This is a genomic window from Stenotrophomonas sp. 610A2 (genome assembly GCF_030549615.1).
In the GTDB taxonomy this organism is placed as follows: Bacteria; Pseudomonadota; Gammaproteobacteria; order Xanthomonadales; family Xanthomonadaceae; genus Stenotrophomonas; species Stenotrophomonas pigmentata.
Window position 1 is genome coordinate 2,383,691 of record NZ_CP130832.1, and the last position, 57,671, is coordinate 2,441,361.

Consider the following 57,671-nt stretch of genomic DNA (forward strand, 5'->3'; position numbering starts at 1 on the left):
CGTGCCATTCTCCGCTGTGCCGGAATCCGTCCGTCCTGGCTACTCGAAGTACAGCGCCACGGTGGGCGAGGCGGGAGCCAACAGCCAGTCAAAGCAGGGCTTCGCCGAGTTCACCTATCAGCGCGGGCTCAGCAATCGGCTGACGATCAACACGGGCGCACGAATTGCCGAGAACTACGTCGGCGTGTTGGCTGGTGGTGTCGTTGCGACGCCTTATGGCGCGTTCGGTGGAAACTCGGTGTTTTCCAGCCTGCACGAGAAGGGCGCGGGAACCAAAACCGGCTACCGACTTGAACTGAACTACAGCAAGACCTTCCAGGCCACCGATACCACGTTTACCTTGGCCGGCTACCGCTATTCGTCCAGCGGGTTCCGCGACCTCTCCGATGCGCTCGGGCAGCCGTGGCAGCAGGACGCATTCGAAGATGATGCGTGGCAGCCAGAGCGCCAGCGCAATCAACGCAACCAGTTCAGCGTGGTCATGAACCAGCGCCTCGGCAATTACGGCTCCTTGTACCTGACCGGTTCGGCAGCGGACTACTTCAATGACAGCCAGCGCGATGTGCAGTTCCAGTTCGGTTATTCCAACACCTGGCGCAGGCTGAGCTATAGCCTGTCGTTGTCCCAGCAGCGCAACTGCACGCTGGAACGATGGGACTTCCGCTCGACGCCGCAATGCCAGCTTGGTCGCTCGCTTGGCCTGACCGTCTCGATGCCACTAGGCAGGACCTCGTCCGCTCCGGTGCTCAGCGGCATGGCAACGAGGGACACGGGCGCGGGTGGTTCCAGCTACCAATCCGTGGTCAGCGGCAGCCTGGGCGAGCGCCGGACTACCAACTACGCGGTATCCGCGGGGCAGGGTGGAAGCGCCCGCAGTCCACAGTGGAGCGGCAACCTGCAGACCCAGACTGCCATGGGCAGTTTCAGCGCGGGTGTGTCGGGCGGCTCCGCCGGGCAGCAACTCACCGCCGGCATGCGCGGCGCTTTGGTGTTGCACGGCGAAGGCCTGACGTTCGGACCGTATCTGGGCGACAGCTTCGCCTTGGTGAAAGCAGAAGGTGCACAAGGCTCGCTTGTGCGCGGCGGGCAGGGTGCCCGCGTGAACCGCAATGGCTTCGCGCTGATGCCTTCGTTGTCGCCGTACCGCGTCAATCGCATCGGCCTGGATCCGCAGGACATGACGGCAGATGCGGAGCTGGTGGAGACCGAGCGCACCGTGGTGCCGTCGGCAGGCGCCGCATTGCATGTGGTGTTTGAAACCCTGACGGGCACGCCGCTGATCGTTCGCGCCCGCCGCGCTGATGGCAATGTGGTGCCGCTCGGCGCCAGCGTGGCCGATGAAATGGGCGCCACGATCGGCATGGTTGGCCAGGCAGGGCTGATCTATGCGCGGGCTGCCAAGCGCACCGGGCTGCTTTCCGTGCAGTGGTCGGAAACCGCCAATGGCAGCTGCTCGGTAGCCTATGATCTGGGTGCGCAAGCTCCCGGTTCCAACGCGGCTCCTGTCATCATCGAGGCCACCTGCCAGGGCATGTACAACTACCAAGTGGGCGCACAATGAGCACTTTCCTTCGTTGGCTGTCTCTGGTCTTACTGTTCGCTTCTCCGCTTGCATGGGCAACCTGCTACAAGGTGGAAAGCGTTGGCAATGCCACCACCACGATCCAGACCGCGATCCGGCCGGGGGAGGGCACTGCAGCCGTCTGGGGCGGTGCCTGTGACAGCTGCAATGGTTCGCTTGGCCTGCCCAGCGTGATCAATGTCAGTGATCCAGCATTCCAGCCCTATCCAACGCTGATCGCCAGCGCGGTGGCGCCGCTCACTTTGTACGGTTCCTCCGCCGGCTACGATCCAGAACGGGTGTTTTTCCGTTGCGCGCCGGGTGATGCGGTATACGAAATGTTTTCCACGAACGCCGATGACCTGTACAGCGGTTGGTACACCGGTGGCGATTCGTTGGGCAATTCGCTGGGCTTGCAGTCCGCATATCGGACCGCGTGGCGGAATGTGTTGCTTCGCCTGACCCATATGGAAACTGGACAGTACTTCACCGATGTCTGGGCGGAGCGCTTGCTGGAGGGACTGGATGTGGACTCACGCGGCTATCGCCTTGTGAAGGCAAAGAACCTCAGCGCAGTGCGTTCGGAGTTGTTCAGTGCGCCGTTGGAATCCACGTATTACTACGTTGTTTCGCCGTCGCAACGTTATCTCTACACCCAGCCGGCTGCCTATATCGCGATCAAGGGCCCGGGTCTGGCCTATCCGAATGTAGGCAAGACACACTATGGCAACCACTATGGCTGGCATTACAACTGGCCGGGTGCGATCGGGCTGCTGAACGGGGTGACGTTGAAGCGCTATCCCACCTGCGCGGTGCTGAACGTCACGCCACATGTTGTGTTCCCCCGGCTGTCGATCGCAGAGATCAATGAAGGCGTCAGTCACGAAGTTCCGTTCCAGGTGAGCTTCAAGTGCCAGACTGGTTTCACCAACAGCACGGCCAGCAATGGCACCGCCTTGGGCATCAAGGTGTCGTCCGGCGCCGCTGCTGCGGCTGCATCGCTCGGACTGGTGAATGCAAATGGCGGCATTTCCTATCTGGTATCGGACCGCTACAACGAGGCCGGCATGGCGAAGGGAGTGGGAATCCGCTTGCTGCGCGACGGCGTGGTGATGAACTTACTGCGGGACGAGAACTCCGCTGGCGGTGCGAATGCCCAGGCGCGCGGCTGGTACCCGGCCGTTGGTAGCGCTACGCAGTCCGGCGGTAGTGCAGGTGGTGTCACTCAATACAATGAGACTTTCACCGCCCGGATTGAAAAACTCTCCGAAGGCACCCGGCCGCAGGTAAGCGCCGGCCGTGTCGAAGCAACCGCGCAGATCATCATACGGGGCCAATAATGTCCCTCCAGCACCTGCTCACCACTGTTCTGTTGCTGGCCTGCGGGAACGCGATGGCAGGCGTCACGGCTGAGCGGACGCGGGTGATTTTTCCGCAAGGCCAGCGCGAGGTATCGCTGGTGCTCGCCAATCAGAACGATTACCCGGTAATGGTGCAGACCTGGGTAGACGATGGCGACCCCAACTCCGGGCCCGACGAGGCCGAGTCGCCCGTTATTCCGTTGCCCGCGATGTTCCAGCTCGCCGCCGGGCAGCGGCAGAGTCTGAGACTTCTCTATGTAGGCCCGTCGCCGGCTGTAGACCGGGAGTCGTTGTACTGGCTGAACCTTCTCGAGATTCCGCCGAACCGGATGGACGGCGAGGAACCGGATCCAACGCGCCTGACGGTGACGATGCGGACACAGATGAAGCTGATCTACCGGCCGGCAGCATTGAAAGCAGGGGCAGGGCAGGCCGCGGCAAAGCTCAGATTCCGGCTGGAGAACGGGCACCTGTTTGCGGCCAATACGACGCCTTACTACATAACCGTTTCAGGGATCATGCTCTGCGGTGGCCAGCCAGTTGCGGTGACCAACGAAGGCTTGCTGGCACCGCAATCGGACACGCGCATCGCAGATTCCGCACCTGCGTGCGTGCAGCAAGACCCGACGCTTCATTTCACCTGGATCGATGATGAGGGCAACAACCAGGCTGGCCGGGCAACGTTGTCAGCAAAGTGAGTGCCTGCGATTGCTTGTTGAATGCAGGCACGGTTTGCAAAAAGCGGATTGGACCGGGGATTGCAGCCAACGGCGTGGATAAAGGGCATACCCGCTTGTTTAAGTGACGCAACACTAAAATAAGTGGCAATCGGCAAGGCACGTCGTGGTCCGGCACGGCCAGTGCTTGAACAGCTACGCGCGCCCTGCAAGATCCAGCTGCATTGGCGCTGTGGCCGCCGCTCTGTGTTGCGGTAGCTGACGCAGAACGATTGCAGCCACCTGAGCCCAAACCATCCGGGTCCAGGCTTCGTTGACCAACAGGATCAAGCCAGGCTGATGAAGCCGACCAGATAGATGCCGGTACGAGAACGAGTCGTGAAGTCGATCTGCGGGACAGACTTAGGGGCAGCTGCACCGAAGCCGTCAGCCAAACGGCATAGCTCATAGATAGACAGCGCCAAGCCATTGAAGGGTTCTGAGCCAAACAAGCAAGACGAATCGCAGTTGAGACCTCAGCTGGAACTGGACAAATCTGAGAGCTGGGCTGGGGTTGAATGCTGCAGATCTCGCGGAAAGCCCACCACGACCATTCCGCGTTTTACATAATATACATTATGCGAAATAATGTAATTGCTTACGCTGCAGCACGGATCCGCTCGATCTGGTTCTGGATCACATCTCACCTACCATCCCGGCCTCCTGGACGCCGCACTCATCAATGCACTGCGCCCGCACTTGACGTGTACATTTGATGCACTAAAGCGTGTACACCGAACTTCCTACCGCACACAGGTGTGTGCATTTATGCGATTCCTGCAACTTTGGGTGTCCAGCAAACCGAAGCCCTTGCTCACCACCTCATCCTGTCTTGGCGCTATCCTGAGCCAGGCAGTTTGAAGAGGAGAAGCTCAATGCTTGGTTCTTTGGGGGTGCTTGCAATGGCGCTCGTCTTGGGCGCATTGGGCTGGTGGGTGGATCACACCAACCGAAAGTCGATGAAGTCGCATGACGATGAACAGGACAAGAAGCCCAAGTAGCGCCGACAGAATGTGTCGCCAGGGTCAGCCCTTCGGGATCTTTTTCTTTGATTTGGCTGACCTCTGCCTGCCTCTCGCGCGGAATGCCTCCTCGATCACCGTAGGAATCCTAGTTAGTTGTTCCTCCAAGACCTCGGATTTCGCGCGTTGCCTGTCTGCTTCTTTAGCTGCCGCGAGCACTGCATCCTGGGCAGCATTCAAAGATTTCCGAAGTGATTGTTCGGTTGCAGCGTGGAGCTTTTCCGCAGAAGCCAACTTGCTTTGTAGATCTTTGGCCTGCTGACGAGCCTGGTCGATCTCTCGTGCTGCACGATCTTCAACAGAACTGGCATGTTCCATCAGGCTCTCGCGCTCAGATCTGGCTAGCTCCTGCAGTTCCTGTGAACGGGCTTCCAGAGCCCGCCTCGTAGACTCCGCTTGTTCAAGGCGCTGATCCGTAGAAGCGTGTTGTCGCGCCGATTCTGTCAGCTGCGCCTGAAGCTGTTCCACAAATTGCCGCAACTCCGCCACCTGGGTCAGTGCCAGGCGTTCGGATTGGGCCGAGGCAGTTGTTTTGGCGTGGAGCTCGGAGGCCTCCTCGGCAAAGGTCTGCTGTTGCACTCGCAGCTCGTCATACTCGGCTGCAAGCGTCTGCCTAGCATCGGTGAGCTCCTCGAGAATCGACTCGCGTGCATGTTCTAGCGCCAGTGCCCACCACTGCCCCGCTAACTCGGCCAAGACCGCCGGCGCATCCTTCAAATCTGGACGCTTCGGCTGCAGCCGGAGGCTCAGATTTTTCCACCAAGTCTCCAGCCAGCGCGTGATCGTATTGGGTGATCCCGTGCCCAGGTGCGCGCGGATGCGTTCTACCGTCGGGCGTTCGCCATTGGCGACCAGTTCGTCGGCGGCGGTGTGAACATCGGATTCGGTGATGCCGCGGGCCATGAAGTCTCTCCTGTATGGGTGCCCTGCTCTGTTGATTCCATACTTCCGATAAGAGATAGTTATCGGAAATAGGTGCCTGTTATCGTACGATACATTACATAGTACATATGAAAACTAGACTATCGCCGATACTCGCTGAGCGGCCGCCCACATTGCAGCCCGAACAACTCGCCGCGCACGCCGCTGCGGCCGTACGGGAAATCTTTGCCGAGGCCACCTCCGTCAATACCACTCGCAGCTATGCGGCGGCGCTGCGCTACTGGGCGGCCTGGTTTCAGGGGCGTTACGGCCAGTCGATTGTGCTGCCGGTGCCGGCGGCCACGGTGGTTCAGTTCGTGGTCGATCACCTTGGGCGCAAATGCAAGGCCGGCCTGACCTGGGAGCTACCGACTGCACTGGATGTCCAACTGGTTGCCGCCGGACTTAAGCAAAAACCTGGCGCGTTCAAGCTCAGCACCGTTGTGCATCGGGTGGCCGTGCTGTCCGCTGCGCATCAGCTTAAGAAGTTCGACAATCCGTGCGAAACACCGGAAGTGCGCCAGCTGCTGGCCAAAGGCCGTCGTGCAGCACATAAACGCGGGGAGCGCCCGCGAAAGAAGACGGCCATCACCCGGACTGAATTGGAAGCGCTGGCGGCCACCTGCGACGACTCCCTGACGGGCTTGCGCGACCGCGCCCTGCTCTACTTTGCCTTCTCCAGCGGCGGCCGTCGGCGCAGCGAAGTCGCGGCCGCCGACATGGCCGATCTGCGACGCCTTGACGTCCGGACCTACATCTATCGGCTTGAGCACGGCAAAACCTTGCAGGACGGACCGAAAGCGACCTCCACGCCGGACAAGCCGATCCTGGGCGTAGCGGCCGATGCCCTCGCTGCCTGGCTGGACGCGGCTAGCCTGACCGAGGGGCCGATCTTCCGCCGCCTTTGGGGCACCACGATCGGCCTAGGCCTGTCGTCCAAGTCGGTGGCGGATATCGTGCAGAAGCGCGCCAAGCTCGCAGGCCTGGAAGGCGACTTTGGCGGACATAGCCTGCGCTCAGGGTTTGTGACCGAAGGGGCGCGCCGAGGGATCGCCCTGCCCGCCTTAATGGCGATGACCGACCATCGTTCCGTGGCCAGCGTGGTGGGGTACTTCCAGGCAGGAGGGGTCGCGGACAACCCCGCAGCGATGCTCGCGGGGGACTGAGATCTTTCGCCCCGCTTTGCCGGACAACTCCGGCAACACTCTGCCTTCGACCACAAGTAGCCCTCCAACGGCTCCTATGCAGTATTTCGCAACCCATATCGCCCGAAAGACGCCCGATCGGCCGGGGCTCACCTATAGCGACGGGCGCGCTTGGCCAGGCTGGAATGGAATTTTGGCTGACACAGCTAAACGTCTACGGTCCCACCAGCGGTGATGGAGCAAGAGGATGTGTTCGTTCTATTGCCGAGCGCAGCTGGACACATGTAGGGAACCTCTACTTTTTCGCAAACGGCACCCTGAATCCCCCTTCCCTACCCTCGATAGACATCCCTAGTCCCCTGCCCCGCTGAAGTCCGCTTCCGGCCAGAAGCCGACATCCACGCGGCACAATCGTATCCAACGCACACCTCAATCGCGTTGTTACTTCACCGCTGCACGCCACGCAGGCCACGCCTCGCCGATCACGGCCAGCGCGGATTTCAGGAACAGCAGCGCGATCACCGCGCCTGCTGCGATATCGGGCCAGCCGCTTCCGGTCAGCGCAACGCCACCGGCGGCCACCAGTACACCGATGTTGGCGGCGACATCATTGCGTGAACACTCGAAGGTGCTTTTCATGTTGATGATGAGCGCGCGGAACCGCCACAGCAGTGCCAGGCACACCAGATTGGCCACCAGCGCGATTGCTCCGAACCCCAGCATTAAGCCGCTGGAAGGTGGCACGCCGTGAACCAGTTTGCTGACCACCTCCACCACGATGAAGACAAAGAAGGCCAGGATCAGCAGCCCCTTGGCGAGGGCTGCACCAGCCTCCCAGCGCGCCCCCCGGTTCACTGCCCACAGGCTCAGGCCGTACACAATCGCGTCGCCCAGCATGTCCACTGCATCGGCCTGCAGGGCACTGGAGCGCGCCACGATGCCCGCGCCGAACTCGATGAAGAACATCGCCAGGTTGATAATGAGTACCGCCACCAGTACGCGCCGCTGCGCACTGTGAAGGGCCAGCGCTTCCAGTTCCTGGCGCTTGTGGCCGCAGCAGTGGTCCATGGATGTCTCCCGCCAGGCTCTGTGCCCGGGCTTGAAAAAGGGTGGGATAGTCGTTATCAACCCTGTAGCCCCTACAAGGTCAAGCCCATGCCCAGCCACCTCACCATCGGCCAGCTGGCTCGCCAAACCGGCACCAAGGCCGAAACCATCCGCTATTACGAGAAGATCGGGCTGCTGCAGCCGCCGCTACGCTCGGAAGGCAACTACCGCTACTACGGCGCGCAGGACCAGAGGCGCCTGTCGTTCGTGCGCCGCGCCCGCGAGCTTGGCTTCTCCATCGAACAGATCCGCGAGTTGATTGCCTTTGGTGAACAGCGGGAGCACGAGTGCAGTTCGGTGGACGATGTGGTGAAAGCGCACATCGCAGACATCACACGCCGGATCCAGGACCTGCAGGCGTTGCAGGGCGAGCTGGAGCGGATGATCGGCAATTGCCCGGGCGGCCGCGTGGCCGACTGCAGGGTGCTGGAAGCCCTTCAACCGCAGCCTGTCGCTTGACCTTGTAGCCGCATCAAGGTTTACAACGCCGGGCTACTTCGCCACCGCGCGGCCTTGCCGCCCTGACGACCCATGACCCTGCTGCCCCATCCGCTTGCCTTGGCGCTGAGCGCCACCCTGCTGTCCGCCGTTGCCCCGGCCAATGCACATGAACCGCCCGCCGCGCACGACGACCACCACAATGAGGCCGTGGAGCTGGATGCGGTGGTGGTGCAGTCAACCCGGTCAGGGCGCCGCGTTTCCGACGAACCGATCCGGGTAGACGTCGTATCGCAGGAAGAGATCGAAGAGAAGCTGCTGATGTCGCCGGGCAACGTCTCCATGCTTGTGGCCGAGACGGCGGGCGTGCGGGTGCAGAACACCTCGCCGGGCATGGGCGCATCCAACATCCGCATCCAGGGCCTGCGCGGCCGGTATACCCAGCTGCTGGCTGATGGCCTGCCGCTGTACGGCGGTCAGTCATCGTCCATCGGCCTGCTGCAGATTCCCCCGACCGACCTTGGCAGTGTCGAGATCATCAAGGGCAGCGCGTCGGCGTTGTACGGCCCGGCAGCGTTGGGCGGCGTGGTGAACCTGATATCGCGCCGGCCCAAAGAGACCGCCGAGGCCGAAATGCTGCTCAATGCCACAAGCCGCGGCGGCTAAGACGTGACCGGCTACGCAGCCGGGCCGCTTGCCGAGCACTGGGGCCTCTCGGTGGTGGGTGGCTACCATCGCCAGGATCGCCAGGACCTGGACGGCGACGGCTGGGCGGATATTCCCGGCTACGAGCGAGCCACGGTCCGGCCGCGGTTGTTCTGGGAATCGGAAAATGGCGCGCGCGCACTGCTGACAGCAGGCGCAATGCGCGAGAGCCGGCTGGGCGGAACACTGCCCGGTCAACGGGCACCCGACGGGCAGCCCTTCGCCCTCACGCAGCGCACGGAGCGCGTTGATGCCGGCGCGGTGGTGGATGTTCCGGTGCGCGAGAGCGACCGACTGCAGCTGCGCGCATCGGCCATGTCCACCGATCACGACCACGGGTATGGCCCTGAGCAGGACAACGACACCCATCAGACCGGCTTTGCGGAAGTCAGCTATGCGTCCGGAGTAGGCGCCACCAGCTGGCTGGCGGGCATTGCCGCACAGCAGGACCGGTTCCGTTCCGCCCGTTACCCGCAGTTTGATTACCGCTACACCGTGCCCGCCCTGTTCGTTCAGGCCGAGCAGGCGCTGCGCGATGACCTTACGCTTTCCGGCAGTGCGCGCTGGGATGACCACAGCGCCTATGGCGGGCATTTCAGCCCCCGCGTGTCGCTGTTGTTCCGCCCTGACGAGTGGACCCTGCGCGCGTCGATCGGCAGAGGCTTCTATGCGCCTACGCCCTTTGTCGAGCAGATCGAGGCTGCTGGCCTGTCACGCCTGGAGCCGCTCAGTCGCCTTCGCGCGGAAATCGCTACCACCGGATCCATCGATGCAGGTTATGTGCGTGGCCCTTGGGAACTGAACCTCAGCGTGTTCGCATCGGACATCGACCATGCGGTACGCCTAGTGGAATCTGCGAACGCCCCGGGTGAACGTGTGCAACTGGTCAATGTGGCGGGCGTCACCCGCACCCGTGGCAGTGAACTGCTGCTGCGCTATCGCTGGCAGGACATCACGGTGACCGGTAGTTATGTCTACACCGATACGCGCGAACCCGGTGAGGAAGGCGCCGGCCGCCGTCCGGTTTCACTCACGCCAAGGCATAGCGCAGGCCTGGTTGCCATGTGGGAGCAGCATGACCGTGGCCGTATCGGCCTTGAGGCCTACTACACCGGTATCCAGGCGCTGGATGACAATCCCTGGCGTCGACGCAGCCGACCGTATCTGGAAGTGGGTGCACTGGGAGAAATCGTGCTGGGCAGAGTCAGCCTGTTCCTCAACCTGGAAAACATCCTCAACGTCCGCCAGAGCGGCTACAACCCGATGCTGCGGCCTCGTCGCGCCGACGATGGCCAGTGGACCGTGGATGCATGGGCGCCGCTGGAGGGGTTTGTGGTGAATGGTGGTGTGAGGATGAAGTTCTAGGGTTGGGTTAAGGCGGGAGGCGATGTCTGCTTTCGGCCAGAAGCGGACGTTAAACGCCCTAGTTAATCCGCGCGGCAGTGGCACCGTCGGCTTGACTGAGCTGTTAGTTGACCGCCTCCGGACAGGCGGCCACTTGAAGCGGGCCAAATAAGTGACAGTACCGGCAAAGCCGCCGTACTGAGCGACGGAGGCTCTGTGGGCGACGGGACTGCTTAAATGAACTGAGCACCAAGGATGCCTGCTGAGGGAAGCGCCGCACACAGGAGGGCGACCCCGAGGCAACCGGAGCTACCTGTCGCAGGCACAGGAGGAGCTGTCTCTTTTCTCCAAACGAGTGCCTGACCGTACATAGGAAACAGAGCATTCTTTGGATATTTGATGGAAATAGGCCCTTGTATCTCCCATCCTGCTGCAAGGCGTTCATTAACCTCTTGCACTAAGGCATCTTTGCTGGGAGCGAGCTCAATCGCGTATTTGCTTACAGGCCGCTTGGCGGGAACCATGCTCAACCTGCGTCGGTTGTAATACCCCTTACTAGGGCTTGGCCGTACATAGGCAGTGCAGCGTTAGCTGGGTACTCGATGCTGAGTCCCCCTTGAGGCATCCAGCCGGCGTCAATCAAGCTGTTGACCTCACTCAGAAGCTTCTCCTTGCTTGGAGCGATGACGACTGTATAGGTGCTGCTGGCTTCAGTTTCCACGTGCTTCCTCCTTCTTGAGCGCTAACGAACGATAGATGTGATTAGCAGACGCCTGAACTAAGCCGCGCCGCGAAGCGACGTCAGCCCAAATGAATCGTCAACGCGCAACGAAAATCCCCAATATCGACCTGCCCAACATCGCCAAGAAGAACAGGCCACTTATAAAGCGAATGTTCCTTTGAAAGCAGGGAGTCGCATAGCCTGGTGCGGTCGACTTATTTATCGTTATGAATACAAATAGGAGATAGACGAAGAGAAGTCCACCAAGCAATTTTGCGCAAAGCCACAGTAGTTGTGTCAGCGCGAATGGTGAGGAGATCGAGTCGTGAGCAAAGACTGCGATAGCCAAAGCCGCGCCAATTGTTACGCCGACGTACGCAGCACCAATGCCGAGTGCTGCATTGGGGATGTAGACGCTAAGGAACCGGTCCACACCTCCTTGCGGGTCAAATGAAGAGCCTCTTATTGCAACCTTGGCAGACAGGTAAAGCAAGGAAACGCTGACGAAAAGTGCAAGAGTTCCTGGCGCTTGATTTTCGCCGATTAACCTCGAGGTGCTTTCAGTCCAAAGTCCATGGACCCCCAAACTCGCAAGAGAAAATCCAAGAACGAAGAATAGGACAAGCAATCCTGCAGCAACACGAAAGGATATGGGGTGATTAGCAAGATGATTCTTTATATTGGAAAGGCCCAAGGAATACCTCTTTGTGCAGGGAAAACACCTGAAGGATGGACCCGAGGATCCACTTATCGAACTGATCCACCAAATCGTCGACTGTCAACTTTATACCTCGACCTTAGGGCTACAGAGCCAAGCCAACAAGCCCGCATATGACCGGACCCCGCAGTAGGCTGGGCGGCCGCATCGGTGGCTGCTTTGAGTCGAATGCTGCCATGTCGAGCCCACGACTGTTATCGGCCAGAAGCGGACGTTTGGCTCTGGAACTGGGCCGACTGGTGAAGCGAGTTCGCCCTGAAGGGACTGTTTAGACTCTAGCTAGGACGCCGTTGTCCTCAACAAGCAGCGACCTCTCAGGCAGAGATGCTATTGCAGTCTTCATATGGCTACAGCAACCCCGAACGCTCGACATAGCCCTTCTGAGGCTTAATTCCTGAGCCAAGCCATCCTGCCAAGCGTCGTCGGCCTCAACGAACTGCTAGGTCGGCCTGTTTGAAAAAGCGAAATAACTTGGCATCGAGGGTTTAGTACGTGATTGAACTTCAAGAACGTCGATCTGGTAACCGCATTCGCTCATGGTTCCGATTGAAAGTTCAATGTAGCTATTAGGCCCCTGTCCAACAGGTTGAGGCCCGAACCCGTCCCATGTTCTATGAAGCGCACGAAGCTCATTCTCGATGCCGTAGTCTTCACCTGAAAGGTAGAAGGAGCAAAGTCGTGATATACCCTTCAAAATGAAATCTCGACCATACTTTTGCTTTACAGTATTGAAAAGATCAGAAATTAGCGGAATCGGTTCGCTAAGCTTTGCCTCGTACTGAATTTTCCGGAAGTTCGGGTTGGACGCTGTAATTTTGAGCTTCAGTCTAACGCCGTCATGTGTGGCGAATGTTCTCCAGAGATAGTCTTCGCGCTCAGGAGTGAGGTCAGATCCTGTGAATGATGCATAGTACGTGTTCGGCATCAGCAGGGTTTTGAATAAAGGAACCCCATTCTCTGTACTGTCCAAGTATCCGGACAGGCCATGAGTTTTACAAAACGTCTCGATCTCACCCTCTCCGCATCTTTTTTCAATATTCGTTAACCTAAAGGTTCCGGAGTTAAGTATCGCTTCTGCTGCTTGCAGAGAAGTGTAGTGGTACACCTCTTCGGATGAGATGCTCGGCCAGAGATAGTTGGTGATCGCCTCAGAGAGAGGCGCGTTCGGCTTGCAAAAATCGGACACGGTCTTGTCAGTGACTGTGATATCAGAAAGCGTGATGGTCTTATCAATCCCATGCCGCGAGAGAACAGCGTTGATATCATCAACAAGGTTGTTCAAAATTTTGATTTGTTCGACGGGGTTCACTCTAACTCCACGACGGCAAACTGCCGACTAGAGGGACCCTTGAGTCCCGTTGTACGACATAGCCACTAAGCACTGCATGGCTGGCTTTCCCTGCTACAGCGTGATCTTAGGGCCGCTGTATCAGACTAACAAGCCATCACCCAGAGATAGGACCGAACGCCCCGGAACCCATTCTGGCTCTAGCTGGATGTCCGCTTCGGGTCGATCACGCCCTGCGGCCACGAGCGGTCGGTTGAAACGGCCGTATATATCGGACTGAAGAGGCAACCGACAGAGCTACCGTGACCGAATAGAAATCTCAGGGGCATTGAAATCGAGACGTACAAGCGGCGCTGTTCCATACTTGGCGGCGAGGTGAAGAAGTACTGGGTCGCAGAAGGAGAAAAGCCGCATGAAATTCTGCTCCCTTCTTTCAACGCCAGCGTCAGGAATATAGGCCAGGCCGGCTTGTTCTTCACTGATCGGGTCCGTAACCGCAGGGCCAAATGGCAGGAGGAACTCGGACGCTTTGAGCTCATTATGGTGAGGTGAATAAGGATTGAGGCAAATTCTAAATTTCAAATCTCCGCCGTTCGCCTCAGAATAGCCAACGATTGCTGCATCGATCTCCTGCCTTCTATAGAAATCGCTATTCCTGTAAAAATAGCAGGCCTTGAGTTGAGACGGTTTTCCATATTCCATAACCATTGTTCTTCCGTACAGCGTATCGACAAGCTGCTCGCGTACGGCGCGAGCGTTGATACAGTTCATCAGGAAGAAAATAACATTGAAATCTGCTTCGAATTCTATAGCTGCCTTCAACTGCTTGGAGCCATTCCGAACGATGCCCGAGAGGGTCTCGTTTCGACCGAGTACGTGATCGGAAACATAGGCCTCACCAGAAGTCAAGACGTTCTCGCGCAGGATGGCCTGATCCGGATCGTCGACCTTAAGCTTGGCTTCCACCAAAGCGCTACTAGAACCATACCGCACGAAAAAATCCGGCATCTTCTTGCCACTCTCTGTAGCCTCTGGCAACTTTTCTACGATGAAACCTAGTTGCGTCAATGTTTGTTTGGCAATCTCATCAGAATTCAACACTTCTGCCTCGCTTCGTTATGATTATCGCCTTGCGCCGGACCAGCAGCAGTAAGGCTCGTCCTGTTCGGTGCCGCTCGCCAAGTTGATCATGATCAAAGAATATTTACTTGTACGGACAGCACCATGACTGCCTGCAGTGGCGACATCGCGCCAGCTACAGTAGAAAGAGTGATGAGTTCGCAGCGTCCACAACATGACTCTGAGGAAGCTGATTGCTTCGGTAAGAGTAAAGCGGTCCGGCGTCTCGCCTGTGAACTAGGCAAGCCAGCTATAGATGCGTGGACATTGGCAATCAGCATATAGGGCGGCAGGGCGCTGCGGTTGCCTTGAACCGACCTCTGCTTTCGGCCAGAAGCGGACCTTCACTTCCGCAATGTGGGGCCTCCAGACGCTTACGGTAAGCTTGCGTCAAAGATCAAGGAGGCGACATGCTGAAGAGCATAGAGAAGATCAAGGGGCTTGGCGTCTATCAAAGCTACAGCAAGCCTACAGGCACGCAAGACTTCGGGATCAAGAATCTCATCTATGGCTGGAACTACTCTGGGAAGACCACCCTCTCCCGCCTGTTCGCTCAGCTTGAGACCAAATCGGCCAATCCTGATTTGTCCGGCTGCGAATTCACACTTGGAACTGCCGATGATTCGATCACCGAGAAAAACTTCAGTCGGTGCAGTCTGTCGGTTCGGGTCTTCAATTCCGATTTCGTCCGCGCCAATCTGCACTTCGATGGCGGAAGCTTCAACCCCATCCTGCTGCTGGGCAAGGAATCCGAGGATGCGCAACGGAAAATCGATGAGCTTAGCAAACGGATCAAGCGCTCGGACGAGGTCCAACGCAAACTGGACGGCAAGTTCGAAGAACTGAAGACGCGGATCGCGCAGGCCAAGACCGACACTGCCAAGTTCATCCGCCAACACTTGAAGGTTGATCCCTATACGGCCGCACATCTCGGGCAGGATCTTGTCGCAGTCGGCGTTCTTGATTCCCAGCTCGTGCCGGAGAAGGAACTCGCTGATGCCATCGAAATCGCGCTGACGCCTGACTCCAAGAAGCCGAGCATGGTCGAGGAATTGAGCGCTGCTCCGTCGATCGAGAATCTCCACAAGGAGGCCGTCACGGTTCTGGCCGCAACGCCAAGCTTCTCCAACACTATCAAACACCTTGAGGAGAATCCTACCGTTGAACGCTGGGTCCAAGGCGGCTTGGCCCTGCACCCAGGCGCGGGAACGTGCGAGTTCTGCGGGAACGACTTGTCTCAGGATCGCCTCGAAGCCTTTCGCGCACACTTTTCGAAGGATCTGGCAGACCACAAGGAGCGGGTCGATGGTCTTCTTGTACGTGTGAAGGTGGCTGTTTTCCACCTGAGCTGGCCCAAGGCCGCCGAACTCAATGCTCAGTTTCGCGAAGCCTACACTGCCGCCATTGAAGCGCTGCCCGCAGCCATCGACGCATTCAACCAGGCTGTAAGGAAACTCACAGACGAAGTGCAACTCAAGGCTGACGACTCCCGCAAGGCCATGACGCCCTCGCCATTGGCTGCAGGCCTAGAAAAAGGGATCAGGGACGCGGTTGCAGCGGTCAACCTTGTCATCAAGCAGAACAACGATTTGGCCTCCAACTTCATTAAGGCAAGAGCCGATGCCTTGAGGAAGGCACGATACCACTACGTCCAGCAATTCGAGAACGACCAGGCGGCCACAGGCCTGGAGCAACAGAAGACGCGACTCGCCAGTCGGTCCGACCGTCTGAAGGCCTATGTCGCAAGGCTGCGGCCGGAGATCAGTGATCTTCAGGCTCAGATCAGTCAGGCACAACAAGGCAGGGAAAAGATTAACGAACGCTTGGCGTCCATGCTGGGGAGCGAGGCCGTCCAGATCCAGGTCGTAAAGGATGCGGCAGGCCAGGACCGCTTTCAACTGATCCGGAAGACGGGAGCCGTTGCCAAGAATTTGAGTGATGGCGAGCGCACGGCAGTTGCCTTCTCATACTTCCTGACAAAGCTCCAGGAGATCAAGCCAGCTGAATTCAAGGAGACCATCGTCTACATCGACGATCCCATCTCAAGTCTCGACGCCAATCACATCTTTCAGGTGACCGCTGCCATCCGAGCGCTGTTCTTCAAGCAGCATGACAAGAACGCGCCTTGGCAGACCACCTGCAAGCAACTGTTCATCTCCACGCATAACTTCGAATTCTTCAACCTGCTCAGAGAGATCAAGCCCGTGGCGAGCAACAAGGGAGCCCGGCTCTACCTGATCAGAAGGATCGCCGAGAAGTCCTCCACGCTGGAAGACATGCCGGCCTCGCTCGCACGCTATCAGTCTGAATATCATTTCCTGTTTGAGGTCATTCATCGCTTCCACAAGGCGCCTGACAAGACCGTCCACGAAGTGCTGATGCTGTTGCCGAACGCCATGAGGCGCTTCATCGAGCTCTATACGTACTCCAGGCTTCCTGGGCCGAAAGACTCGGAACAAGTCGACGAGCGAGCCGAAATTCTGTTCGGGGTCGAGCGTGCGAAGCGGATCCTCAAGATCTTCCATTACTTCAGTCACGGCAACACGCTGGACCGGCTCGCTGGAAACAACGAGCTGATCTTCGACCTCGAGCATGCGGTCAAGGACCTGATAGATGTCATCACCGAGACTGACAAACCCCATATGGACTCCCTGATCGCGGCCACTCAGGCTTGACGGCATGTACGACTTTCGCACTCTGTCGTCGATCGATTTCGAACTGCTCGTTCGTGACCTGCTGCAAGCGGAGTTGGGCATCACTATGGAGAGCTTTGGCCCCGGCAAGGATGGTGGAATCGACTTCCGCTTCGCCATGGCGGACCAGGATGTCGTAGTGCAGGCCAAGCATCATGCGGAGGGAGGGCCAAGAAGCCTTCTTCGGGCAGCGATGAAGGAGGACAGCAAAGTCCTGAAGCTGGCTCCGAACCGGTACATCCTAGTCACGTCCTTATCGCTTACCCCGGAACTGAAGCGCAAAATCATTCAAGCGATGCCGTCCACGCCGATCAGTGCCGGAGACGTCATAGGCCGCGAGGACCTAAACAACTTTCTGGGCCTCCATCCACACGTGCTGCGTCAGCATTTCAAGCTTTGGTTGACCAGCACGGAAGTCCTTGAGCGAATCTTGCACAGCGCGGTCTACAACCGGACCGATGCCGAGTTGGCCCGCATCAAGCAACTTGTTCCCAAGTTCGTGCATAACGCCAGTTTGGCCGAGGCGGAGACGATCCTGGAGGACCGCGGCGCGCTGATCATTGCGGGCGAGCCGGGTGTCGGAAAGACCACCCTTGGCCGAATGCTGCTTTGGCTCCACATGGAGCAGAACTGGAAGGTCTTTGTCGTGGATGACCTGCAGGAGGCAATGGCCGTCAGTACAGCCGGCGAGAAGCGACTCATCTTCCTCGACGATTTCCTGGGTCAGATCAGTCTGACCAACGAACTGTTGGGCAAGGTGGATCAGCGTCTGCCCGTTTTCCTGGATCGACTTCGAAACAACAAGGATCTTCGCTTCATCCTGACGACTAGGCTGTACCTGCTCAACCAGGCGCAGATCCAGTCGGACAAGCTCTCGTCGCCGCGAGTGGAGGCAAGCGAAATGATTCTGAACGTCGGGGTCTATACGCGGATCATCAAAGCCAAAGTTGTCTTCAACCACATTTACTTCTCAGATCTGGTCGATGAGGAAAAGGCCAAGCTCCTGGACGGCGACTTCTTCCTGAAGATGATCGACCACCGTAACTTCAACCCCCGCTTGATCGAGTTGCTGACTTCAGCAGACTACTATTCTGTAAGCGACGAATCCATCCAGGCCACTGTCCTTCGTGTTTTAGACAACCCTTCGGAGCTCTGGGAGCGGCCGTATCGCTCACACCTGAGCGCAGATGCAAGATGTCTGTTGTGGGCCACCTTCTTTACCGGCCCCTATGTAGGAATGGATCTCTGTTTGCAGCTGTTCAAACGAATCACCGCAAACGCAGGGCTCCAGATCGCTTCGTCGGAGGCAGTTTCGCGTTTCCGTACAGGGTTGAAGGAACTGAGCGGATCGTTTGTTACGGTCGGAGATCAAGAAATTTCCTTCGCAAATCCCGGCATTCGCGATTTCCTGAGCAGTGTCTTCATCGACGACCAGCTGCTTCCCGTTGTTGTGCGATCCGTTTCGACGATCTACGAGTTCAGAAGCACATGGAATTTTTTCAGGACAAACATTACGAAGTGTCGCGATCAATTCGGAGAACATGATCTATGGATAGCCGCCATGGACCGCATCCAAGGCGACAATAGAACAACCGCGATCGCCTCCCTGCGGCACATCCTTGAGATGCGCGAACACTTGCCGGGTCTTCATATCAAGGCTGTCCTTGACAGGGCAGTCAACGATTTGATCTCGCAGGGAATCGAGCCAGGAGATTTCTACGAGTGCCTGTTTTCCCTGTGGCAGTTGAAGCGGCTTCAGTTTCGGACGGATGACCTTCTAGTTCCGGCCTGCGAAGCCCTTACCACTGCAGCGGCAAAAATGCTCGAAAATGCAGGTGAGGACTTGGCAATCGACGACATCACAAGCATTGCTGGCGCACTTGAGCCACTGATGGAAAAAGGCTTGGTCCGCAGCGCAGCGAGCAACGCGCTGCGAGGGTTTATCTTTGGAATTGAGGGCAAGCTTTCCGACATCTCCTCCAGTCAAGAACTCGAAACGTTTCGCGAAGACCTTGTCTCCGCAGCAAAGACGTATGGCGTCCGTACTGACGCGGCATTGATGCAAGATATTCAAAGTCGCCGCGAGACTCTCGAAGAGCGGGAGGGCGAAGAAGACACCGATCCTTATCAGCAGGCAGAACCGCAGGCAGCGGCTGGCGAAATCTCGGACACCGAGATCAAGTCGATGTTCTCGCTTATGGCCACCGGACCGGTCAGTGAATAGCGGTGCATTTCGGACCGACCGTTAGTCGGCCCAAGTCCGAGCGAGTCAGTAACTGGTAGAGGGCCGAAAGCGTGAGCTCGGCCGGAGCAGCCGAACGACTGGAACCGCTGCGAAGCAGGCACACCATTGAATCTCTGAATTTCCGCTTTGGGTCGCGTAACGTCCTGCGGCCAAGAGCAGAGATGTTCCCGAATGATGGCAGCCTTCGAACTCAGGCTAGTCAACATCCCGTTTATACGAAAATCCGCTCACGCCTCCCTCCGCCAAACTGCCCCCGCCCACCACAAAGCTCAGTCTCACCTGGTGATTCACCCGTTCCGCAGACTGGCTTAGACCTCCGTGGATCGCCCAATGTCCGGCCGCAAACACCACTACCTGCCCCAACTCATCCAACGGCCGTTTGCCTACCGACAGCGGGGTAAGGAATTCTATGTCCACGCTCACCACCGGACCCGGGGGCGTTTCACGCCCAACACCAGCGGGCTGGGCAAGGAGCTGGACTTCTACGGCGGCCCGGAAGACACCAGCCTGGACGACGCCATCACCCATGGCGAAGACGCACTGGCCGAGACCGTGCAGGCCATCAATAGAGGGGATGTCGTTACCCCCATGGACGCCGCTACTCTCATCTCCGCCCTCGCCTTCCGTACCAAATCTATGCGGGAAGCCCTCGTAGAGATGTTCCCGTCGATCGTGGAAGGGCTGCGTACCACGCTCCTTGATCCACTGAGTGTGCGCCACGAGCTCATGGCCAGCCTTACTGATCCGAAGGAGCAGAAGCGCCTGATCAATGAACAGATCGAAGCGACGTTTGGCCAGCTTGCTCGGGAACAGCGAGCAAAGATTTACGGCATGATCCTGCCGCGATGGAGAACATATGTCACCGAACAGGAGGGAAAGCTCGTTGCTCAGGCATGGGGAATGGCATACGCAGTAATGTCCAGACTTCGCGATGAAGCCAGCACCGTTGCAAATGGCGCGTTTCTGAAGGCTCTAGCCAAGGATCCAGGGATGCCGACACGTGCCAGCCAACTGGCAAGCAAGCTAGAGTTCACCTGCCTCGTCGCGTCACCCGAAGAGTTTTTCATTCTCGGGGACTGCGGACCATTCGCAATATTCAGCGATGGGAAACCACGCCTCGTGACAACCTCACTCACAGATGGAGCCGAGATTGAGAAGGTGTTCCTTCCAGTATCCCCATTCCGCTGCATTGTGGGGTCGATACCCAATTCTTCACCTATCCCTAGCGTCGCGGACATCAACAAATTCAGCGCCTCATTGTCCTTGGAGTTCTTCGTCAGCGACCGCGACACCGATCAGGCTCTGGAGTCCCTTCGATCGTCCATCGGTTCATTGGTTCCCATTGATACCGAGAACGACATCATTCAGTCGATGAATCAGCACTTTAAGTAGCCCCCTTGCGCCCGGTCAATCCTTTGCAAGCCTGGTTCCGTCAGTGCTTGCACACGCACACTCGGCAACAATCGAACACTAGCCTGTCAAGGAAAAAAGAATGGCGAAGCGCAAGTTCGCAGCAGAAGGCTGCTTGAATCTCTATTCCAGCGAAGCCAATCCGCTATACCCGTCAGAGCTCTACTCAGTGGATCATCTCAGCGGGCTTCGGGATGCCCTGACTATGTGCAACCTATACATGATCACCACTCGTCGACGCATCTTTGTCGATCCCGATTCGCTGGCTGTGACGAATAAGACCATCGTCGGCCATCTTCTGGTGGTCGACGATGGAAAATGGAAACCGATACCATTTTGCTATTCGTTGGTTGAAGCACAACTGGACCATCTCGGCACACCCGTGCAGATCGAAACTAACGAGGCAGGAAGCTATGTTCACATACGAGGGACCCGGAACCCGATCACCATCCCAACATACGCCATCGTCGCCACGTCTGACTGCGAACTTGGGGCGCACTCGGACTTGGACGTCCTTTATGTAGGCCAAGGTATAGGTCGAACTCGCCAACGCCTGGCTGTTGATCGTCTAATGGCTCACGACACGTTCCAGCAGATCTTGGCCGATGCAGTTACCCATGCTCCCAGCCACGAAGTGATCATTCTGATGTTTCGCTTCGAGCACGCTCGGATCTTCGTGAGCTCGGGAGGAGATCTCACTCTGGATCCATCTGCGTCCGTAGAAGAGGAACGCCACCATTTTCGTGCCATGACCGACGGTACGCTCCTGCAAAAGATCGATCGGAAACAGCGGATCAGTCTTGCCGAAGCTGCACTCATCCAGCACTTTCAACCACGGTATAACAGAACGCTCAAGCACAGTAACTTCACCGCCAAGAAGCGACTCAAGCTATTGCAGATGCTCGATCGTCTCGACCTGACCGGCCTTGTAGTAGAAGTATGCACGGCAAATATCCGCTCACGCCTGCGCTCGGCCTCATGCTCTCCAGCTGGAGTCATGGAGGACATGCCAAATGAGTTAGATCTAACGAAGCTCGGTTCGGAGGCGAAGACTTGGCGCCATACGCACATCGCGAAGTTGCCCCTCACCAATGCGGACGAGAGAAATACGTTCCTTCACGGAACGCGTTGGCACTGACCGTCGCTCCTGAAAGCGAGGGGATTACCCGGCGCGATAGCGCCTTCGCGGATCGTTGCAGCCGTTCGCAGTGCTATCTCCAGCTCATGTGCAATCCTGGAGGCGATGACCGCTGACCGTGTCTTTCGATCGCTCTGGACGATGAACCAAGGACTCAAACCCACAGCCAAAGCGACAACGACTGCAACAGACGTCGCAATGGTCGCCCCAATGGCTGCAGTCTGTGGATTTATGATAGCTAGTATAGCTATTGCCAAGCAGAGGCCTACGGCAACACCGGCGACACCCGTACCTATGAGCACCGAACTGGACAGCCCCCTTACTCTTCTATCGCTTATCCCACTTAACCGTGCTCATGACCTGGGTACCCTGCAGCGGGTCTCGCGAGATGACTTCCCTCTTGCTCATTTACTAAAGCTCCCGCCGCGGCGCGACGCCTCCTGCAGACAATCATAGGGGATTAGCGTCCTGCTTCGCGGAACTTGGAACCCTATGCAGACCGCCCAGCGAGGATTCGCGCGCCTCGAAGCTCGCGCACTCGACGGAAACAGACAGCCTCAGGCGCAGCGCTAGTCCATAGAAAAGATCGAACCCGTAGGTGATCTTCAGCATCTGGCGAAGTTGTCAGGTGTCGGCCAGAAAGTACTGCAGCGTGGTCAGGCGTTGCTGGCCGTCGATGATTTTGAGGTATCCACGCCCCGCAGCCCCTCCCCTTCTTCATGTGGAAAGCGGTCATTCATGCTCCTATCCTTGAGTTACATTTCCTCTGCCCGGCTACCTTCGTCGATTGCGCTTAGGTCCTGGGCTGAACTTCGAGTCCAAGCCCTTCCGCTCGCCGGCCACATCCGGAAAGACCTCGACGATCTTATCTGTGGCTGCTTCTAGAACTCCAGCGCTGATCAGCATAGCAACGGCCAAATACTGGCGATCGGGATCGCATTCCAATCCCGTGCCTCGGCCGTTTGGCTCCATGCGCAGGAAGGATACGGGGTGGATGTGGGAATGCTGTGACCATAGGTCCCATAGAATGTCAAAGCCAGCCTTGTCCATTCCTACCAGTTCCACCAACTGGGCTCGGTCTAGGAACCATGCTTTCTTGCCGGCTAGGCATTGAGCCTGTACAGGAGGCGACAATTTGAGGAAGAATGGGATGGAGCGCAGGCGAGCTTGCAACTCATCGCGCTGCTGCTCGAACCATAACCGCTGTTGTTCGCTACCGGCAAACATCTTCAACCTGCTGCAACAGTCGTTGAGTTGAAGCAACGTGACCCGCGCCCTACCCTCGTCCAGCCCGTCGTCCGTCGGCTGCATGAAATAGTGAAAGTACAAATTGCCTTCCAGCAGAGCGCGGGCGTGGCAGGCTAGGACGTTGAACCCCCACTCTTGGTGATCGCTTCTGACCCAACGGGAATATGGCATTGCCCGCACAGCAGCGATGCCATGCGAACACATGCGTGCGAACAGGTATGTCCCGTAACCAACACAAGGCGCAGCCATGCGCCCTGCTTGGGCTTGGCCTACTGCGCTAGCCTCGCACACCGCCTTGTCAAGGCACTCGAGCGCCAGCATGTAGTCTTCTCGCGTCGACGAACCCGCCGTCATCAGACGCTGAGCGAGTGCTTCAACGTCACTCATCCAGCCGCACTCCACGGCACTGCTTAGCTAGGTCACTGGCGCACAGCAACGTGCCTTTCGGGCAGATGTTGGTCACGGTTGGCGCTGCCACCTTGGCGCCCTCCTCCAACGTCTCCTTAGTTGTACCTTCCTCTGCCCATGACTCGGGCAATGCAGCCATTGCAGCCAGCACTACCGACACTAGCTTGACCCTGACCAAGGACGGAAGCTTCTTCTTCGGCTGATAAGAATTGTGGTCCCTCACAACTGACGATTCTCCGTTAAGTCAGAACTCAATAGTTCACTGTTTTCCAAGTACTACCGCAGAACCGATTGTGGCTGCTGACTATGAAACAAAGCTCGGAAAATCAAACTCGCCAGCAACATCATTGCTTTGCCAGGGAGCGAGAACATCAATCCCTGGCCCAGATGAACGATCAGCTCGACGCCGTCGATCTTCGCTCCACCAAGCCCCTTTCATGTTGCATGGCGCACGTCTATCTAGTCAAAGCGATAGCCTGCATTAACCCAACCATAGCATTGAAATAAATAGTCTAGCGGGCTCTGTTTTAAGGCCAACATTGCATCAATTTAAATACCAACCATACGTCCAAGTACCCAGCTAATCAGCGCAAAAACAGGCACTTGCGCAATAGCTTTAGTGACGTTAGGTTCCGGGAAAATCAGAAAAGATGCTGTCAGCCTGGCCGGCGAGAGGTCGTCTTTCCCAAGACGCCTACGCACCTAGCGTGCCCATCTCCTCAGAACAAGAGGGAGCCAGGATGCAGCTGGGAAGCTTCACAGTATCCCGAGAGAAGCACTGAAAGGCGATATGGAGCTTTCGATGAAGCGGGCACCGATAGGAGGCATAGGGCGCCGAGCCCGCGTACCCCAATTGTAGGCAGGCCAATCGCTTTCGAGAATGCCACAGTAAGTGAGCTTCGACGGACACTCTATCCGAGGACCAGACTCACCCAGACAGATCTCTCTGCCCGTACAAGATAAACCTCCGATCCTGAAAACGAAGGCGGGCCCTGTCGGAAGGGCCCGCGAGATAGCATGAGACGTGTTGCGACGCTCAGCTTCTTCGAATTTTGGGTCACCGTCAACTGCTGCCTGAAGAAAGACAGGCACCGACTGGGAGCTTCTGATGCCGACCCGCATCCCTACTGCGCCGAGCTGACGGCGCACAAACGATCTGCACGCCCAACAATCCGCCTCGCGGGCTAGTTGCCCATGCGTGCCCTCCGCCGCCTGATCGATCGGCCCGACGCTGGTTCGCGCCTCGAAACCACCACCCATACGCGATGGCGACCGTACGGCCGCCGCCGTAGGAGTCCTCATGCCCTACATTTCCATGTCTCCAGCAAGTCGCAGTGGCAAAACCGGCACGTTACGCGCGTTTCTCGACGCTGGCGCGTCACTCCATGTGCCGGGTGAGCGGCCCTTTGAACCGCGCATCTACAAGCGTCGCGAGTTCGAGAACCGCGACATCTACGGCTACCAGTCCATCAAGGAAAGCCGCGTCGTTGAGGTTGACGGACTCGCCTCCATCGCGGTGGCACTTGCGCTCGAGACAGATCCACGCGTGCAGGCTTACACAGAGCGCCCGTGCATGCTCAACTCCTGCGACAGCCAAGTCGAGCTCGACTTCTGGGTCCTGCATGCAACAGGCTTTGCTGAGTTCCTGCTGATCGTTGCTGACGGTGCCTGCGTGCAAGGGGCCGGGGGGACCTTGCGACCACGCGAAGCTGAGCGCATCGAGGCGGTTGCCCGTGAGCAGAACGTGCGCCTTCGCTTCGTGACCGAGCATGACGTACGCCTGGAGGGCGGCGCGGTAAGTCAGCACATGCGTCTTCTGGGGTTTGCCCAGCTGGCTCAGAATTTGGGCAACCGTCTGGCGCTGCGCAGTCGGATCTTGGAACACCTGAATAAGGTCGAGCGCTCGCGCATCGACCAGCTTGAGACCGCGCTCGCACCTTTCCACCCATGCGATGTGCAGGCCGTCACGTGTGAGCTGATCTGTCTGGGGCTCGTTGATTTCGATCGCGCCGTGCGCTTAGGGCGCAACACGCTCGTTTCGCGGAGATCACCGGCATGAGCTACCTAACCGAAGAAGATGTCGCACGGCTTCTCGCGTTACCGCGCCCGGATACCGCGGCAATGGTGGATATTGATGATGCGACTCGAAAATCTATCGACAACCGCGTCAATGCTCTCGTCGCCCTGATTGAAGGCGAGCCGATCAAGCGCGTCTCCACACTCTACGGGATACACCGAAAGACCTGCAAGCGCATGCTTGAGTTCGCCAATGAGCCGGCGCCTAGCGGCGGTGTGCATGGATTTGCGGTCTGCCTACCGCAGGTGCGGCTCGTTGATCCCAAGCCGCGCAACAAGGACGCACCCGTACTCAAGCATGCCTACGGCATGACGCGTCTGGTGGATTCCCTCCCCGAGCTCAAGGCTGCGCTCATCAAGTTCAAGGGGCCTCTCCCCTCGCGTCGCCAGACGAGCCCCGCATTCAATCGTCTGTACGACGAGGTAAACCGGATCCTGCGCCGAGCCGGTCGAGGCGATGACGACTACCCACGTAACACTCGTGACGGCGGTCGGCGTGCTTTGGTTACCTACATCAAGCGTATACGCTCCCGCACCGCCGAACTTGCAATGAGGTTCGTCGTCGATCCGGCGCTGAAGAAGTGGGCCGAGCTCTCGATTCCTGAGCCATTCGACGAGACCCAGATCGACGGCCACTACATCGATCTCAAAGAACAGTGGTGCGCGGTCCCGCTCTCGGACGGCACGCATCGTTTGACGCGAGTGTCCGGACTGATGCTGTTGGCTGAAATCGACGTGGCCTCGCGGGCCTGCATGGGCTGGACGGTAATCGTCGACGCGGCCTATTCGCAGTTCGACTTTCTGAGGACCATCAGGCGTGCTCTGATGCCGTGGCGCCCGAAAGATTTGACCGGGCGGCAGATGCAGTATTTACCCAACGCATGGATGCCTAACGCGATCGATGGCCCAACCCCACGCGGCCTCCGCATCTCGGTAGACAACTACAGCAGCCATCTGGCCAAGCACGCAAAAAGGGCGCTCGCGCAGGTCCGTCTGGGTGTCTACCGCTTCGGCCACGCTGGAATCCCAGAGACCCGGCCGCATATCGAGGCGTTCTTCAAGTCAATCGAAGTGCAGGTACTGCGTCACTTGGCTGGCGGCTTTGAGCCAGAGACCAAAGTGCGCGAAGAGCAGCGGGTGTCGTTGCAGAACAGCAAGGCGCACCCCATCTTCCTACACCTCGTCGAGGATATGTTGGACATCGTTTTCTCGACCTACAACGTCACCGCCCATGAGGGCCTCCAGGGCCGCAGCCCGCGCGAGGTGATCGAAACGTACCTTTCCAACGGCGGCATGCCGCTTCGATCTAGCCGGACAGCAGAGGATGTGCGGGATTTGGGCCGGTTCCGGATCCGCGTGACGATCCGGGGCGGGAATGGAGAACTGCCCCACGTGAACTATGGCTATGGGACCTACCGTAGCGAGAAGCTCAACACACGCCCGGATTTGATCGGTAAGACTTTCAACGGCTACATCGCCGAGGACGCGCGCTTTCTGCAGCTGCTCGACGCAAAGGGACAGCCGTATCTGGAACTAAAGACGCTCCCACCATACGCGCTGACCGCGCATTCGCTCGATGAGCGGCGGCGAGCGCATCGATGGCGCATGAGTCGTGGGCAGCGCTGGAACGGTATCGCAGACCTGATCGACGCGTTCCACGCCGAGGTGCGCGATTCGGCCCGCCACCTACGCTGGGCGGCTGATGACATTGCTTCGGGACGCGTCCCCAAACCGAAGATCCCCCCTGATCCTGCCCCCAGCGGTGCGGCACGCACGCTAGAAGGTTTCGCCCCTCGTGGTGGCGCCGTCTCGCTGCGCCGTCGCTGATCACTCGCGGCCTTGTTTCAGCCGCGACCCTTCGTCCGCACGGAGTCTTCTGCAATGACCTCTGAAGTCCACCCGATTCTTCGCTACAAGCGCCCCCTGATCTTCACCCGTCCCGGCGAGCGTCTCGCCGGGGCTACCCGAGCAAGCATTGAGATGGGTTGCGACGCCCTCTGGATCGAAGGCCACGGCCGCGTAGGCAAGACCTTTGGTGGGCGCCAGCTCGTACAGACAGATACCTGGCGCCCGTTCTCGATGTATATGACCGAGTTCACGTACAGCAAGCCACAAAAGCCCACTGAGGGGTACTTCATGACCTCCCTACTCACGCAGATGGGGCAGTCCGTCGCCGCAAGCGCAAGCAGCAATATGTTGCTCGCACGCGTGGTGCGCACACTCAACGAACAGCGCGTTAAGCGCAGCGCCGACATGATCGCCCTTGTCTTCAACGAGGCCAACCGCTTCACTTCGGAGGAGTATGAACACGCAATGTCGATTGGCAACGAGTTCGAAAAGACCACGCGCGTGTTCTACCTTTTCATTAATCAGAGCGATGCCGGACGGCTCGGCCGCGGCGATACCGACGCTCGACCGCCCCGCCACATCTTCGGCCGCTACTTCATCAACTCGCACCGCTACACGGGACTGCTGTGGGACGTCCCGTCGGCTGATCGGCCGCATCAGACAATGTCAGATGTTGCTCTGGCGTTCCTAGAATACGACAAGGAGCTCACTTGGCCGGAGGGTTCCGGCGTCACGTTCACTCAGCACTGCGCGCCCAAAGCCTGGGCTAAAGGCTGGCGGCTGGGCAGTCAGATCGACATGATCCGTAAGGTCATGAATGAGGTGCGCTCTGAAGCGGGGCTACCACCCGCCACGAGCTGGCCGATGCTGACCTTCGAGAAGTTCGTCTATACGGTGCTGGTGCGTATCGCGATGGAAGACTCGAACTTCCTCGAGCTTACCGAGGCTCAGGTGCGCGAAGTGCTGTTTCGAGTCGCATATCTGGAGATCGAGCCAGGCTACGAGGGGATCTCAGCATGAGCATTGCGATTCCCGGCTCTTACATCGAACTCCGCGGTACCCGCCCGCGTAGCGAACTCTCGCCCTACGCGGAGGTTTTGACCTCCCCATTCGCTGGCAGCGATCAGTCTGGGATCCCGGCCGCTTCGGGGTTCGGAACGCTCGCGAAGATTGTCCGCCTTAACCTTATGGCACCGAATGAGTTGACTAGCCTGATGGGCATTCGGGTCCGCCGGGCCGACGACTTATCGGCCGTTATGACCTTCTCGGAGGCCCGCCAGATCGCCGTTGCCCGATCGCTGCGATTGCCGACGGTTCCCGCAGAATGGAACATGTCAACTTGGTTTCCCTTCAAGGCACCCTCCTCCCTACTGGCGACCGGCTGGACCTTCCGCTATTGTCCGGAATGCCTGCTCGGGGGTTACCACACCCTTTTGCATCAGCTGCCATGGGTCCACCGTTGCGCCTGGCATGACGTCGCACTACGGGATGACTGCCAGCACTGCGGCATGCCAGTCGCGGTAAAGGCAGACTGGGTGGCCGGTGCGAACCTAGAATGCACATGCGGCCAGAGCCCACTGGATGCAGACTTGATCTTGCGCGCTACCGCACCTGAAGGCGCCAAGCTGTTTACTGACCAGTACCTGCATTGGGCTGCCAAGGAGCGCTCGCATTCCTCGTTAGTAATTCCGGACCTCGTGGACAACCCGAGGCCTGCACTAGCAGCGCTGGTCGAACTGCCCGGCCATTGGCGCAGGCGTATTCGCGCGGTTACCAACCCACGTGTCAGTGCCCCTCGTCGCCTGCCGTACTCTTTCCCCATAGTGCATGTTCGAACCCTAATGCGTTCCGAGCGCGCCCCGTTGCCCGATCGCGATGGCCTATGCGAACTTGAACAGGTTCGAAGCGACCGGCCAGGATTTCTGACTACGCCTAAGAGGCTCAAGCCGATAATGTCAGCTGTCGCAGCGAATCTCGCGCTGCGGCTGCCAGCAAAATCGCTGACCGATCGTGAAATGAGCTTGTTTCTGGCCGGAATCGGTATCGAGGCTCCCGAATCGTTCGCTCCGGCCAGTCGCCGGTTCTCCGGTGAAGTGTCGATGTTGCCGCCAAGCTATATAGGCAATCGGCAGTTCCTCAACCTGCTGTGCGTTCATCCTTGTACCTACCGCTTGGTGGCCGGGCTGGTGGATGCCGCGCTCGAAGGACGGAGCCTTTTTGACTTCCATGCCCAAGCGAGTCATCAGGAGTTCGACTTGCTCATGCGCAGCTGCGGGCAGGTCTTGGCCCGTGGATATGCTGAGGGTCTCCGCTCAACACTCGCGGTTCACGTGCCGGAACTCTACAGCCAGCCTCGTCTGAGCCCGCGTTTGCGGCAACCCTGGGCCTTGCTGCGCAAAGACAGCGGCCGGCTATCCAGTATCCGCGTGGCCTGGATGTCCCTGTCGTGTGCCAGCCGCGGGGAAGCGGCTGTGCTGGAATCCGCGAATCAGGCGAAGCAGCGCCGCAGCCGCTCTGGGAGGCGCCGGCGGAAGTAAGCCCCCTCTAGACTGCAGCGCCCGGAAAGGTGTGCATCCGACCATGGTAGGCCGGATGCGAGGCCCCACAACAATGCGTAGCTGGCAAGAGGGAGTCCGCGACTGTGCAGCGACCAGCGCAGAAAGAAATGTGCACTGGCACACCGCGGGGTCGGAAAATCAATCAGTTACTGAAAGCACTCGGATCTGCGCTGCCCACCTCCTAAGGATTCGGGAGAAATTGAGCCATGAGCGGCAGCTACAACATCGACCGTAAGCCACCATGCTGGCCGAGTGGCGAACAATGCCCAAATGCGTGTGCGTCTGCGCACCACCGGCACGTTATTGAGAACCACGTCGAGCTCCACGGCCCTTGGGCTGGTTGGCGACTGGCTGGCCACGACCTGGTGGCACCGTCCGGCGAAGGTATCCCAGAGCGCCGGCTGCGGGGCCTGCTTTGGCGTGCTGATGCCTCCGATTTACGCGACGCGACACGTAAACGGAACGCTGCACGAAAAGTGCGTCAGCAGTCGTTGGTCGCGGGAACGCCACTTCGGAACGCGGGCTAGGTAACGGCGTCAACGCAGGGGCAACACCTCTGCGCGCCCTATTTGCAAGCGTTATGGACGGCGTTGTCATAGGCACTGGAAAGAGCAAAAGAGCGCCTAGTGCCTGCTGCGTTGTAGACAACATCTCGTTGCCGCTTGGCACTCTCGCAAGCGTAGCTCGAACCCGTAGTGCGGATCGTCGCTCCTGTAGCGCGACCACCACCGCCTCCGCCAACAGAAGCAACGTTCGGGCAGCTGTGCTGCAGCAACTTCAGGATCCATCTGGGCAAGCCGAGCCCGTACATACGGGTTGTCTTAATCCGGTACAGCCTCCCAAGTCTTGACTGCTGGACCGTTCGCGCAAGGATGGGACTGGTAAGAATCCGGCTTTCTACGCTCGACGCACTTGTAGACCCGTTGGGCACCCGCGCTGCCAGACAGCGCCAGCAGACTAGCTACAAGAATCCCCTGTACATCCCGGCTCCCTGCTGGACATGAGCCAAAATCATACAAATAGATGGCTGGCTAAATTTAGTGACGAATCACGTAAATAGTGCCAACAGGCCGATGTGGGCAATGTAGAAGCCGTAGAAGGCCCGGCGCGTCCTGGGCACACGCAGATCCAAACGCAGCTGCACCCAGCCAGAAATGGCTATCAACGCGCATGGTGGCGAACGCCACTATCGCTGGCATGTTCTACCAATGTCGATTCCGTCTCGATACTTCAATAGAAAAATATCGATCCCACTTGGCTTGACTGGCTGGCTTTGGTTATTTCTGTTCTCAGTTGGAGTGAGTCGGTCGCGCAAATGTTCGCGAAACTCATTGACGCGAGGAGCGCGTTGATCAGCTGCAAAATACGTAAGGATAGATAGATACTCCGATCCATTTATTAACGTTAACACCGGAACTCCTTTGCAATTGAACTGAAGCGACTGGGATGAAGAGTCACCTGCTATTAGCTCAATGCCATCGCGGCCGACGGCTTGCTCAAGTGATATGGCCTCAGCACGAACGTTGCGAAACTCGCTGGGTGCCAATGGCATGAATGTTTCATGCCGCGCTTCGAACGTTGCCGGAGAACAAGCCCAAAAAGCTACAGCTAAAACTGCGATCATTGCAAATCCAACTGAAAGAGTTTTCATTTCAACTTCCTGAGCTGCCCTGAGCTTATCTTTGATGCGCCAGTTATGTTCATCTGCCAAGCTCCAAAGTACAGGTAGCCAATGACATAATTAGTTAGCATGGCAGAAGTGTTTATACTGTAGCCAAACCCATATGTTTGCAGGTTGACGGCCCCGTTGCCCTGGTAAAGCCTGCTGACCACTGAGCCAGCATGAAAGGCATGCGAGGACGTAGTGCTGTTAATCATGTAATTCGCGCTGCTCACCCACACCGCGCAGCAACAGCAAGATCCCGCAAACGCCCTCCCCCGCCCTACGTTACGCTCCCACCCAGTCACTGGTACGGAACAGGCGTCATGGGTGCGGCACGCAAGGCCTTGTGGTACATCGAAAGCCATTTTGCCGAGAACCCCTCGCTGGCCCAGATCGCCGAGGCGGTCGAACTCTCGCCGTTCCACCTCTCCCGCCTGTTCCAGGTCACTACCGGGACCTCGATGGCGCGCTACCTTCGTGTGCGTCGACTGACCGAGGCGGCACGGTCCCTGGCTGCTGGCAGCGAGCCCATCCTGGATGTCGCCCTGGCCGCAGGCTACGCCTCGCATGCTGCGTTTACCAATGCCTTCACCGAGCAGTTCAAGCTGCCCCCGGAACAGGTTCGCCGGAACGGTCTGCACGGCCTCGCGCTGCTTGAGGCCATCAAGCTCGACGCCCCGCCCCTGCCCTGCGAGGTGGAGCCGGTACGTCGCCGGCAGGGCCCGCTGCGTGTGGCGGGCATCCGCGCTCGCCACACCGCCGCTACGGTGGCGTCCATTCCCTCGCAATGGCAGCAGTTGGCGCTGACACGGGAGCTCGGCAAGGACATTGCCTTCGGGGTCTGCTGCAACCGCGATGGCGAGGGTGCCTTCGACTACATCGCCGGCATGGAGATCGGTGCGAGCGCTGCCGTGCCTTCGCCGTGGCATGCCGTTTCCATTCCGGCCGGGGACTATCTGGTGGCGTGGCATGCGGGCCACATCTCGACCATCCGCTCCACTTGGTACTGGCTGTTGAACGACTACCTGCCCCGCTCTGGCCTGAGCCTCGCCGACGCACCCGACTTTGAACGCTATGACGCCCGCTTCGACGACCGCACCGGAAACGGCGGGGTGGAGATCTGGCTGCCGCTGTCCGACCTGAGTTGATCCAAGGAGATCCATTCGTGCGAGTAGTGCCCTACACATTCTTCCTGCTGAGCTGTCTGTTCGCACCGCTGTCATGGGCGGCTGCACCCTCCCCCGCTGTTGGCGAAACCCATGGTGTGGCCCACACGCCCAGCGCAGCAATCCGCGATGCCGGGCAAAGCGACCAAGTGCGCTACAACGTGTGGTATCCGGCGCAGCCAGGCGTAAAACAACAGCCGCTGGAGATCGGACCGCCGGGTGCACCGCTGTTCGTGGCGGGGTCTTCTGCCGTCGATGCCCCCGTTGCGCCGGGCCGCTGGCCCGTACTGCTGCTGTCACACGGCAACGGCGGCAGTGCCCGCATGATGGGCTGGTTCGGCACCGCCCTGGCGCAATCAGGGTATGTAGTGGTCGCGGTAGACCATCCCGGCAACAACGGTGTGGACGCGATGACCGAAGCCGGAAGTATTCTGGTGTGGAACCGGGCCGATGACCTCGCTGTGGCATTGGCTGCGGTGCAGGCTGACCCCGTGCTGGCTCCGCATGTAGATGCGGGCCGGCTGGGGCTGGTGGGATATTCGGCCGGTGGGTTCACCGCATTGGTGGCTGCTGGCGCGCGGCCGGACATGACCCGGTTGGCCGCCTTCTGCAACGCATCGCCTAAGGACGGGGTATGCATGCCCCAGGCTGAGAATCCGGAAATGACCCTTGAGCGAAGGATGGCGGCGGCTGCTACGCCGGAGCTGGCACCTTGGGTAGCCAGGTCGGCGGAGGATCGCCGCATTCCCAACGTTCGCGCTGTGTTCCTGATGGCACCGGCGATTGTGCAGGCATTCGTACCGGGTGAGCTCGCACAGTTGGAGGTTCCGTTGTCGGTGGTTGTGGGCGAGTCCGACGCGATTGCCTCGCCCGCCAGTAACAGCAAGGTCATTGCCGAGGCGAATGACAAAACGCGACTTCAGGTAATCCCTTTGGTAGGTCACTACGACTTCCTTGCCGACTGCACGGAACTGGGCCGTGAGCGGGTAGGAAAGCTGTGCGAGGTAAAGGCCGACAAGCAGGCTACGCATCAGGCAGCAATACAGCTTGCCAAGTCGCTGTTTGATTCAGCCCTTCGGTAGGTGCACCTAGGAGAGCCGCTTGGCGATGTCCGCTCGAAGCCAGAAGCGGTCATCCAGCAACGTATAGAATGCGTGCACTACGTCGCGCGGATAGCTCGCATTGACTGGCAGAAACTTCCATGTGATTACAGGCGCTTCAGGGGGCGGGAAGTCGACCCTGGTACGTGCGCTGGGCGAGCTCGGCTACTCAGTGATGCCCGAGAGCGCTCTCTCTGTCCTGCAGGAACAGGAGCAGCGCAGCGCTTCCCCCTTAGCGAAAGCCAACCTGCAGGCATTCATGGAGGAAGTGCTTGAGCGAAGCATTCGGGCCTACGATGCCGCCCAGCTGCTGACCCCGCCCGTGTTCTTCGACCGGGCGCTTCCAGAGTGTCTGGAGCACATGCGCCTTCTCAACCTTGAGATCAAACCGGAGTTCGAGGCTTGGCTGGATCAACGCCGATACGCGGATACCGTGTTCGTCGTGCAGCCGTGGCCGGAAATTTACGTTCAGGACCGCTGGCGGACGGCCGACTTCGCAAGGGCATCGCGATCTTTCGAGCCCACCGTCGCTGCTTATACCGACAGAGGCTATGGCATGCGGATTGTTCCTCAAGTGTCGGTCGAGGAACGAGTAGCGTTTGTTCTCCAACACACAGTGGTCCGCTAACGGCCAGTAGCGGACGTCTGAGCTGATGCTCGGCTTCTATTCGGAAGTAGCAACGTCCCCGGCCTACTCATGAATGGCAGCGTTCCGCGTTAGACGCGTGATGCTTGGTTCGGAAAGACCCTGGACACCCTGCGGCGCACACTCATCCTGCAGGGGACCATGGACCCGAAAACTGCAGGCGCTGGCGCCAAAGAGTACGCGTCCACGCTTGGCAGCTCGGGGGCCGGCACTTTCCACATGGTGGACCGCGGCGCCCATCTGCTGGCGTTGGTGCCGCCACACTGCTTTGTTGCGGCAGTCGATGCTTCCATTGGTAGCGACGTGCTGAGCGAGCACTGTGCAGAGCCAGCGCCAGGGTGAGAAAGCTCGCCTCGGTGCGGGTCCGCTCTGATTGGGGCAGCCACTCTCGCAGTGGTTCTGGGTGCCGATATCAGTAGAGCCACTGAAGAGGGCTTTCATATCGCTCCGGTGGCCGCGCTTACATGCCCAGATCAGATAGTCCCGGGTGATCATCGGGGCGACGCCCCAGCGGCCAATGGAACTTCCGGTCGCTTTCCTTGATCGGCATGTCGTTGATGCACGAGAAACGGCGTTCCATCAGGCCATCGGCAGCAAATTCCCAGTTCTCGTTTCCATACGAGCGATACCAATTGCCTGAGTCGTCGCGCCATTCATAGGCGTAGCGCACTGCAATACGGTTCTCGGTAACCGCCCACAGCTCCTTGATCAAGCGGTACTCAAGCTCCCTCTTCCACTTGCGGGCCAGGAACTGTCGGGCTTCTTCACGGCCCTGGGTGAACTCGGCGCGGTTCCGCCACTGGGTGTCGAGCGAGTAGGCAAGTGAAACCTTGTCCGCATCACGAGAGTTCCAACCGTCTTCGGCAAGTCGGACTTTTTCGATGGCCGATTCGCGGGTGAAGGGGGGAAGCGGCGGGCGAGCTTGAGCGTTGGACATGGCAAAGCCTCCAATCAAAGTGGATACATCGTTGGTTTCAAATTGCGGTGGAGCGTCAGGCCGCTAGCGCAGGGCCTGTTTCAGCAACAACTGCGCGACATCCCTGGCGTCATCTGCGGCGTTGTGATCACCCATCACGCGCGATACGGTGATCGCGCCTTCCATCAGAACCAGCAGCTGGCGCGCCAGTGCGTCCGGCTCCTCGATACCCAACTGCCCGGTAAGTTCAAGCGTGTAATCGAGCAACTTCTGCTTGTGATGCCTGGCGATACTGCGAATGGGATCGTCTGGATTCCCGACCTCGCCAGCCGTGTTGATGAATGCACACCCGCGGTAACCTTCCGACTCGAACCATCCTTTGAGTACGGTGAACATGCGAAGGATGCGCGCCTCGGGGCCATCGCCCTTGTCACATTCCTGCTGGAACCAGGCCAGCCAACGAACGTCACGTGCGTTCAACGCAGCAGCAGCAACGTCATCCTTGTTCTCGAAATGGCGATAGATGCTTTTCCGCGCCACGCCCGAGGTCTTTACCAGAAGGTCCATGCCGGTGGCATGTATCCCGTTCTGATAGATCAGCGCCTCAGCCGTCTCCAGGATCTTCTGCTTGGTGTCGGTCGTCGTGTTGTCCATGGCGGCATGGTAGAACGATCGTTCTCCATCGTCAACCAGCCGATGCGCAACGCGAGCCCGTGCCCGCTTCAAGCCAGGAACGGACATGCTCCAATCTGCACACGCATCGTGCTCAATTCGCGCTCATCCCCGTGCGGTCTGCTCGCCAAAGGCCAACCGCAAAGCTTCGGCGTCGCCGTTCAGCGCAGCACGCATGCGACCCTCATCCAGAGGGCGTACCACCCAGTCGACATCCCATTGGAAGCCATTACGTCTTGAGATCGGAATCGCCAGATACCAACTCGGCCCGGGCCCTACGCAGTACCAGAATGCGTCGTCTGAGGCCTGTGCCATCCAGCGCGGACCCGGTTGCTGCATACCATCGAACCGTCCTTGCAGCTGTTTCACCACCCGTACCTCAGCACCGGTGAAGGCAGCACCATCGCGCGACGGAAACCGCAGCCGCTCGAACGTTTCCTGACGGGCAGCCCGCAACCGTTGCGGGCCGTTGAGTTGCGCAACCGCCGCCATCACCGCCCCCAATCCCAGCAATATCACCAATGCGCTCTTCACGACGTCCTGCTCGTACTACTAACGAAGTAGTCAATGATAGCGATCAGCTGCAGCAGGATGCTGCACTACGGCTCATGTTACGAGCTCTCGGCAGTAATCACGGACACACTACCTGCAACAACACGCCAGATGCCCTCACGTTCTGCCCAGGTGCGGACGTAGCGGAATCGGCCCGAGAAAGGCTCGGCCAGGAACGTGCCAGAGAGCTGCGCAGTCACGACAGTGATGCAAACCGCACCATAGTGACGCACTTCGACAGCCAACCAGTCGGCTTGAGACAATCGCTGGGTGCCCGAGCGATGCAGCTGGAGATCATCTTGCTTCGTGAAGATCTCGCCTCCAGGTCCGACGAACAGCAGATCATCATCAATCAGTTCGTCCAGTGCAGCGACATCACTTTGCAGCATGGCAACTCGAAGTCGCTCTTCGTACTTCTGAATCTGCATGAGCGTCAGTTCTCTCGGTAGCGTTCGAAGGGCTGCGCCAAGCTGGGCCGATCAAGCTGGATCCGACCGACTGTCTCGATCAACAGCACTGACAACCTGAATTTGTATCGCTTCCCTGAGACAGGGTATACCGAAAGATCCCTCATCCGTGCGGCCCACCCATCACGGGAAGAACGACGCCATTGATGTAGCTGGCGGTAACAGGAGAGGCCAGAAACACGTATGCCGGTGACAGCTCCTCAGGTTGAGCCGGTCGCTTCATGTCACTGTCAGCACCAAACTCGGCGACATCCTCCGCTGCTTTATCTGCAGGGTTCAGCGGCGTCCACACCGGGCCTGGGGCAATACAGTTCACGCGGATTCCGCGCGACAGAAGCTGGGTTGCCAATGCCTTGGTGAAAGCGTGAATCGCGCCCTTTGTCGCGGAATAGTCGATCAGCGACGGGCTGCCGAATATCCCGGTTTCCGAGCCGGTATTGATGATGCTGCTACCCTCTTCCATGAAGGGCAGTACTGCCCGTGCCATTTGGATGTATCCAGCGATGTTGGTCTGCAGCGTCTCCTGCAGATGCTCATCCGCAAGATCCTCCAGGCGATGGCAATGCAGCTGGAACGCGGCATTGTTGACCAGAATGTCGACTCCACCGAACGCCTTGGCGACTTTCTTCACTGCCTTGTTGCAGAAGGAAGGATCACGCACGTCGCCGCTGATGGCCAGGCTTCGTGTGCCCTCCTCCTCTACTTTGCTGCAGGTCAGCTTCGCATCCTTGTGTTCATTGAGATACAAGACGGCGACATCCGCACCCTCTCGCGCAAAAAGAACCGCCACTGCCCTGCCAATGCCTGAGTCGCCACCGGTGATGATTGCGCGCAGGCCGCGCAACTTGCCGCTGCCCACATAATCGGGCGCCATGTAGCGCGGGGCGAGATCAAGTTCACCTTCCGCGCCGGGTTTGCGAATGCTCTGGGCAGGCATACGGCTTGGTTGCTGGCGAGTACCCGCCTGTACCGGCGCCGGTTTGTCTGGCTTGCCGGCAGTGGCGTCCAGCTTGTTCGCCCTGCTCTGAAGTTTCCGCTGCCTCGCCACTGTACTCTGGGCGTTTTCACCCTCATCGCGTGTCGTTGCGGGCTTCGCAGGGTTCTTCTTGGGCGTTCTTCTTGTGGTTGATTTGGCAGCGGATTTCCTGGATTCAGACATGATTCGACCTTCTAGGCGACTTGGGCAAGCGTCCCGGAATGGGGTTCACCTTGCGCCGTCGTTGTCGGGTTGATCGGGTACTGGCGGTTCTCTCTCCGGATCCACGGGGGGCAAATCGGGATTGTCGTTGCCAGGCAAGTCAGGGTTCGGGCGATCAGGATTACGAGGATCCCGCATTGGATCGGGACTTCCAGGTTCGCGGGGTGAATTCGGGTCGGTTGGCGTGGGAGTGCTCACAGCTCACCTCATGTAACGGCGCGATGGCGGTATCGCAGTACCTACCTTGAGCATGCCAACGTTAGTCAGCAGTCATGCAATGTGAAGAAAGCTCACTGAAGTTCTCTTGGTCACAGCTGCGACTTGATCGGAAGAATGAACTTCTCGATCAGCCTCTCCTTCAATGGTCGCTGCTCCCACATCGCATGGGTGTACCTGATTGTCGGTTTCAGGTCGGCCTCGAATACCTCGGTCATCCGTGCAGCGAACGCTGCGTCGTAGACATTGAGGCTCGCTTCATCGTTGAGCCGGAAACTGCGAACGTCGAAGTTCGTGGAACCCACGGAGCTCATTATCCCATCCACGATCAGCAGCTTGTTGTGCATCATTGTTGGCTGGTATTCGTAGATCTCAACACCAGCCAGCAATAATTCCCCCCAATGCGCTTTCGAGGCCAAGCGAACGGTCTCGGAGTCAATGTGCTTCCCAGGCACGGTAACGCGAACCCGCACTCCGCGCTGTCGTGCAGTGATCAGCGCCTTGATGATCAAATCGTCGGGCACGAAATACGCAGCCTGCAGGTCGATGCTGTGCTCTGCTGCTGCAATGGCCATCAGGTACATCAGATGCATGCTTTCGCTTCCGCCAGACGGTGATGCCACAAACAAGTGGGCATCCATCGCGCCGACTGGCGTGATCTGGGGGAAGTAGTCCTCGCCATTGAGCACTTCACCGGTGGTCTTGATCCAGTTGTCGTTGAACGCGGCCTGCACCTGCGCCACGACCGGCCCCTCGATCTTGAAGTGCATGTCGCGCCAGTGCGCGCTGTCCTGGGCATGCCCATTCCATTGGTCGGCTACTCCTACTCCACCGGTAAACCCAACACGGCCATCGATGACCAGTAGCTTCCGATGGGTCCGGTTGTTGAGGCGTCCCAGGTTGTACCACTTGAGTGGACGGTATTGATGCACCTCGGCGCCGGCATTTCGTATCTGATCAATCAGGCTGCGGTCCATCTTCAAGCTGCCCATCCAGTCCACCATTACTTTTACTTTCACACCTGCACGGGCGCGCTCGGCAAGCGCATCTGCAAATTCCTGGCCAATCTGCCCCGACCAATAGATGTAGGTTTCAAAGGTGATCGTCTTCTGTGCCGAATGGATGGCCTCCAGCATGGCGGGGAATATCGCGTCACCGTTCTGCAGTCCGGTCACGCGATTTCCTGGCACCATTCCGGGCCCGAGAAGTACCGCCATCTCCCTGCGGAACTGCGGTGAATTCGCAGCGTAGAGGTGCTCGATCCTACGCTCAAGCTTCTTGTCCGACGTCTTGAAGTTCATCGCTATCACGGCTGCCAGCAACGTGACCATGGCGGTGATCAGGATCGTCCAGAGCATTCGTTTGCGACTCCATTGCTTTGCCATGAGGAGTAGCCCACTTGAGAGGTAAACAAGCTAACTTCAGGCCGAGTCAGCCTTCCGTGAAGCCGATCGAGGATGAACCATCTCGGTGCTGATGGCCGTACCGCAAAGCTTCGGATTCCCCGATGTTTCATCGACGCTGAATTGACCGGCGGCCACGAAAGCATCCATCAGGCGCGCTGTTGCGATCAGCGACGCCCGCTTGGGTTGCATGCCGAGGGCCCCTTGTCGATCTGGTTGGACTCTCGCAGCTTCTCCTCCTGCTTTTTCTGGTCGGTCTGTTCCTTGCTGTCCTGTTCGCGTGTTGAATCCGTGCCTGGGGTTGCGTCGGTGCGCGCCTTTTCCTCTTTGCGTCCTGCGGCTGGCTTGTTGTTCGTCATCGTGATTTCCTCGATTGGGTTGATTCCCGCTTTCGCGTGCTTCGGCTGTAGTTCCTCTGGGATAGGGGCCGGCGACTATGTGTCGCTGGCCCAGCGCGAGAGGTTCTGTTTGAGCGAATCCATTCCTGACCATGGATCCTTCCTGCGCCGCTTCAGCTTCATTGGCACGTCCTTGATGGTGAACGCATCGGCCCTGTGAAGCTTCGACAGTTCGCTCCATGCCAGTGGCAACGCCACCGGCGCGCCGGGACGTGCCCGCATCGAGTAGGACGCGACCGCGGTCGCACCTCGTCCGTTGCGTAGGTAGTCGATGAAGATACGGCGATTTCGGCGGCTCTTGGTGGCGGTGGCCAGGAACCGATCCGGCTGTGACTGGGCCAATGCATCGGCGAAGCCGTGTGCGAAGCGCTTCGTCAGCTCCCAATCACACCCAGGTGCAAGCGGCACCACCACATGCAGGCCTTTGCCACCGGATACGCGCAGGAAGGATTCCAGCTCAATGGCAACCAACAGCTTGCGTATATCCATCGCAGCGCGTTTCACTTCCGCGAATGGCACATCGGGCCCTGGATCCAGGTCGAACACCACTCTGTCTGCGATATCCGGCGTATCAGCCTTCGCTCCCCAGGGATGGAATTCCAAGGCGTTGAACTGGACCAGCTCCATCAAACCAGCAAGATCATCGACTACCAGATAATCGGCCCGTGACCCCGACTCTTCCTTGAGCCTGACGGTGGATACCCGCTCGATACCGGCAGTCATATGCTTCTGGAAGAAGCACTGGCGCTCTATGCCAGCCGGGCAGCGGATCACCGACAAGGGGCGCCCGACAATTTCCGGCAGCAGATGATCGGCAATTGCCAGGTAGTAGTTCCACACGTCCTGCTTGCTGATGTTATCGGCGGGGAACAGCCGCTTGCCGGGGCTGGAGAGTGCAGGCAGCACGGTGTTCGAAGCCTTGGTCGCAGGCTTGCTGCGCTTGGCCGCAGCCGTTTTCCGTTGAGACATGAGCGAGTCATCGCTGTTGAGGAGATCGTCCACGTTCTTGTCCAGCCGCAGGGCCTTGAGCGAGGGCTGCCGCAGTAAGGTCTGCCCTCCTATTCCACGGTAGAAGACCTCGACCACGAAACGGGGAGCAAACCACTTGGCCGTGCGCAGGTCGGTCTCGGTAGTCCCGACATGGACCGTCGGTTTGCTGCCACCTCCACGGAGTCTGTGCGTCAGCTGCTTCAACATTGCGTCGTCGAAACCCGTGCCTACCCTGCCTGCATAGCGCCAGCCATGGCGGGCATCCGGGCTCGCCAACAGCAGGGAGCCAAAGCCTGAGCGCCCGCCCTTCGGCGCGGTGAATCCCACCACTGCGAACTCATCCGACGCCAGTTGCTTGGTCTTGCGCCAGTCGTCGTTGCGCCCAGGGTGATAGGGCCGGTCCAAGCGCTTGGATATAACCCCTTCAAAGTGCTGGTCTGCGGCCACCCGGAACGCGGTCTCGCCGTCCGTGTCTACATGCGCGCTGAAAGCCAGTTGGGGCGATGCACCCTTCAGCAGGTCCTGCAGCAGCGCCTTGCGTTCAATCAGCGGCGCGTTGGCGACATCTACGCCCTGCAGCTGCAGCACATCGAACAGCACCAGCGTAAGTCGGCCCTGCCGCTCTCCTGAAAGGATCGCCTGCAGCAGATTGAAATCCTCTTGTGCCCCGCTTCCTGCAATGAGCTCACCGTCCAGCGATGCCGAGTCAAGCCGCAGCCCTTCCAACGCCTCTCGGATCTCGGGCAATCGATCCGTCCATTCCAGGGCATTGCGTGACCAAAGACGTACCTCGCCGGCTGCAACCGTGACGAGGATCCGATAACCATCCCATTTTATTTCGTGCAGCCACTCCTCTCCCTCGGGCGGGCTCTGACCCAGCTTTGCCAGTTGCGGTTGGAAAGGTCCTGGCGGCGCCCTGCTCTTGCGAGCACCTTTCAGGGACAAGGCGCGTTTCGACCAATCCTTGCGACGACCAGACTTCACTGGCACGGTCACAAGCTGCTTCTTTGTGGCCTTGCCGCGGCCGGCACGTTGTTTGTCGATCTCCGGCGCTGGGGTGACATCAGCCAGCAGGTCATCGGCTTCCAGCACACCCGCAAACGCGTCGCGATCCTTGAACAGCAACCATTGCGGTTGGCGTGCAGGCTTGCCCGAGCGCACCAGATGCCAGCCGCCTTTCAGCTTGTTGCCGAACAATTCGAACCGCAGATGCCCTTTGGCCAGCTGCATCTCCGGGTCGCCTTCGGTTGTCCAGATGCCGTGGTCGAACTGCGCCACATGCCCGCCGCCATATTGCCCTTTGGCGATTTCTCCCTCGAAGTCCGCATAGGCGATCGGGTGATCTTCCACCTCTACCGCCATCCGTTTCACAAAGGGATCGTAGCTCGGCCCCTTCGGCACTGCCCAGCTCTTCAGCGTGCCCCCGACCTGCAGGCGAAAATCATAATGGCGGCGACTCGCGTGATGGAGTTGCACGACGAATATCGAACGCCGCCCTTTGGGCAACTGCTTGCCTGGTTCAGGTTCCCGCGTTTGTTCGAAGCGGCGTTTGCGGCGGTAGTCGGCCAGACTCATATTGGCGTCCAACCGGCACAGACGACGCTGCACTGCAGCAGCACTGGGGAGCAGCTGCTTGACGAACGCGCACAATTGCACGAGGCAGTAACCCGATGCGTTGCGCCCTGACTTGCCCCCATCAACTTGATTGGGGCGGGCCCGTCTCCAGCTGCTGGTCCCCGCTTGTCCTCGTCATCGTCCATGGGGGCTCCGGATGGTGTCGGATCCACATCGGTTCATGGATATTTTGATTGGTAATCTACGCCTTCAATGTCATCGTCGAGTCTAGGAGTGGCTACGGTTGCGTGAAATCGGGTGTCTGCACGATGACGGACTGACAGCTGAATTGCGCTACCTTGTTCCCGGTTCTCGCGCCGCCGGCTTGGTCGCAAACGAATCCGCCACTCCATCAAGATCATCCGGCCCATGCCGATATCCATACTCGGCCCGGAGGTACCCGGAGTGGCACCAGGTAGCTTTCGCGTTGTTTTGGCTGTTTTCGGCTGGCCAGTGGACTGGCAGGCTGCATATTCCTCATGGCACGACATTGCGCAGGAGCCGAACCGGCAAGTGAACTTAATCCAGCCAGAGCACGAAGAACCCGCGCAAGCCTTCCCCGCTCGTGGTGGCAGTTTCCCGCCGCTCGCCTGGGCGGTTACGGGCCTGTTGTTCGGCCTGACCTGCACGGCGATCATCGCGTATCGCGAATGGTCGGACCTGCAGCATCGGGCGGCAGACGCGCGCAGAGCGTTGGCTGACACCAGCGTTGCACAACTGCAGGTACCGCTCGAACACGCAGCATCCATCCTGCGTGCCATGCAGACCGTCTTCCTGGCCAACGACCGGATGGATCAAGCCGGCTTCAGTCAGTACTACGCGCGTTTGCACGATGGTAGCGAGGCCTACACATCCATCGCCTTTGCGCGACGCACGCAGGTGGAACGACCGCAAACCGAGAACGCGGCTTACCGCTATGAGTTTGTGTCCCCGTACCAAAGCAATACCAGCTTGTTGGGCTTTGACATGGTCACCCAGCCGGCCAACCTGGCTGCCCTGCTACGTGCCAGGGATACCGATACCGTCACTGTTTCTGCCCCGTTTACCCTGCGCCAGCACGCGTCTCCAGGACAAAGCCCGCTGGGCGTTACGCTTCGCTTACCGGTGTATTCCAATGGGCCAACGCCGGCCTCGGCAAGCGAGCGGCAGGCTCGGGAGATCGGCGCGCTGGCCATCGGCATCCGCTTGCAGCCACTGATTGAAAGCGCGTTGGAACCGCCCATCCTGGATGGCTTCCGGGTAAGGATCCGCGATACGGATCTGCACGCCGAGCCCTTCTATGATTCAGGCACTGTAGCTGCTGCCGGGCTGCCCGTGCAGCACCGTCAACTGGATTTTGGTGGCAGGCGCTGGCACCTGGAGATGCAACCCCGCCCGCAGCCCTTCGCTCTCGGCCGGCTGGACACCATCATCATCGCCGGGACCATCATCAGCCTGCTGCTATCGGCATTGTTGTGGTCGCTGGCGGTAACCAGACGCAAGGCACTGGCCTTGGGTGCGCAGATGAGTTCCCGTTACCGCGAGAGCGAGCTGCGTTTTCGCGCCCTGAATGAACTACTGCCGGCACTGGTGCTGCTGGTGGATGCTCGCGACTGGAAGATCGTGTACGCCAACCAGGCAGCGCGCAAGCGCTTGGGTGACCCCACTGGCTTGCAGTTGTCTTCGCTGTTTCTTGATCAGCAGCTGCAGGCTCGGTCTCGTGATCCGGCGGATATCCGTAGCGGCTGGAACCGGCTTGAGGCGGAGCTGCGAGGGGCAGATGGCACCCGTTTCTGGGCAGATGCGTCCATTGCCGAGGTGGATGTGGATGGAACCTCGCATTTGCTGCTGGTCGCAACCGATAACTCCGAACAGCGCGAGCTGACCGATCGCCTTAGCTACCAAGCCGCACACGATGCGCTGACCGGCCTCTACAACCGCCGTGAGTTCGAGCGGCGTCTGCAAGAGGTACTAAGGGAGAGGCCCACAACAGCGCGCAACGGGATATGGGCGTTGCTGTACATCGACCTTGACCAGTTCAAGCTGATAAATGACGTGTCCGGGCATATGGCGGGCGACCAGCTGTTGGAACAACTCGCCTTGATCATGCGTCAACAGCTGCGCAGCGGTGACGTCCTGGCGCGGCTGGGAGGGGATGAATTCGGGTTGCTGACCTTCCACGCAGATGCCGCTGGGGCATTGGAACTGGCGGAACAGATCCGCGCCAGCATCGAGACGCTCCTGTTCGCGTGGCAGGAGCGCAGCTATACAGTCAGCTGCAGCATCGGCGTGGTGATGATCGACCAGCAGTTGCCCACCCTGAAGGATCTGTTGGCTTGGGCAGACACGGCCTGCTACCTGGCCAAGGAGAACGGGCGCAATCGCGTCCATCTGTATCGCGAGGACGATGAGACCAGCCGGCGCCAGGGAGAGATGGAATGGGTGAACCGGCTGCGCTGGGCGATGGAGCAGGACCGTCTGCTGCTTGACTACCAGGAAGTCATCTCTCTTACCGGCGCGGACACGGCTACCCACATCGAGCTGCTGCTGCGCCTGCGTGATGAGGATGGCAACATTGTGCTGCCGGGCGCATTTTTACCTGCCGCCGAGCGCTATGGCTTGATGCCCGCGATTGACCGCTGGGTGATCCGGACAGCCCTGTCAAACTTCAATAACCTCCACGTCACCGCGCAGGCACTTGGCAGCTGTGCGATCAATCTGTCAGGCGCCAGCGTCGAAGACGACGGCTTGGCCGACTTCATTCTTGGCTGCATCGCAGAACACGGGGTAGCGCCACAGCAGCTTTGCTTTGAGGTCACCGAGACCGTCGCGGTTCGCAACCTGGACAAGGTGGCGAGCATCGTCGAACGTCTGCGTTGTGCTGGCTGCAGTATCGCCCTCGATGACTTTGGCGCTGGCATGTCGTCTTTCGGTTATCTCAAGAACCTTCCCTTGGACCTGATCAAGATCGACCGCAGCTTCATTGTTGATCTGGATACAGATCCGATCAGCCACACCATCATCAGCGCCATCACAAAGATAGGTCACCAGCGCGGCCTCAAGGTTGTGGCCGAAGGGGTGAGTTCCGAGCATCTGTGCGAGGCAGCCCGTTCCCTGGGTGTGGACTACGCCCAAGGCTTTGGCCTGCACCTGCCTGAACGGGTGAAGTTCCAGCGTTAGCCTTTGCCCTCTCCTTCGTGAGCAGCGGCGACTTGTGAAGAAGTCTTGGTAAAACGGGGGCGGTCGGGGACGGGCACTTAACTCCGCACTTGGCATCATGCTGCCAGACCCGAACGGAGCCAGCATCATGATCGCTGCACGGACTCTTCCGCGAAGAACCGCCCTGTTGTGCTTTGCAATTGGCGCAGCCTTGGCATCGCTCATCCAGGCCGTCTGATCATGGAATTCAGCGCACGGGTGATTTCAACCGAACAGTGGATGCGTCTGAATGCATCGCATCAACGGCACGGTAGCGGGCCAGAGTTCTGGGAAGCCTATCGCGACATACTGGACACCGTCTCGCAGCAGGGTGACGGGGCTGCCGCTGCCAATGAGCTGGCCAGGCTTGCAGTGCAACTAGGCGTCACCGAAACGGGGCTCTTTGTCTAAACTGACCATGGACAAGGAACTGCTGACAGAATGCGTGGGCTAGGCGGCTTCGGGGATTTTATTGGCTACCTTGATCCGGCAGATCGTCAAACAGGCCAATGCTGAACACCCGGAGACGATCTCCACCTGGTTGTTCGTCGGTCAGGCAGCTGCTTCGACGCTTTTCATCATCTATTCCGTCCTGGTAGGAAACGCGATCTTCGTTGTCACCAACAGTTGCCTGCTGCTGACTGCGCTGGCGGGTCAATGGGTGTCACGTCGCAAGCGCAGGCGCACCAGCGCAATGCGCTGGTGACCGCGCACATTGATCAATTGCTGCCCAAGCGCGTTACGTGCTCAATTTCATCCAGCCATAGCAACTGGACGCCTTCGCCAGGCACATCCAGCGGAACCTGGCCATTGGTTCCTTCGCGCTCATCAGGGCCGCGAAACTGCTGCACAGCGGGCCGCTCAGTCACCGTGCCCCTCAATACCCTCCCGTCCTTCATGCGAAGTTCCACGACAAGCTCTGCATCAAGCGCCAACTGCAAGGCCTTGAGCTGTTCTATGTCTGCTTGTGCGGTATGAACCCGCGGTGCCGTGCGCGCCATCGCTGCATCCTCTGTTCGAATTTGCTGCGACCCTACGCGGGGAGGCGCTAACGCTGAATAAAAGCAGGTTCCCATTAATGAGCGTTCTCTTCACAACGCCCTGCAAGTTCTCCACGCGTTGCTAGCAGCACGTAGATCAGATTTCTTTTGCCAGCAACGCAGTGTCGTTGCAGGCACCGTTCAACTATGGGAGCCAACAAGATGATACGAGACCGCAAGGACCCACCAGAGCCTTCCGAGGAACGTGACTGCCCTGAGTCTAGCCATGAGCGTCGCAAGCGCAAAGATCATGAGAGTTCAAATCACGATGAGGCGTTGGAGGAAACTTTCCCGGCCAGCGACCCGGTGTCTCCATTCGTTCCTGCGAAAGCGCCCGATTGACCCGGTTGGCGTGGGTCGGGGTTGCGGCCCACGCCAGCCGTTGATCACGTTTCAGCAGCACGATATGGATTTCAGCCGACGATCAACGCCCACGGGGCGTTGGATTCGGGAAAGCGATAGCGTAGGCCTTCATGGTCGATCTGCGTGGCGACGTTGCCCCGGTTGTCAATCAAGATATGGAGATCGATCAACGCTACCGCCGCCCTGCTTGTCGCGTGATGCAGCAAGGTATCAAGCGGAACGCGTTCGGTTCGCAGCAACTGCACTGCGCGACGTTCCAGCCCTGGACCCTCCAGGAACATGCTCAATCCGTTCAAGATACTTCTCCCTATGCGGGATCCACCCTGTACTAGCCTCACTGGTATACAGCAAACAGGTGCCTGAATTCAGCGCCGGACTGCGATCACCCGGATATCGTCGTTTAGAAAGGGCTGCCGTTCATGTGGGAGCGCTGGCACTCGGACTCAGCTACCTGCATCTGTAGTTCCAATCGCCCTTCCGCGTTGCGACGCTGGTGACCTGAGCAAGAAAAGCGGGCCCCTCCCGGGGCCCGCCATAATCAACCGACGATCAATGACCAAGGTAATTCAGATCCACTGAACCTGTATCTGAAACCCTCGCTATCGATCTGCTGTGCAAGGTTTCCCTCTTCATCCATCAAGGTATTCACCTCGACCATGCGACCCAAGCCGGCGGCTACTGCGCGCCTGCCTGGGACATCCAGCATGGTTCTGAAGCTTTTTCTCTCTGTCGAAACGACCTTGACAGGACGCCTTTCTCGTCCTGGCCCTTCCAGATAGAGTTTCATGCTTTTCACAGCTTGGCCTCCTGATGTTGCCCCTGTTCTCCGGCTGATCGTATATAAGATCGCGCATGTGAAGATCGGGAAAAAACGCCTTGAAAAGCCATCGATCTGTGATCTCATCCAATTTTTTCCGCGTCGAGTGAAGGTTGCTTCGCTGTTATCGCAGCCGCGAGTGCCGATGGCCTCAATGACGACCGATGAACTTGAAGTACGACAGGCTGGTCGCTGTCCAACGACTGACGCCGGAGCCCTGGCCAGTGCCGTCATCACTCAAGCTTCACAAGATCCTGTCCGTTGCACAGCACGCTGCCGCGCGCTTGGCCATGCTCGACCCGTAGTCCGCCAGTGAACAGTGAGAATGCTGGCAAGACGGTGCATTGATCGCCGATCCAGAACAGTGGATGCGCTCTCATGGCAGGCAGCTTGAGCACCGGATGCAGATGGCCGCACAGCGTATAAGCAGGCGCCCTACCCGACTCGGCAGGCGCGTGGTGAAAAACGAAAGGACCATCGCAGGTACCGTCGGGGATCAGCTCCACATCCGCGGTTCCGGCATCCAGGGCGCGATCATGGTTCCCCGGCACGACAGCCATCGCCACCTGCGAGTGCAGTTTGCGGAACTGCTGCCAAGCCACGTCACTGCCCTGCGAGGGTGCGCCATGAAGAAAATCACCCAGAATCCATAGCGAAGCCGCCCTGGTCGTGTCCAGCAAGCTGGCCAGACGCGCAAGGTCACTGCGGGTACCACCGCTGGGGACGGCGATTCCAGCGCGACGCAACACCGTACCCTTGCCAAGATGCAGGTCCGCCACGATCAGCCTTTGTCGCGCTGGCCAATAAAGCGCCCGGTCCGCAAGCAGTATGACCGGCTCCCCTGCGAGCACCATTTGCAGGCGTTCAACCATGCCTTGCTTCCAGCAACTGTGCTGCACGACGGACCCGTTGCTTCCAATCCTCACTGCTCAAGCTGCCACGCCTGGACTCGGCCCAGAGCGGAAAAGACAGCGGCGTCAGCGTACGTGGCTGGGTAAGCAACAGCGTGCGGGCAGCGCACTCATTCACCACCCGCTGCAGCGTCACCACGTCCAATTGCTGCTCCTGAACTTCGCGTTCAGCCTGACGCAGCAAGATATGTCCGGGGTCATATTGACGGAGCACGTCATAGAGCAGGCTGCTCGATGCCTGCAGCTGGCGAAGGCTCCGCAGGGCGCGACCCGGAATTGACGGTGGCAACAGTCCCGCCACCCGGGCAATCTCCCGGAACTGCCTTCGTGCCAGTTCGCTCATGTTTACTGCCTCCTGCAAGTGCTGCAGCAGCGCGTCGGGCACCAATAGATTGGCCAGCGTGGCGTCATCCAACGCCGGGGCCGAAGTCGCCGTCACCACCAACCCATAGTCGTTCACCGAAAAGGAAAAGGTAGCCGCTACTTGCCGGCTCCAGCGCAATGCAAGCACGGCCGCGAGCCCCTCATGCACGGCCCTGCCAGCGAATGGATACAGGAACAGGTTCAAGCCTTCCCGCGTTTTGATCTGCTCCGCCAACAACTGGCCGTGGTCTGGCATCGCGGACAGCCGGGACTGCAGCACCAGCAACGGGCGCAAGGCCTGCAGTTCGGGCGTCACTGGTGGATTGGCCAGCACCTCCGCCATATGTGCTGCCAGATCCGTGGACATCGGCATTCGCCCGCCCTGCCATCGTGGGACCACGCCGCCGCCCTGCTTGGCTGGCCGCACATAGGCGGTCATGTCCTGCAAACGCAGCAGGCGCAAAGTACGGCCGGCAAACTGGAAGAGATCACCCGGCCGCAAACGGGACAGGAAACTCTCTTCCACGCTGCCGAGCGCGCCACCCCGTGCCATGCGTACCAGCAGCGCACCATCACTGCTGATCGTGCCAATGGAAAGCCGGTGGCGAAGGGCTACACGGCGATCAATCACCCTATGGATACCATCCGCATCGCGGATGACCCGACAATATTCAGGGTAGTGCTGCAAGGCGTTACCGCCCTGGGTGATGAACTGCAGCACCTGCGTCCAGTCGTCGGGTGACAGTTCGGCAAAAGCATGTGTTGTCCGCACCTCTGCCAATAGCTGATCAGAATCGAAGCCGTCCGCCAACGCGAGCGTCACGCAATGTTGGGCGAGCACATCCAGCGACATTGCCAGCGGCCGCCGCGACTCCACGTCGCCTGCACGCAGCGCCTGCCGCGCCGCCGCGAACTCGGCCAGTTCAAGCGCATGCGTGGGTACGCAGATGATGCTCCCTGCCTCACCCGGCCGGTGCCGCGAACGTCCAGCGCGTTGCAGCAACCGCGCCATGCCCTTGGGACTTCCCAACTGTATGACCTGGTCCACCGTAGGGAAATCAACACCAAGGTCAAGGCTCGATGTAGCTACCACGCAGCGCACGCGCTCTTCCCGCAAGCCCTGCTCCACCTGCCGGCGCAGGCCCGGATCCAGCGAGCCATGGTGCAGCGCAAGCTCTTCGTCATCGTCCAGCCATACCGCCTGCAATGCCTCGTACCACAGCTCTGCCTGGGCGCGGGTGTTGGTGAACAACAAGGTGGTCCGCGCCTGCGCGATCTGTTCCACCACTGCCTGCACCTGTGACAGACCAAGGTGGCCTGCCCACGGAAAGCGTTCACCCTGCGATGGCAGCAGGGTTTTCATGTGCAAGGTCCGCGGTACCGCAGCGCGTACCAGCGCAGCATCGGGTAGATGCGGAAGCAGCACCTGTCGTGCCTGCTCCAGATTGCCCAGCGTCGCGGACAGCCCCCAGATGCGCACGCAAGGCCGCCGATCTCGCAGTCTGGCCAAACACAGCTGCAACAGCACTCCACGCTTGTTGTCCAGCAAGGCGTGCCATTCATCGACAACGATGGCCTGGAGATGGACGAGCTGTTCCAGCGTATCGGGATAGCTCAGCAGCAGCGCCAATGACTCGGGGGTTATCACCAGCACATCCGCCTTCCCCTGCCGTGCCAGGCGCTTGTCGCGAGCGCTGGCGTCGCCGGTACGCATCGCTACGGTCCATGGTAGGCCCAACCCCTCGATAGGCTGCCGCAGGGCCTGAACCGTGTCACTGGCCAGCGCACGCAACGGCGTGATCCACAACACCTGCACGCGCGCCTGGGCAGTGCGCGGACGTCGCGCCCGCCTCTCCTCAATCGGCTGCAGTTCCATCATCGCCTGCAGCAAGGGGCCGCCGATCATCGCCAGGGTCTTGCCGCTGCCGGGTGGCGTCACCAGCAGGCCAGACTGACCCTCCCGGTAGCGCCGCCAGACCTCCCGCTGGAACGGGGCAGGTTTCCAGCCACGCAGCGCGAACCACTGCGTCAATGGCTGTTCGAAGGGCTTTATCCCAACAACGCGGCCGGCGCTCACTGCGCCACCACGCGCAGGTTCTCAAGCACGTCGGCCTCGTTGGCAGGCTTGTCGCGGCGCCAACGCAGGATGCGCGGAAAGCGAACTGCCACCCCCGACTTATGCCGCGCCGACAGATTGACCGCCTCGAAGCCCAGTTCGAACACCTGCAGCGGCTCAACCGCGCGTACCGGGCCAAAGCGCTCGGTGGTATGCGCTCGTATCCAACGATCAAGTTCAAGGATCTCCTTGTCGCTCAAACCTGAGTACGCCTTGGCAATCGGTACCAGCTTGTCACCATCCCAAAGGCCAAACGTGTAGTCGGTGTACAAGGTGCTGCGCCGCCCATGACCGCTCTGCGCGTAGAGCATCACCGCGTCGACGGTAAGCGGTTCCACCTTCCATTTCCACCAGTCACCGCGCTTGCGCCCGTGTCGATACGGCGATTGACGGCGCTTGAGCATGAAGCCTTCAACTCCGCGCTGGCGCGCTTCGTCGCGCAGCTGCGCGGCCACATGCCAATCCTTTACCTGGATCTGCGGAGAGAGTTGCAACAGCGGCGAGCCGTGTCTTCTGACCAGTTCGGCCAGCATTTGCCTTCTCTGCTGCAGTTCCCGTTCACGCAGATCCTGCCCATCCAGCTCCAGCAGGTCATAGGCCAGCACCCGCACTGGTGTCTGTGCAAGCACCTTCGGCCCGGGCCTGCGCCGCTGGATGCGGGTCTGCAACGCGGTGAATGGCATGGGCTTGTCCTCATTGCCGCGCCAAGCCAGCAGCTCGCCGTCAATGACGGCATCCGGGCCTAGCTGGGCCAGGTCCGCCTCGATCTCGGGGAATCGCCCGTCCATGCGCTCCTCCCCGCGTGACCAGAGCGCTATGTCTCTGCCACGGCGGATCAGCTGCACACGAATCCCGTCCCACTTCCACTCCAGTAACCAATCGTCGATGGGCCCCAATGAGTCGGCTTCGCCCTCCAGGGGGGAGGCCAGGAAGAAGGGATAGGGCAAGGCGGTATCACCGGGCTGTGGCCCGCCTGCGAGCAACGATTGCATGAACCCCACGGTCGGCGAGCTGAAGCCAAGCATGCGTTGCGCTACCAGCGAAACATCCAGTCCCGTCAATTCCGCCAATGCCTGCTGCACCAAGCCCTGTGATACCCCGACTCGCAACGCGCCGGTCAGCAGCTTGTTGAAGACAAACCGTTCACGCATCGGTAGTAGCCGCCATGCGCCGACTATCACCGCCCGGCGCTGTTCCGGCGGTGCGTTGGCCGCCGGCAGGAGGCGCTGTTGGATCCATTCCCCAAACCCTATATCCACCGCTACATCGACGGGTTCATCCAGCAGTAGGGCCAGTGTTTCCGCCAGATCACCCACCTGCTCATAGCTGGCTTCCACCAGCCAATCCGCCAGTCCGCTCTCCTGTGCCACCCACTCCCGCAGCTCGGCACTGCTGGCGATGCGCGCTTTCGCGCCACCGACCTTTCCGCCGGTCAACAACCACAACGCCCATACCGCATCTCCAATTGGCGCTCCGCGGAAGTAGTCGACCAATGCGGCGCGCTTCTCCAGCAGCGAAGTGCTGCGGTCCAGTCGCTGGTACAACGCAGCAAATGCGCGCATCAGTCCTCCTCGCCTCGCAGCAGGGCAAAGGTAGTCGCCGTCAGCCCACCCTCATTGAGCGCTCTTACCAAGGAGTCGGTACTGCCGTGGGTAGCAATCACACGGCGCGCCCCGGATTGCTGCACGGTCTGCAACAACCCAGGCCAATCTGCATGATCGGACAGGACAAAGCCCCGGTCATAGTTGCCACGGCGGCGGTTTCCGCGCAGTTGCATCCACCCTGACGCGAAACCCTGTTGGGCACGCCGGAAGCGGCGGAGCCAGCTGCTGCCTGCCGCTGAAGGTGGTGCGATGACCAGACGCCCGGCGAACTCCGCTCCGCGTGCTTCGTCTGCAACGAGCTGAGTCTCAATCATGGCAACGCCGGCGCGTCGATAAACCTGCACTCCCGCATCCACTGCACCGTGCAGCCAGACCGGGGCTGTCTCCCCAAGCGCCAGCAGCTCGGCAAGCACCCGCTGCGCCTTGCCCAAGGCGTAGCAGTACAGGATGGCCGCTTCGCCATGCGCAGCACATTCATCGCGCCACGCCGCTATCTCGGCGATAACCGCTGAGGTTTCAGGCCAGCGATAGATGGGCAAGCCGAACGTACATTCGGTAATGAACGTGTCGCAGCGCACCGGCTCGAACGGCGTGCAGGTCGGGTCAGGCTGACGCTTGTAGTCGCCGGATGCGACCCATACCTCCCCGTCCACCTCGACCCTTATCTGGGCAGAGCCAAGTACATGACCCGCTGGATGCAACGACACCGTCGCCGCCCCCAACCTGAAAGGCTCGCCGTAGGCATGGCAGACGTAGTGTTGGATACCCAGGCGCCATTCCAGGATAGGCAAGCTGGCGGAAGCGAGGTGATAGCTCCCCATCCCTGGCCGCGCGTGATCGCCGTGTCCGTGGGTAATGACCGCACACCCGACCGGCCTGGACGGATCAATATAGAAGTCACCTGCCGGGCAATACATGCCCTCAGGCCTCAGTACGATGAGATCGCCGTTCGCCACGCACGTTCCTGCGATTGAGCTGACCACAATGTGCCATGGCGATGGTAAGGCGTGATGAGGCCCATCCTTTCGCGCGTCACGCAGAAACAACGCCATAGGTCCGGAGTATTGAGGCCGTTCTGATAGTTGGCGACCAACAGCGCCGAGATCGCGGCTGACTGAGCGTTTGAATGATCTCCGATCATGACGGCGATAGGCTGTTGCGCCTGTGCCAAGCCTGCAACGCCGGAGAGACCGCGCCGTCCAGCGAAAGCCGCATCACTGCGCAGGCATCCAACGCGTCCCGCAGCGCGACCAATAGCGGATGGGCCCACGCCGCAGGCCAGTTCTCGACGGCCCCCAGCTGTGCGACCAAGCGACGCTCCAAGCCGTCCAGTTGATCACGCCAGGGCAGCAACTGGTCGGCAACCCAGGTCGACAACGGCGCATGAACCCGAAATCCCTCCGCCGCCAATTGCTCCCGTGCGTCAACCAGCTGCTGGGAAGCACCGCGAAACCACTCCGTACTGCCGCCTGCGCGCGAAGGCACTTCGATTGGCGCGGGTGCTGCATGGAGTCTCAATAGCCGCTTCAAGCGCGTTTCCCAGCCACGCGCTTCGCCTATGGATTCGGCCTCCACCAACCAGCCGTGCGTCAAATCGAAGAAGTCGTAATACCTGCGGGAGAATGCCTGCAACCTAACCAGAGGATCCCGCGCAATGCCCAATTTGCCAAAATCCTCACCAGCAACGGGAAATGCGTAGAGATACGTCCGTCCTCGTGGGCCCGTACCCAACCCCTCAAATGGAACGATTCGCCTGCTCATAGCGCTGTCAAGACGACTTGCGTACCACCTTCTTCGCAGTCTTCTTCGCTACCTTCGTGGCCGTCTTCCTGACCGGTTTCTTGGCTGCCGACTTCTTCTTGGCTGGTGTACGGCGATTGCTCTCCAGACTCTTCTGCAGCAGCGCCATGAAGTCAACGACATTGGTGGCGGCGTCTTCGTGACTCTCCGCTTCGTGCTCCACGATCTTCGTGGTTGCACCTTTCGCTTTGATGCGCTTCTTGATGATCGCCTCCAAGCGTGTGCGGAACTCGTCGTGATACGTCTCCGGCTTCCAATGCGCCTCCATGGATGTGATGAGGTCCTTGGCCATCTGCATTTCCTTCGGCGCGATGCGATAGTCACTGGGTTTACCGGTGGGCAGCTTGTAGTCGTCCGGTTCGACCAGTTCCTGCGGGTAACGCAGCATCATCAGCACCAGCGCATCACCTTCAGGAACAACGGCACACAGATACTCACGCGTCCTGATGACTACCCGCGCGACGCCAACCTTTCCGGTGCTTTTCAGTGTCTCACGCAGCAGCACATAGCCCTTTTCCGCTTTCTTTCCAGGCACCAAGATGTAGGGCTTCTCGTAGAACCGCATGCCAATCTCGGCCCGGTCGACGAAGGCTTCCACATCAACCGACTCATGTGTCTGTGGCGCAGCAGAAGCAATATCCTCCTTCTCGACCACCACATAGCTGCCCTTGTCGTACTCGAATGCCTTGACGATATCCTTCCAGGGCACCTCTTCACCGGTATCGGCGTTGACCCTTTCAAAGCGGATGGGCTTCTTGTCGCGGGAATCCAGCATGCGGAAGCTCAGATCCACGCGCCGCTCGCCAGACATCAACGAAACAGGAATGTTCAACAAGCCAAATGACAGGGTTCCAGTCCAGATAGGGCGTGCCATGGCGACCTGGTCGATGAAAGTGAAATCCAACGCTGGCGAAGTCCGCCTAAATTTTCTGTGAAGAAGTGTCTGCAACGAGTACTGGAATACTGAATACGTGGGAAGGTCAGCGAAGTCAGAAGCAAAACACTTGCAGATCCCGTCGTCCGGCGACTTTACCTCGTAGCTATTTTCAGATGACAACGCGTTCTCTACCTCCATGACGCGTCCCTGCTCAATTTTCGAACAATTCCCACGCTCAGCCATAAAGGACAGCGGGAGCCACTCTTCTCAGACAGCGAGGCCTCTGCCACCGCCACATGAGCTGCTTTTCCCTCCCGAGGGCGCGGGTTTGCCTAAGTTCGCTCGTCCCTCGCAACGCCAACGAAGATTGGGTTCGAATAGAACCACAGATCCTCCCACGGATCCTCTCCAGGCTCGTCCACCAGCGCTTCGACGGCCCCGGTGTTGTTGCCTCGCACCCGCACGAACCCACCTTGCGAAGGTACAGGCAGAGTCCAGCGCGCAACGATCCACTCACCTTCAACCACCCATGTTGTCATGTCGAAGCCACGCCGTTGCATCTTCAGGGTTCCGTCTTCGCCCTTTTCGCCAACGATCAGCTCGATGCGCTTCAGCACCGGGTGCTGTCCGTTCGCGTTGGCGCTTGCTGGCTGACGCATCCGCGCTTCCACCTGCATCGGTTGTGAGGCGGCCAGCGTCACCGTATCGCCCATGGATCCAGTGACGTTTCCATCCGTCACCTTGAACTCAAGTGCGTCGATCAGGTCTCCCGTGACCGTGAACATCCGGCCGTGGCGCAACCCATCGAGGATATCCTCGGCGTCGGGACGCGCCAGCACATAGGTCTTGCTGTACTCCCCGGGGTCGTAGTCGCGTCCGCCGTCGCGCAGATTCACGTGCGAATCGGAGTTGGCCGTTATCCAGAATCGAGTGCCATCCGCCAGCATCTGGTCCCAGCCCCCACCCACCTGCGCGGTCATCTGATCGTGGCCACCCATCGTTGGGGCATCGGCGTTTCGATACAGGCCGCGCTCGGAGCGGATGGCCTGATGCCCCGGTGCGCCTTCCATGCCGACCAGCACTTTCGGCGCGGCGGCATGCCAGCCGCGCAGCTCGTCTGGGGTTACCTCCCCCCACTCGCCCAGGCCGGTTGCGGTACGCGACGGGAGGTTAATGAACATCAGCGGTGCTGGGCTCAGGTCACGCAGGTAGGCAAGTGCCGCTTGCATCTGCGCTTCGGTGTCGCGGCTGCCCTGCAGCGGCTCGCTGCGGCTGAAGTCCCGCTCAGCGGTGACCAGCTGGTCCATTTCCTGCGGACCGGGCGCAATGATCAGCGAGGCGTGCTCGCCTGCCGGCACATCGAATTCCATGCCATTGAACTGGATCACCTCCGGCACTTCGGCACGTGCGCGAAGCAAGGCAGGATACGCATGGTCGCGGGTGACCGCGGAGTGGCCCGGGCCACCGTGATCGGTATGGACCATCCAGCGCAGACCGAAGGCTTTGGCCTGCAAGGCGTTGTGGCTGCGACTGTAGGGTGAGTCACCACCACGCACAGGCGTCGGCGGGGTCGTGCTGTGATCCCAATCCACGCTCCATTCGCTGTGCACATGGTGGTCGCCGGCCAGCCATTGGCGATCCGTATCGCTTGGCACCGACGCGGGAGCACACAGCGCGGGGACCGGCGCTGTAAGCAGCACCAGCATCAGCATCAGGAAGTTCTTCATTGCATTGCCTCTGAAAAGCGTGAGGGCGGCATGCGGACAGTTGCCAGTCTGCATGCCGCATACGCGTGAACCGTTGCTTAGAAGT

At 59.4% G+C, this 57,671-nt stretch carries 47 protein-coding genes (2 of these 47 running past the window's edge); 21 read left to right on the plus strand and 26 right to left on the minus strand.

Annotated features, from left to right (window positions below; all coding sequences use genetic code 11):
- The 3 genes in view from Q5Z11_RS10740 to Q5Z11_RS10750 are tightly spaced (each overlapping or abutting the next) and all read left to right on the plus strand, a layout consistent with a single transcriptional unit that may run on beyond the window.
- Positions 1-1,561, plus strand: partial view of a fimbria/pilus outer membrane usher protein gene (locus tag Q5Z11_RS10740; RefSeq protein ID WP_303746407.1) — the 3' portion only. It extends 1,025 nt beyond the left edge of the window; 1,561 of the gene's 2,586 nt are visible here — the last part of the coding sequence; the start codon falls outside the window, past its left edge; its stop codon occupies positions 1,559-1,561.
- The gene (locus tag Q5Z11_RS10745) at positions 1,558-2,901 is read left to right on the plus strand and encodes a fimbrial protein (RefSeq protein ID WP_303746408.1); all 1,344 of its coding nucleotides are present in this window, start codon (positions 1,558-1,560) and stop codon (positions 2,899-2,901) included. Before Q5Z11_RS10740 ends, Q5Z11_RS10745 begins: the two co-directional genes overlap by 4 nt.
- A complete protein-coding gene (locus Q5Z11_RS10750) occupies positions 2,901-3,620 on the plus strand; it encodes a fimbrial biogenesis chaperone (RefSeq protein ID WP_303746409.1) in 720 nt (239 codons plus the stop codon). The genes Q5Z11_RS10745 and Q5Z11_RS10750 overlap by 1 nt, the downstream gene beginning before the upstream one ends.
- Before the next feature lie 1,043 nt (positions 3,621-4,663).
- On the opposite strand, the gene Q5Z11_RS10755 is transcribed toward Q5Z11_RS10750, so the two are convergent.
- A complete protein-coding gene (locus tag Q5Z11_RS10755; RefSeq protein ID WP_303746410.1) occupies positions 4,664-5,563 on the minus strand; it encodes a DNA-binding protein in 900 nt (299 codons plus the stop codon).
- A gap of 107 nt (positions 5,564-5,670) precedes the next feature.
- On the opposite strand from Q5Z11_RS10755, the gene Q5Z11_RS10760 reads away from it, so the two are divergent.
- Positions 5,671-6,747 carry a tyrosine-type recombinase/integrase gene (locus Q5Z11_RS10760; RefSeq protein WP_303746411.1) on the plus strand — a complete coding sequence of 359 codons (1,077 nt, stop codon included), beginning with the start codon at positions 5,671-5,673 and terminating at the stop codon, positions 6,745-6,747.
- Positions 6,748-7,167: 420 nt separating this feature from the next.
- Here Q5Z11_RS10760 and Q5Z11_RS10765 read toward each other — a convergent pair whose 3' ends face one another.
- Positions 7,168-7,794: a cation transporter gene (locus Q5Z11_RS10765; RefSeq protein ID WP_303746412.1), complete on the minus strand. Its 627-nt coding sequence runs from the start codon at positions 7,792-7,794 to the stop codon at positions 7,168-7,170.
- 87 nt (positions 7,795-7,881) lie between these two features.
- Between Q5Z11_RS10765 and Q5Z11_RS10770 the strand changes: the two genes are divergently transcribed.
- The 3 genes from Q5Z11_RS10770 (at position 7,882) to Q5Z11_RS10780 (ending at position 10,341) form a co-directional block, all read left to right on the plus strand.
- Positions 7,882-8,292, plus strand: a complete 411-nt coding sequence (locus tag Q5Z11_RS10770; protein WP_303746413.1) for a MerR family transcriptional regulator — start codon at positions 7,882-7,884, stop codon at positions 8,290-8,292.
- Positions 8,293-8,364: 72 nt separating this feature from the next.
- Positions 8,365-8,937, plus strand: a complete 573-nt coding sequence (locus Q5Z11_RS10775) for a TonB-dependent receptor plug domain-containing protein (RefSeq protein WP_303746414.1) — start codon at positions 8,365-8,367, stop codon at positions 8,935-8,937.
- A gap of 3 nt (positions 8,938-8,940) precedes the next feature.
- Positions 8,941-10,341, plus strand: a complete 1,401-nt coding sequence (locus Q5Z11_RS10780) for a TonB-dependent receptor plug domain-containing protein (RefSeq protein ID WP_303746415.1) — start codon at positions 8,941-8,943, stop codon at positions 10,339-10,341.
- 797 nt (positions 10,342-11,138) lie between these two features.
- Here the strand turns inward: Q5Z11_RS10780 and Q5Z11_RS10785 are convergent.
- From Q5Z11_RS10785 to Q5Z11_RS10795, 3 genes are all read right to left on the minus strand, one after another.
- Complete coding sequence (locus tag Q5Z11_RS10785; protein WP_303746416.1) at positions 11,139-11,735, minus strand: hypothetical protein; 597 nt, start codon at positions 11,733-11,735, stop codon at positions 11,139-11,141.
- Between the two features lie 463 nt (positions 11,736-12,198).
- Entirely contained in the window at positions 12,199-13,068 is an 870-nt protein-coding gene (locus Q5Z11_RS10790; protein WP_303746417.1) for a hypothetical protein, read from the minus strand.
- Between the two features lie 276 nt (positions 13,069-13,344).
- On the minus strand, positions 13,345-14,148 hold the full coding sequence (locus Q5Z11_RS10795) for a hypothetical protein (protein ID WP_303746418.1): 804 nt from the start codon (positions 14,146-14,148) through the stop codon (positions 13,345-13,347).
- Between the two features lie 428 nt (positions 14,149-14,576).
- Here Q5Z11_RS10795 and Q5Z11_RS10800 point away from each other — a divergent pair, with 428 nt between their 5' ends.
- From Q5Z11_RS10800 to Q5Z11_RS10815, 4 genes are all read left to right on the plus strand, one after another.
- Positions 14,577-16,841 (plus strand): AAA family ATPase, encoded by a 2,265-nt coding sequence (locus Q5Z11_RS10800; protein WP_303746419.1) that lies wholly within the window; start codon positions 14,577-14,579, stop codon positions 16,839-16,841.
- A gap of 4 nt (positions 16,842-16,845) precedes the next feature.
- Positions 16,846-19,083 (plus strand): nSTAND3 domain-containing NTPase, encoded by a 2,238-nt coding sequence (locus Q5Z11_RS10805; RefSeq protein ID WP_303746420.1) that lies wholly within the window; start codon positions 16,846-16,848, stop codon positions 19,081-19,083.
- 351 nt (positions 19,084-19,434) lie between these two features.
- On the plus strand, positions 19,435-20,496 hold the full coding sequence (locus tag Q5Z11_RS10810; RefSeq protein ID WP_303746421.1) for a DUF4238 domain-containing protein: 1,062 nt from the start codon (positions 19,435-19,437) through the stop codon (positions 20,494-20,496).
- 100 nt (positions 20,497-20,596) lie between these two features.
- Complete coding sequence (locus Q5Z11_RS10815) at positions 20,597-21,652, plus strand: hypothetical protein (RefSeq protein WP_303746422.1); 1,056 nt, start codon at positions 20,597-20,599, stop codon at positions 21,650-21,652.
- 774 nt (positions 21,653-22,426) lie between these two features.
- Here Q5Z11_RS10815 and Q5Z11_RS10820 read toward each other — a convergent pair.
- Entirely contained in the window at positions 22,427-23,287 is an 861-nt protein-coding gene (locus Q5Z11_RS10820; RefSeq protein ID WP_303746423.1) for a hypothetical protein, read from the minus strand.
- A 1,321-nt stretch (positions 23,288-24,608) separates the two neighbouring features.
- On the opposite strand from Q5Z11_RS10820, the gene Q5Z11_RS10825 reads away from it, so the two are divergent.
- From Q5Z11_RS10825 to Q5Z11_RS10840, 4 genes are read left to right on the plus strand one after another with little or no spacing between them, the layout of a single operon-like run.
- On the plus strand, positions 24,609-25,367 hold the full coding sequence (locus tag Q5Z11_RS10825) for a hypothetical protein (RefSeq protein WP_303746424.1): 759 nt from the start codon (positions 24,609-24,611) through the stop codon (positions 25,365-25,367).
- Positions 25,364-27,211 carry a hypothetical protein gene (locus tag Q5Z11_RS10830; RefSeq protein WP_303746425.1) on the plus strand — a complete coding sequence of 616 codons (1,848 nt, stop codon included), beginning with the start codon at positions 25,364-25,366 and terminating at the stop codon, positions 27,209-27,211. The genes Q5Z11_RS10825 and Q5Z11_RS10830 overlap by 4 nt, the downstream gene beginning before the upstream one ends.
- 54 nt (positions 27,212-27,265) lie before the next feature.
- Positions 27,266-28,252, plus strand: a complete 987-nt coding sequence (locus Q5Z11_RS10835; protein ID WP_303746426.1) for a hypothetical protein — start codon at positions 27,266-27,268, stop codon at positions 28,250-28,252.
- The gene (locus Q5Z11_RS10840) at positions 28,249-29,769 is read left to right on the plus strand and encodes a hypothetical protein (RefSeq protein ID WP_303746427.1); all 1,521 of its coding nucleotides are present in this window, start codon (positions 28,249-28,251) and stop codon (positions 29,767-29,769) included. The genes Q5Z11_RS10835 and Q5Z11_RS10840 overlap by 4 nt, the downstream gene beginning before the upstream one ends.
- Positions 29,770-30,976: 1,207 nt before the next feature.
- Here the strand turns inward: Q5Z11_RS10840 and Q5Z11_RS10845 are convergent.
- A complete protein-coding gene (locus tag Q5Z11_RS10845; RefSeq protein ID WP_303746428.1) occupies positions 30,977-31,501 on the minus strand; it encodes a hypothetical protein in 525 nt (174 codons plus the stop codon).
- A 275-nt stretch (positions 31,502-31,776) separates the two neighbouring features.
- On the opposite strand from Q5Z11_RS10845, the gene Q5Z11_RS10850 reads away from it, so the two are divergent.
- The 3 genes from Q5Z11_RS10850 (at position 31,777) to Q5Z11_RS10860 (ending at position 34,347) form a co-directional block, all read left to right on the plus strand.
- Positions 31,777-32,601, plus strand: a complete 825-nt coding sequence (locus Q5Z11_RS10850) for an AraC family transcriptional regulator (protein WP_303746429.1) — start codon at positions 31,777-31,779, stop codon at positions 32,599-32,601.
- A gap of 116 nt (positions 32,602-32,717) precedes the next feature.
- Positions 32,718-33,701: an alpha/beta hydrolase family protein gene (locus Q5Z11_RS10855; RefSeq protein ID WP_303746430.1), complete on the plus strand. Its 984-nt coding sequence runs from the start codon at positions 32,718-32,720 to the stop codon at positions 33,699-33,701.
- 100 nt (positions 33,702-33,801) lie between these two features.
- On the plus strand, positions 33,802-34,347 hold the full coding sequence (locus Q5Z11_RS10860) for an AAA family ATPase (protein WP_303746431.1): 546 nt from the start codon (positions 33,802-33,804) through the stop codon (positions 34,345-34,347).
- 478 nt (positions 34,348-34,825) lie between these two features.
- Here Q5Z11_RS10860 and Q5Z11_RS10865 read toward each other — a convergent pair whose 3' ends face one another.
- The 8 genes from Q5Z11_RS10865 to ligD form a co-directional block, all read right to left on the minus strand.
- Entirely contained in the window at positions 34,826-35,302 is a 477-nt protein-coding gene (locus Q5Z11_RS10865; RefSeq protein WP_303746432.1) for a nuclear transport factor 2 family protein, read from the minus strand.
- A 63-nt stretch (positions 35,303-35,365) separates the two neighbouring features.
- Positions 35,366-35,935 (minus strand): TetR/AcrR family transcriptional regulator, encoded by a 570-nt coding sequence (locus tag Q5Z11_RS10870; protein ID WP_303750015.1) that lies wholly within the window; start codon positions 35,933-35,935, stop codon positions 35,366-35,368.
- 123 nt (positions 35,936-36,058) lie between these two features.
- Positions 36,059-36,487 (minus strand): hypothetical protein, encoded by a 429-nt coding sequence (locus tag Q5Z11_RS10875; RefSeq protein ID WP_303746433.1) that lies wholly within the window; start codon positions 36,485-36,487, stop codon positions 36,059-36,061.
- 77 nt (positions 36,488-36,564) lie between these two features.
- Complete coding sequence (locus Q5Z11_RS10880; protein ID WP_303746434.1) at positions 36,565-36,933, minus strand: nuclear transport factor 2 family protein; 369 nt, start codon at positions 36,931-36,933, stop codon at positions 36,565-36,567.
- A 142-nt stretch (positions 36,934-37,075) separates the two neighbouring features.
- Positions 37,076-38,131: an SDR family oxidoreductase gene (locus tag Q5Z11_RS10885; RefSeq protein WP_303746435.1), complete on the minus strand. Its 1,056-nt coding sequence runs from the start codon at positions 38,129-38,131 to the stop codon at positions 37,076-37,078.
- Between the two features lie 347 nt (positions 38,132-38,478).
- Positions 38,479-39,744, minus strand: coding sequence for a phospholipase D-like domain-containing protein (locus tag Q5Z11_RS10890; RefSeq protein ID WP_303746436.1), 1,266 nt, complete (start codon positions 39,742-39,744; stop codon positions 38,479-38,481).
- A gap of 212 nt (positions 39,745-39,956) precedes the next feature.
- Positions 39,957-40,148 carry a hypothetical protein gene (locus Q5Z11_RS10895; RefSeq protein WP_303746437.1) on the minus strand — a complete coding sequence of 64 codons (192 nt, stop codon included), beginning with the start codon at positions 40,146-40,148 and terminating at the stop codon, positions 39,957-39,959.
- Between the two features lie 75 nt (positions 40,149-40,223).
- Positions 40,224-42,752, minus strand: coding sequence for a DNA ligase D (ligD, locus tag Q5Z11_RS10900; RefSeq protein WP_303746438.1), 2,529 nt, complete (start codon positions 42,750-42,752; stop codon positions 40,224-40,226).
- A gap of 444 nt (positions 42,753-43,196) precedes the next feature.
- Here ligD and Q5Z11_RS10905 point away from each other — a divergent pair, with 444 nt between their 5' ends.
- The 3 genes from Q5Z11_RS10905 to Q5Z11_RS10915 all read left to right on the plus strand — a co-directional run bounded on the left by Q5Z11_RS10905 (position 43,197) and on the right by Q5Z11_RS10915 (position 46,674).
- On the plus strand, positions 43,197-45,950 hold the full coding sequence (locus tag Q5Z11_RS10905) for a bifunctional diguanylate cyclase/phosphodiesterase (RefSeq protein ID WP_303746439.1): 2,754 nt from the start codon (positions 43,197-43,199) through the stop codon (positions 45,948-45,950).
- Positions 45,951-46,169: 219 nt separating this feature from the next.
- A complete protein-coding gene (locus tag Q5Z11_RS10910) occupies positions 46,170-46,379 on the plus strand; it encodes a hypothetical protein (protein ID WP_303746440.1) in 210 nt (69 codons plus the stop codon).
- Between the two features lie 55 nt (positions 46,380-46,434).
- The gene (locus Q5Z11_RS10915) at positions 46,435-46,674 is read left to right on the plus strand and encodes a hypothetical protein (RefSeq protein WP_303750016.1); all 240 of its coding nucleotides are present in this window, start codon (positions 46,435-46,437) and stop codon (positions 46,672-46,674) included.
- Positions 46,675-46,687: 13 nt separating this feature from the next.
- On the opposite strand, the gene Q5Z11_RS10920 is transcribed toward Q5Z11_RS10915, so the two are convergent.
- The 11 genes from Q5Z11_RS10920 to Q5Z11_RS10970 all read right to left on the minus strand — a co-directional run.
- On the minus strand, positions 46,688-46,969 hold the full coding sequence (locus Q5Z11_RS10920; protein ID WP_303746441.1) for a DUF3247 family protein: 282 nt from the start codon (positions 46,967-46,969) through the stop codon (positions 46,688-46,690).
- Positions 46,970-47,421: 452 nt separating this feature from the next.
- The gene (locus tag Q5Z11_RS10925; RefSeq protein WP_303746442.1) at positions 47,422-47,667 is read right to left on the minus strand and encodes a hypothetical protein; all 246 of its coding nucleotides are present in this window, start codon (positions 47,665-47,667) and stop codon (positions 47,422-47,424) included.
- A 242-nt stretch (positions 47,668-47,909) separates the two neighbouring features.
- Positions 47,910-48,158, minus strand: a complete 249-nt coding sequence (locus Q5Z11_RS10930; protein ID WP_303746443.1) for a hypothetical protein — start codon at positions 48,156-48,158, stop codon at positions 47,910-47,912.
- Positions 48,159-48,421: 263 nt separating this feature from the next.
- Positions 48,422-49,060, minus strand: a complete 639-nt coding sequence (gene pdeM / locus Q5Z11_RS10935; protein ID WP_303746444.1) for a ligase-associated DNA damage response endonuclease PdeM — start codon at positions 49,058-49,060, stop codon at positions 48,422-48,424.
- Positions 49,053-51,539, minus strand: a complete 2,487-nt coding sequence (locus Q5Z11_RS10940) for a ligase-associated DNA damage response DEXH box helicase (protein ID WP_405051589.1) — start codon at positions 51,537-51,539, stop codon at positions 49,053-49,055. The genes pdeM and Q5Z11_RS10940 overlap by 8 nt, the downstream gene beginning before the upstream one ends.
- Entirely contained in the window at positions 51,536-53,140 is a 1,605-nt protein-coding gene (locus Q5Z11_RS10945) for an ATP-dependent DNA ligase (RefSeq protein WP_303746446.1), read from the minus strand. The genes Q5Z11_RS10940 and Q5Z11_RS10945 overlap by 4 nt, the downstream gene beginning before the upstream one ends.
- Positions 53,140-54,165, minus strand: coding sequence for a ligase-associated DNA damage response exonuclease (locus tag Q5Z11_RS10950; RefSeq protein WP_450097592.1), 1,026 nt, complete (start codon positions 54,163-54,165; stop codon positions 53,140-53,142). Before Q5Z11_RS10950 ends, Q5Z11_RS10945 begins: the two co-directional genes overlap by 1 nt.
- 154 nt (positions 54,166-54,319) lie before the next feature.
- Positions 54,320-54,943, minus strand: a complete 624-nt coding sequence (locus Q5Z11_RS10955) for a GIY-YIG nuclease family protein (RefSeq protein WP_303746448.1) — start codon at positions 54,941-54,943, stop codon at positions 54,320-54,322.
- 7 nt (positions 54,944-54,950) lie between these two features.
- The gene (gene ku, locus Q5Z11_RS10960; protein ID WP_303750017.1) at positions 54,951-55,856 is read right to left on the minus strand and encodes a non-homologous end joining protein Ku; all 906 of its coding nucleotides are present in this window, start codon (positions 55,854-55,856) and stop codon (positions 54,951-54,953) included.
- Between the two features lie 335 nt (positions 55,857-56,191).
- Complete coding sequence (locus Q5Z11_RS10965; protein WP_303746449.1) at positions 56,192-57,640, minus strand: CehA/McbA family metallohydrolase domain-containing protein; 1,449 nt, start codon at positions 57,638-57,640, stop codon at positions 56,192-56,194.
- Between the two features lie 23 nt (positions 57,641-57,663).
- Positions 57,664-57,671 carry the end of a TonB-dependent receptor gene (locus Q5Z11_RS10970; RefSeq protein WP_303746450.1) on the minus strand. The gene runs 3,061 nt beyond the window's last position, so 8 of the gene's 3,069 nt are visible here — the last part of the coding sequence; its start codon lies off the right edge, out of view; the stop codon is at positions 57,664-57,666.

Coding starts and splice junctions, on each gene's coding strand:
- Q5Z11_RS10805 (WP_303746420.1), top strand. CDS start 16,846: ATGTACGACTTTCGCACTCTGTCGTCGATCGATTTCGAACTGCTCGTT.
- ligD (WP_303746438.1), bottom strand. CDS start 42,752: ATGAGTCTGGCCGACTACCGCCGCAAACGCCGCTTCGAACAAACGCGG.
- Q5Z11_RS10865 (WP_303746432.1), bottom strand. CDS start 35,302: ATGTCCAACGCTCAAGCTCGCCCGCCGCTTCCCCCCTTCACCCGCGAA.
- Q5Z11_RS10895 (WP_303746437.1), bottom strand. CDS start 40,148: ATGACGAACAACAAGCCAGCCGCAGGACGCAAAGAGGAAAAGGCGCGC.
- Q5Z11_RS10750 (WP_303746409.1), top strand. CDS start 2,901: ATGTCCCTCCAGCACCTGCTCACCACTGTTCTGTTGCTGGCCTGCGGG.
- Q5Z11_RS10885 (WP_303746435.1), bottom strand. CDS start 38,131: ATGTCTGAATCCAGGAAATCCGCTGCCAAATCAACCACAAGAAGAACG.
- Q5Z11_RS10880 (WP_303746434.1), bottom strand. CDS start 36,933: ATGCAGATTCAGAAGTACGAAGAGCGACTTCGAGTTGCCATGCTGCAA.
- Q5Z11_RS10745 (WP_303746408.1), top strand. CDS start 1,558: ATGAGCACTTTCCTTCGTTGGCTGTCTCTGGTCTTACTGTTCGCTTCT.
- Q5Z11_RS10830 (WP_303746425.1), top strand. CDS start 25,364: ATGAGCTACCTAACCGAAGAAGATGTCGCACGGCTTCTCGCGTTACCG.
- Q5Z11_RS10930 (WP_303746443.1), bottom strand. CDS start 48,158: ATGAAACTCTATCTGGAAGGGCCAGGACGAGAAAGGCGTCCTGTCAAG.
- Q5Z11_RS10870 (WP_303750015.1), bottom strand. CDS start 35,935: ATGGACAACACGACGACCGACACCAAGCAGAAGATCCTGGAGACGGCT.
- Q5Z11_RS10800 (WP_303746419.1), top strand. CDS start 14,577: ATGCTGAAGAGCATAGAGAAGATCAAGGGGCTTGGCGTCTATCAAAGC.
- Q5Z11_RS10850 (WP_303746429.1), top strand. CDS start 31,777: ATGGGTGCGGCACGCAAGGCCTTGTGGTACATCGAAAGCCATTTTGCC.
- Q5Z11_RS10770 (WP_303746413.1), top strand. CDS start 7,882: ATGCCCAGCCACCTCACCATCGGCCAGCTGGCTCGCCAAACCGGCACC.
- Q5Z11_RS10910 (WP_303746440.1), top strand. CDS start 46,170: ATGGAATTCAGCGCACGGGTGATTTCAACCGAACAGTGGATGCGTCTG.
- Q5Z11_RS10965 (WP_303746449.1), bottom strand. CDS start 57,640: ATGCAGACTGGCAACTGTCCGCATGCCGCCCTCACGCTTTTCAGAGGC.
- Q5Z11_RS10890 (WP_303746436.1), bottom strand. CDS start 39,744: ATGCTCTGGACGATCCTGATCACCGCCATGGTCACGTTGCTGGCAGCC.
- Q5Z11_RS10775 (WP_303746414.1), top strand. CDS start 8,365: ATGACCCTGCTGCCCCATCCGCTTGCCTTGGCGCTGAGCGCCACCCTG.
- Q5Z11_RS10810 (WP_303746421.1), top strand. CDS start 19,435: ATGTCCGGCCGCAAACACCACTACCTGCCCCAACTCATCCAACGGCCG.
- pdeM (WP_303746444.1), bottom strand. CDS start 49,060: ATGGTTGAACGCCTGCAAATGGTGCTCGCAGGGGAGCCGGTCATACTG.
- Q5Z11_RS10945 (WP_303746446.1), bottom strand. CDS start 53,140: ATGCGCGCATTTGCTGCGTTGTACCAGCGACTGGACCGCAGCACTTCG.
- Q5Z11_RS10920 (WP_303746441.1), bottom strand. CDS start 46,969: ATGGCGCGCACGGCACCGCGGGTTCATACCGCACAAGCAGACATAGAA.
- Q5Z11_RS10840 (WP_303746427.1), top strand. CDS start 28,249: ATGAGCATTGCGATTCCCGGCTCTTACATCGAACTCCGCGGTACCCGC.
- Q5Z11_RS10835 (WP_303746426.1), top strand. CDS start 27,266: ATGACCTCTGAAGTCCACCCGATTCTTCGCTACAAGCGCCCCCTGATC.
- Q5Z11_RS10755 (WP_303746410.1), bottom strand. CDS start 5,563: ATGGCCCGCGGCATCACCGAATCCGATGTTCACACCGCCGCCGACGAA.
- Q5Z11_RS10825 (WP_303746424.1), top strand. CDS start 24,609: ATGCCCTACATTTCCATGTCTCCAGCAAGTCGCAGTGGCAAAACCGGC.
- ku (WP_303750017.1), bottom strand. CDS start 55,856: ATGGCACGCCCTATCTGGACTGGAACCCTGTCATTTGGCTTGTTGAAC.
- Q5Z11_RS10765 (WP_303746412.1), bottom strand. CDS start 7,794: ATGGACCACTGCTGCGGCCACAAGCGCCAGGAACTGGAAGCGCTGGCC.
- Q5Z11_RS10820 (WP_303746423.1), bottom strand. CDS start 23,287: ATGAGTGACGTTGAAGCACTCGCTCAGCGTCTGATGACGGCGGGTTCG.
- Q5Z11_RS10815 (WP_303746422.1), top strand. CDS start 20,597: ATGGCGAAGCGCAAGTTCGCAGCAGAAGGCTGCTTGAATCTCTATTCC.
- Q5Z11_RS10760 (WP_303746411.1), top strand. CDS start 5,671: ATGAAAACTAGACTATCGCCGATACTCGCTGAGCGGCCGCCCACATTG.
- Q5Z11_RS10955 (WP_303746448.1), bottom strand. CDS start 54,943: ATGAGCAGGCGAATCGTTCCATTTGAGGGGTTGGGTACGGGCCCACGA.